This window comes from Nocardia sp. 852002-51101_SCH5132738 (genome assembly GCF_001665695.1).
In the GTDB taxonomy this organism is placed as follows: Bacteria; Actinomycetota; Actinomycetes; order Mycobacteriales; family Mycobacteriaceae; genus Nocardia; species Nocardia nova.
Window position 1 is genome coordinate 56,653 of the sequence record NZ_LZML01000108.1, and the last position, 56,916, is coordinate 113,568.

Below are 56,916 nucleotides of genomic sequence, written 5' to 3' on the forward strand. Positions count from 1 at the left end.
CAATCGGCCCAGAAATCGACGAGGACGACGTCGTTTCCGGTCACAATCTCGTCGAAGTTCTGCGCGGTCAGGGTCTGGGTGGCCATGACTTCCTCTCGTGTCGTTGTATGCGGTGCAACGCGGGACGTTGTGCATATCTTCCGCGCGGCCGGCGTCCGCGGCTCAACCGTGGACCCCACCCCCTGGGGCGATCGGCCACTCGATCCGCCGATCACCGTCCCACCGCCGAATACCCACCACGGTAGCCGCAAAATCCCGCTCGGCGGCCACCGCGTCGATCGCCGCGGGCCAGTGCTCCGGTTTCAGCCGCCGTGCCAGCGTGACGTGCGGGGTCCACGCGTCCGGGCACATGTTCGCCGGAACGCCGGGGCACGCGTCGACGACCGCCGCGATGCGCCGTTGCATCGTCAGCAGGTCCTCGGTGGGCACCACAAGCCGTACCAGAATCGGATGGCGGGCGCCGAATATCAGCAGCCCGCCCAGTCGGATCGGGAGCGGCCGGAACGGCAGGGCGGCCAGCGTCTTGTCCATCCGGGGCCAGATCTCGCGGGCGACCGCGACGGTGATGTGCGGCCGGTGTTCCGGTGTGGGACTGTGCATTCCGGCCGTGGCCAGCGCACCCCACTGCCGGCGGACCTCGGCCTCCGCCGCCTCGTCGAGTACCAGTTCCACCGACTGCACCATGGTTCAGGCCAACTTACGCGCGCGGGCCGGGCCCGGTGCGCCGATTACGTGAGTTGCCGGGCAGGCCGGGCCCGCGGTCGGCTCGGTGACCCGGTACCCAATAGGGTGACCCGGTGTGCCGGGCCACGGACCGGCCGGGACGGGGTGGTGCGAGTAGAGGAGTGAGCGCGGTGGATGCGCGGCGGGCGGTGCGGCTCGGGCTGATCGAGGGCGACGGCATCGGGCCGGAGGTGGTGCGGGCGACCCGGGCCGTGGTGGACGAGGCTCTCACCGCGGCCGGTGCGGCGACGCCGGAATGGGTCGAGCTGCCGATCGGGCATGCGGCCATCGCCGAATGCGGGGAACCGCTGCCGGAGACCACGCTGTCGGCCCTCGCCGATCTCGATGCCTGGATCCTCGGTCCGCACGACAACGCCTCCTACGCGCCGCATCACCGCATCGGGGCCCCGCCGGGCGGGGCGATCCGCAAACGCTTCGGCCTGTACGCGAATATCCGCCCGGCCCGGGCCTTTCCGGGCGTGCGGGCGGCGGCGAAGGACATCGATCTGGTGATCGTGCGCGAGAACAGCGAGGGCTTCTACGCCGACCGCAACATGTTCGCCGGTTCGGGCGAATTCCGGCCCACCGCCGATGTGGCGATGGCCGTGGCCGTGATCACCCGGGCCGCCTGCGAACGCATCGCGCATCAGGCCTGCACGCTCGCGGCAGCGCGACGCGGCCGGTTGACGATCGTGCACAAGGCGAATGTGCTGCCGATGACGATGGGACTGTTCCGCGAGGTCTGCGCGGAGGTGGCCGCGGGATATTCCGGAATCGAGGTCGACGACGAACACGTCGACGCCGCCGCGGCCCACCTGGTTCGCGCGCCCGGTGACTACGACGTGCTGGTGACCGAGAACCTGTTCGGCGACATCCTCTCCGACCTCGCGGGGGAACTCGCCGGGTCACTGGGCTTGGCGGCCTCGCTGAACTGCTCGGACGACAAGGCGATGGCTCAGGCGGTGCACGGCGCGGCTCCGACGCTGGCGGGGCGCAACCGGGCGAATCCGGGCGCACTGCAACTGTCGGCCGCGATGCTGTTGCGCTGGCTGGGCACCCGCGACGGCGATCCGGCGCTGCTGGGCGCCGCCGACCGGATCGAGCGCGCGGTGGCGGCGACCCTGGCGGCCGGTATCGCCACCGCCGACCTCGGCGGACTGGCCTCGACCAGTGAATTCACCGAGCAGGTCCGGGCTCGCGTGCATCGCCGGTGAATCGGCGTGTACCCCTGCCGCCGGTCGTGGCGCGCATTAACCTTCGGTAACCGACCGGCGCATCTCGTGCCGATCGCCTACATTTTCGAATGGCTGCATTGCTACACGGCGACCCGCTCACGGTGGCGGGTCGCGCGAATACGGAGGGCCGCGTGTCAGTTCGACTCGGCGCCCGCGGGTACATCCTGCGAGCCGCGTGCGTGATCGTCGGTGCGGCGGTGCTGGCAGCGGGATGCGCGGACAACACCGAGGACGAATCGCCCAAGGTGCCCAAGGTGCCGGTGACGAAGGTCGAATCGATCGCCGCGCAGCTGCCGCCGAAGATCGCGCGGGCGGGACGGCTCGTGGTCGGTGTGAACGTTCCGTACCAGCCCAACGAGTACCGGGATCCGCACACCGGACAGATCATCGGATTCGACGTCGATCTGATGGATGCGGTCGCCGCTGTGCTCGGTGTGCGCGCCGACTACCAGGAAGCCGACTTCGAGAAGATCATCCCCGCGATCGAGGCCGGCACCGTCGACGTGGGAATGTCGTCGTTCACCGACAACCTGACGCGGGAGAAGACCGTCGACTTCGTCGACTACTTCTCCGCCGGCATTCAGTGGGCACAGCGCAAGGGCCGTCCGATCGATCCGAACAACGCCTGCGGCAAGAAGGTCGCGGTGCAGCGCACCACGACCGAGGACATCGACGAGATCCCCGCGAAATCGAAGGCCTGCACCGATGTTGGCAAGCCCGAGATCCACAAGATGTCCTACGACGAACAGAGTGCGGCGGCGACCGCCCTGGTCCTCGGCCAGGTCGACGCCATGTCCGCCGATTCCCCGGTCACCGCGTATGCGATCAAGCGCAATCCCGACACCATCGAGGCCGCGGGCCCGGTCTTCGAGGCCGAACCCTACGGCTGGCCGGTACCGAAGGGTTCGCCGCTGGCCCCGGTACTGCAAGCGGCGCTGCAGCATCTGATCGATTCCGGCGTCTACCGCACCATCGCCGAGAACTGGGGCGTGGAGGCCGGTGCGATCACCACCTCGGTCATCAACGGTGCGAAAGGCTGAGTGCACATGTCCGCGCAACCCCCCGCCGTCTCGCAGGCCGGGCCGCCCGAGGCGTCCATGCCGGAGCCGATCGAGGCCGTACCGCTGCGGCGGCCCGGGCGCTGGATCGCCGCAGCGATCCTGCTGATCCTGCTCGGGCTGTTCGTCTACGGCGCCGCCACCAACCCGGCCTATCGCTGGGACACCTACTGGAAGTATCTGTTCGATCGGCGGATTTCCGAGGGTGCGGTGGTCACCCTCGAACTGACCGTGCTGGCGATGGCGATCGGCGTGATTCTCGGCGTGATCCTCGCGGTGATGCGGCTGTCGCCGAATCCGGTGCTGCGGTCGGTGTCGTGGGTGTATCTGTGGATCTTCCGCGGCACCCCGGTATACATCCAACTCGTCTTCTGGGGCCTCTTCCCGGCGCTGTACAAATCGATTCAGCTCGGAATCCCGTTCGGCGGGCCCAGTTTCGTGCAGTGGGATGTGCAGGACTGGTCGCAGCCGTTCATCTTCGCCATGATCGGCCTGGGCCTGAACGAGGCCGCCTACATGGCCGAGATCGTGCGTGCCGGAGTCAATTCGATGGGTGAGGGGCAGCGCGAGGCGTCGGTGGCGCTCGGCATGTCGTGGGGACAGACCATGCGGCGCACGGTGCTGCCGCAGGCGATGCGGGTGATCATCCCGCCCACCGGCAACGAGCTGATCTCCATGTTGAAGACCACCTCACTGGTCACCGCGATCCCGCTGACCACCGATCTGTACGGCCGCGCCCGCGATATCTACGGCATCAACTTCCAGCCGATTCCGCTGCTGCTGGTCAGCGCGACCTGGTATCTGGCGATCACCAGTGTGCTGATGGTCGGCCAGTTCTATCTCGAGCGGTACTACTCGCGCGGGGTGACGCGGCAGTTGACCGGCCGGCAGCTGCGCGCACTGGCCACCACCCAGCAGACGACGGAGGTCGGCAAATGAGCAGCGCCGTGGCGGCCTCGGCCGATGTTCCGATGATCCGGGCCGAGCGGGTATGCAAGAACTTCGGTGCGTTGCAGGTGTTGCAGGGAGTGTCGCTCGAGGTCGCGCGCGGGCAGGTGATGTGCCTGATCGGCCCGTCCGGATCCGGCAAATCGACCTTTCTGCGTTGCATCAACCATCTGGAACGGGTGAACGCCGGGCGCCTCTACGTCGACGGCGATCTGGTCGGCTATCGCGAGCGCGGGGGCAAACTCTACGAACTGCGTCCGCGGGAGTCGGCTCGCCAGCGCCGCGACGTCGGCATGGTGTTCCAGCACTTCAATCTGTTTCCCCATCGCACCGCGCTGGCGAATGTCATCGAGGCGCCGATCCATGTGAAGAAGCTCTCCCGCGCCAAGGCGGTCGCCCGGGCGCGGGAACTGCTCGATCGAGTCGGCTTGGCGGACAAGGCCGATGCCTATCCGGCGCAGCTGTCGGGCGGCCAGCAGCAGCGGGTCGCGATCGCCCGCGCCCTGGCGATGGATCCGAAGCTGATGCTGTTCGACGAGCCCACCTCGGCCCTGGATCCCGAGCTGGTCGGCGAAGTCCTCACGGTCATGCGCGAATTGGCGCAATCGGGCATGACGATGGTGGTCGTCACGCACGAAATGGGTTTCGCCCGCGAGGTCGCCGACCAGCTGGTGTTCATGGACGGGGGCGTGGTGGTGGAGGCCGGAGATCCGCGCGAGGTGCTGGCGAATCCGCAACACGAGCGAACCCAGGCCTTCCTGTCCCGCATCCTGTAGAACGCGATCGAGGCTCAGTTCTCGTCGAACGCCGTTGCGCGCGAGACCTTTTCCCATTCGCTGATCTCGGCGCGCACGGAGTCGAGGTGTCCGAGCAGCGTGTCGACCGAATCGCTGCCCAGCGGCAGCCGCAACGGGGTGCGCTCGGCCTCGAGGGCGGCGCGGATGGCGGCCGCGGCCTTGACCGGGTCGCCGGGCTGGGTGCCGTCGCCGCCCTCGATCATGCGGCGGGTCTTGCCCGCGGTGTCGGCGTAGACATCGGATTCGGCGCTGAAATAGGCTGCGCCGGAACCGAACAGGCCGGTGCGGAAGGCGCCCGGCTCCACGACGAGCACCCGGATGCCGAACGGCGCCACCTCGTCGGCCAGCGCCTCCGACAACCCTTCCAGCGCGAATTTGGTTGCGCTGTAGGCGGAGAAGCCGGCGAACGACATCTGGCCGCCCACACTGCTCATCATGACGATCGCCCCGCTGCCCTGGGCGCGCATCTGCGGCAGGACGGCGCGGGTGAGCGCGGCGGGACCGAAGACGTGCAGGTCGAACAGGTCCCGCAACTCCCGGTCGGTGGTTTCCTCCACCGCGCCGACCTGGGTGCGTCCGGCATTGTTGACCAGCACGTCGATGCGGCCGTACCGGGCGATCACATCGGTGACGACCGCGTCGACGCGGGCGGTGTCGGTGACATCGAGGGCGACGGCCTCGATGCGATCGGGGTGGGCGGCGACCAGATCGTCCAGCGCGGCGGTGCGGCGGGCGACCGCGACGACGATATCGCCGGCATCGATCGCGTTCTGGGCGATCGCGCGGCCGAAACCGCTACTGGCGCCGGTGATCAGCCAGACCTTGCCTGTGCTCACGGAAACTCTCCTCGGTAGTTCGGGGTACGAGAGAAATCTTTGTCTGTCCCCAGTGGTGAAGTCCAAGGCCTTTCGCCCACCGCGTTCCCGCTCGCCAAACCCGTCCTGCGCCGATCGGGATGGTCCGATCCGTCCGCCGGACTGGGCGACGGGAGCCGCGCATGGTGGCCCTCGCCTCTTCATCGGTGCGCTGTCCTCCGGGGGCCCAGCGCGATCCGCAACTGCCCGAGCAGTACCTTCGCGGCCGGTGCCGCCGGCCGATCCGACCGCCAGACCAGGGCGAGCTGTCCGTACATCTCGGGGTCGGTGATCTCGATCATCCGGACTCCTGCGGCCTCGGCGTGGGCGGCACCGAGGGCCGGTACCACGGCGATTCCCAGTCCTCCGGCGGCCAGCTGAACGAGCAGCGGCGGCGCGGCGGCCTCGAACTCGATCATCGGAGTGAATCCCGCAGCGGCACAGCAACGTTCGAGCACGCCGCGGATTCCGGTGCCTCGTGGCAGGCAGATCAGGGAGCGCTCGCGCAACTCGTCCAGTGCTATCCGGGAGCCGAACGCGTGGTCGTCGCGCGCCACGGCAGCGGCCAGGCGCGTCTCGAAGACGACGTCGGCGGCGAGGCGTTCGTCGAGTTTCTCGCCGGTCAGCCCGACCAGGGCGATATCGAGTTCGCCGTGCGTCAGCGCGGCGAGCATGCGGTCGGTGGTGTCCTCGGTGAGGGTGATGCCGACCTGCGGATGATCGCGGTGGAAGTCCGACAGGACCGTTGCGACGTCGAACTCCTCGGTCGCCGCCCCGGAGATCAGGCCGATTCGTACCTGCCCTCGCAACAATCCGGTGAACTCGTCGACGGTGAAGGAAACCTGTTGTGCCGCTGCCAATGCCGCCCGCGCGTGCGGCAGCACGGCGGCGCCGGCGGCGGTCAGTGTCACGGTGCGTCCCGACCGGTCGAGCAGCGGCTGACCCAATTCCCGTTCCAGCTGCCGGATCTGCGCCGAGAGACCGGGCTGGGCCAGGTGCAGCCGCTGGGCCGCCCGGGTGAAATTGGCCTCCTCGGCGACGGTGACGAAGTAGCGCAGCTGCCGCAGTTCCATAACTACCGATTCTAGTATCGAGAAGAACTATCTGTTTTACTTCTCATCTGCCCGGCGGCAGAGTTCAGGACATGACGAACTCGAACTTCCCCGCCGAACTGCCCACCGTCACCGGCCCGGTCTTCCGTCCGGGTGACGACGGCTACGACGCCGAGGTCTCCGGCTTCCAGACCGCGTATACGCACCGGCCCGATCTGGTCGTCGGTGCGCTCCACGCCGAGGATGTGCGCGCGGCCGTGGAATTCGCCGCCCGGCACCGGCTGCCCGTCGCGGTGCAGGCGACCGGGCACGGGCTCTCGGTGCCGGCCGACGGCGGTGTGCTGATCAGTACGCGCCGGATGACCCAGGTGCGCGTCGATCCGGGCGCCCGCACCGCCTGGGTGGCCGCCGGCGTGCAGGCCGAGGCGCTGATCGCCGCGGCGGTCGCGCACCGTCTGGCGCCGCTGAACGGTTCCTCGCCCTCGGTCGGCGTGATCGGTTATCACCTGGGCGGCGGGCTCGGCATTCTGGCGCGCACCTTCGGCTACGCCGCCGACCGGGTCCGCGTCCTGGAACTGGTGACGGCCGACGGCCGGTTGCGCCGCCTCACCCCGGGCGACGAATTGTTCGGCGCCGCACTGGGTTCGGGCGGCAACTTCGGTGTGGTCACCGGCATGGAAATCGAACTGTTCCCGATCACCGAGGTCTACGGCGGACAGCTCACCTTCGACACCCCGCTGGTGGAACCCGCCCTCGAGGCGTGGCGGCAGTGGACCGCCGAGGTCCCCGAGGAGATGACCTCTGCGATCACCATGATGACGATGCCCGATGTCGCGGCGATACCGGAACCGCTGCGCGGGCGCTATCTGGCCACCGTCAACATCGCCTTCACCGGGTCGGCCGCCGATGGTGAGCGGCTGGTCCGGCCACTGCGCGCGGTGGGCGCCCGGATCGCCGACGACCTGCGAACGATGCCCTACATCGACACCCACGGCATCTACCGCGACCCGAATTTCCCGCACGCCTATACCGCGACCAACGCGCTGCTGGCGGATCTGACCGCGGACGCGGCCTCGGCCTTCCTCGATGTCACCGGCCCCGAGGCGCCGGTCGCGGCGGTGGCGGGCTTCCGGCATCTCGGGGGAGCGCTGCGCCGCCCGGGTCCGGCGGGGATCGCGATGGATCACCGGGAGGCCGAATACAACGCGCGCGTCATCACGATGCCGAACTCGGACGGCCCGGATCCGCGCGCCTACCACGATCTGGTCGCGAAGACGTTGGCGCCGTGGACGATCGGCCACAACCTGAACTTCCTCTACGGTGCCGGAGAGTGGGCCGATGAGAACCAGACCCGGGCCGGCTACTCGGCGCGGACCTATGCGCGGTTGCGGGCGCTGAAGTCCGAGTACGACCCGGCCAACCTGTTCCGTTTCAACCGCAACATCCGGCCCGCCTGAGCGGAGTCCGCCGATTGGACCCCTGGCGTCCGGGATATCTCTGCGCTATCGTCGTGATATCACTTCAATATTGGGAGGATGTCATGTCGCTGCGTCCGGCCTTCCGGCTGAACGGGTTCTTGATGCTGTTGGTGCTGCTGGTGGTCGGCACCGCCGGACTGATCGGCGGGGTCGCCGCCTCCAGCGCCGCCGGTTCGGGCGGGGGCGCCGGTGCGGCGATCGGCGCGGCCGCGGGATACGTGATCTTCGCGGTCGCGGTGATCCTGCTGACCGGGCTCACCACGGTCGGCCCGAACGAGGCCAAGGTGCTGCAGTTCTTCGGCCGCTACGTCGGATCGGTCGCCGACGCCGGCTTCTTCTGGGCCCTCCCGCTGACCACCAAACGGCGAATCTCGCTGCGGGTCCGTAATTTCGAGACGCAGAAGTTGAAGGTCAACGATTTCGACGGCAATCCGGTGGAGATCGCGGCCGTGGTGGTCTACCGGGTCGTGGACAGCTTCAAGTCCGCCTTCGCCGTCGACGACTACGAGGAGTACGTGCAGACCCAGTCCGAGGCCGCGGTCCGGCACCTGGCCACGGTGCACCCCTACGACGCCGCCCCCGACGTGGTGCCCGCGGCCGTGGCGATGACGCCCGCTCTCGCGGGCGCCGACGACCCGGCCCCGACCAGTCTGCGCAACGGCGCCGAGGTCGCCGAGGAACTGACCACCGAACTGCGCGAACGTACCGCGCTCGCGGGTATCGAGATTCTCGAAGCGCGGATCACGCACCTGGCGTACGCGCCGGAGATCGCCCAGTCGATGCTGGTCCGCCAGCAGGCCGCACAGGTGGTGGCCGCGCGCAGCCGCATCGTCGAGGGTGCGGTCGGCATGGTGGGCATGGCGCTGCAGCGGCTGACCGAGGAGGGAATGGTCGACCTGGACGAGGAACGGCGGGCCTCGATGGTGTCGAATCTGCTGGTGGTGCTGTGCGGTGATCGATCCGCCCAGCCCGTCGTCAACACCGGAACGCTCTACTCCTGATGGCCAAGCGCGAGCCCAAGAAGGTGCTCGTCCGGCTCGATCCGGCCGTCCACGAGGCGATAGCCAAGTGGGCGGCCGACGACCTGCGCAGCATCAATGCTCAGATCGAGTTCGCTCTGCGGATGGCGCTCGATCAGGTGGGGCGCTCCCCGCGGCGGTCCGGGGAGACCCCCGAATGAAAACAAACCTGACACCCGTTTCGTCCGATATTTATTACCAGGTGGTCACGCCTTGAACACAAAACGCCCCAGGAAGTGCGAAAAGGTCACAGATGGGTAGCTTGGTTGCGTGCCAATCGTGTTCGAAACCGGGGGACTGCAGCAGCTTGACCAGACCACGTGGGGGAATCCGGCCACCCGTGACATCATCACGCTGAGCTATATCGATCTGGTACCGGACTTACCCGCCCCGCTGGCCGACATCGACACATTGCGCCGCCGCCTCACCGAACTGCAGGCCGAGTTCGGCTGCCTGATCGAGGCACATGCCATCACCGTGGATTCCCAGCCGGCCCTGCTGCGCCTGGAGAAGTTCCCGCTGGCCGATCCGGCGTCCGGACTGGGCTTCACCGCCGGAATCGTCGTGCCCAAGGCCGGATGCAGCGCGATCGTGAAGATCATGTGTCCCGAAACCGGCCGCTCCGGCGTCCGGGAGGCCGCGGTCGTGCCGAAGGTCGGCTTCGCGAACATGTTCCCGCCGCATCCGTACGCGCCCGAGGTCAAGGGCAAGCTGCCCTACAACATCGCCGACGACGCGCGCTGGGATCCGCAGTTCCCGGACCATCCGCTGACCCGCGCGCGGCGCTGGATCACCCACGTCAGCCGGACCGCACGAATCGACCCGCGGTTCGCGGCCTTGCCGCCGTTCGCGGGTCCGGCCGGCGCGGAGGCGTCGAGCGGTAAGGCGGCGCCGACCGGTAAGACACCGCCGACCGGTAAGGCGGAGTCCGCCGCCGCGCCCGCCGCGCCGGTGGCCAAACCCGATCCGGGCAAGACCACGCCCATTCCCGCGCAGAACTCGGTGTCCGACGGCAAGGCGACGGTGGCGCCGCCGCCGCTGCCGCGGGCCGCGCGGGCTAATGCCGCGACGGCTTCTCGGTAACGAAAATGGCTGTGCCGGGGAAGATCTCACCGCGCAACGGGCTCCACTGACCCCATTCGCGCTCGAGCCACTCCGGCCATTCGGGTTCGACGATGTCGAGCAGGATCAGGCCCGCGCCGACGATGTCGCGGACCCGATCGCCGATCGTGCGGTGATGTTCGACGTAGATCGGTTCGTCGTCGGCGTCGACCTCGACGTAGGGCGTGCGGTCGAAGTAGGGGATCGTGGCGCGCAGTCCGTCCGGGCCCGGATCGTCGGGGAAGATCCACCGCATCGGGTGATTGACCGAGAACACCCAGCGCCCGCCCGGCCGCAGCACCCGGGCCACCTCCCGCATCACCCGGGCGGCATCGGCGACGAACGGGACCGCGCCGAACGCCGAACAGGCCAGATCGAACGATTCGTCCGCGAACGGCAGCGCCTCGGCACCGGCCTGCACCAGCGGCACCCGCGGTCCGCCGCGCGCCATGGCCGCGAGTCCGCGGTCGAGCATCGCCCGCGACAGATCCAGTCCGACCGGATGCGCGCCCTGGGCGGCCAGCCAGCGCGAGCATGGCGCCGATCCGCAGCCGATCTCCAGGACGCGCCGCCCGGCGACCTCGCCCAGCAGATGCCAGTCGCCCTCGTGCAACCCCTCCGGGCACCAGACGAATTCTCCGGCCTCGGAGTCGACGCCCAGGAAATCGGCGTGCGTCTCGTGGTACTGCGCGGCATCGGCATCCCACCAGCGCCGGTTGGCGCGTTCGCTGACCGCCGACCCGACGGTCGCGCGGGTCACCCGCGCGGTGCCGAGCAGGGCATTGGCCTGGGCGTGGCGCTCGTCGTCGAGGAGGGCCGGATGCGGGTCGTCGGACATGGTTCGCAGCGTATGGCACGGCCCGGTCCGCGCCCCTGCGGACGCCGTCTCCGATCCGGCCGGCCCGGGCGCGACCGGGGTGCTTACGTCTCCGCCGTGACGGGTACCACACTGTGCGGGAACGGTGTTCGGTGCCGGCCGTATGATCATGGTGCGGGCGGGGGCCCGTGTTTGCTTGGCGTAACTCACGTCGCGTACGCTGTTTCCCGCGAGTGTCTTCGGCATTTGCGTAGCCGCTGTCGGTACTGTAGCGCTCGGTACCGGGCGCAGGGGTTACGGATTTCGGAAGTCGCCCGCGGGCTGTGATTTCGCAGCCGGTGCTGTGAGTTTCTGCAGTGAGTACAGCGTTGTGCTGTGTCGCAGCGATGTGCTGTGCATGGCCGTCAACGTAGTTCCACCGCTGTGACTTCACAGCAAAACCGAGAGTTCCAATGTCCACTACCGACCACAATCCGTCCGGAGCAACCCAACATATGCCCACCACCGTCACCTCGCCGCAGGTAGCCGTCAACGACATCGGCTCCGCCGAGGACTTCCTCGCCGCCATCGACAAGACGATCAAGTACTTCAACGACGGAGATATCGTCGAAGGCACGATCGTCAAGGTCGACCGCGACGAGGTTCTGCTCGACATCGGTTACAAGACCGAAGGCGTCATCCCTTCCCGCGAACTGTCCATCAAGCACGATGTCGACCCGGCCGAGGTCGTTTCCGTGGGCGATGAGGTCGAGGCCCTCGTTCTCACCAAGGAGGACAAGGAAGGCCGCCTGATCCTGTCGAAGAAGCGGGCTCAGTACGAGCGGGCGTGGGGCACCATCGAGGAGCTCAAGGAGAAGGACGAGGCCGTCAAGGGCACCGTCATCGAGGTCGTCAAGGGTGGTCTGATCCTGGACATCGGCCTGCGTGGCTTCCTCCCGGCCTCCCTGGTCGAGATGCGCCGCGTCCGCGATCTGCAGCCGTACGTCGGCAAGGAGATCGAGGCCAAGATCATCGAGCTGGACAAGAACCGCAACAACGTGGTCCTGTCCCGCCGCGCCTGGCTGGAGCAGACCCAGTCGGAGGTTCGCAGCGAGTTCCTGCACCAGCTGCAGAAGGGCCAGGTCCGCAAGGGCGTCGTGTCCTCGATCGTCAACTTCGGTGCGTTCGTCGATCTCGGCGGCGTCGACGGTCTGGTGCACGTCTCCGAGCTGTCCTGGAAGCACATCGACCACCCGTCCGAGGTTGTCGAGGTCGGCATGGAGGTCACCGTCGAGGTTCTCGACGTCGACCTGGACCGCGAGCGCGTTTCGCTGTCGCTCAAGGCCACCCAGGAAGACCCGTGGCGTCAGTTCGCCCGCACCCACGCCATCGGCCAGATCGTGCCCGGCAAGGTCACCAAGCTGGTTCCGTTCGGTGCGTTCGTGCGCGTCGAAGAGGGCATCGAGGGCCTGGTGCACATCTCCGAGCTGGCCGAGCGCCACGTCGAGGTGCCGGACCAGGTTGTCGCCGTGGGCGACGATGCGATGGTCAAGGTCATCGACATCGACCTGGAGCGTCGCCGGATCTCGCTGTCGCTGAAGCAGGCGAACGAGGACTACCACGCCGAGTTCGACCCGTCGAAGTACGGCATGGCCGACAGCTACGACGAGCAGGGCAACTACATCTTCCCCGAGGGCTTCGACCCCGAGACCAACGAATGGCTCGAGGGCTTCGACAAGCAGCGGGAAGAGTGGGAAGGCCGCTACGCCGAGGCCGAGCGTCGCCACAAGATGCACACCGCTCAGATGGAGAAGATGGCGGCCGACGCCGCCGCCGAGGCCGCCAACGGTGGTGCCTCCGGTAACTACTCCTCCGAGAGCGGCGCGCAGAGCTCGTCCTCCAGCTCCTCGTCGGAGTCGGCCGGCGGTTCGCTGGCCAGCGACGCGCAGCTCGCCGCGCTGCGTGAGAAGCTGTCCGGCAACGCGTAATTCGCTGAGCTGAAACGAAGGCCCCGGTCCATCGGACCGGGGCCTTCGCCCATCTCCGGGCTACTCGTTCAGCCCCTCGTCACCGCGTCGATGCCGCCGGTCCATTATTCTCGGCGAGGATCTGCCACTGTCCTCTGTCAGCCGGCACGGTCTTGTCGGCCGGCACTGTTCATTTCACCGACGCGGAAGGTCTCGGCACCGGCATGGGTCTGTTCGACGGCATCAACAGGCGTGATTTTCTGGCGAAGGCCATGGCGGCCGGTGGAGCGGGGGCCCTGGCCGCCTGGGCGAATCCGATCATCGAGCGCGCACACGCGGCCGACCCGGCGGGGATGGGCGGGCTCGGCGATATCGAGCATTTCGTCCTGCTCATGCAGGAGAACCGCTCGTTCGACCACTACTTCGGAACCCTGTCCGGTGTAAGGGGTTTCGACGACCCCTCGCCGGCGTGGAAGCAGTACGGCTATGCGCCCGGCGTCGGGCCCACCGCCGACGGGTTCATCGTCCCGTTCCGGCTCGACACCACCCGTGGCGCGACCCTCGACGGTGAGTGCATCAACGATCCCGATCATTCCTGGGCCGGAATGCACGAGGCGTGGAACGGCGGCCGCAACGACCGCTGGATGCCGATGTCGGTGGCCGGCGTCGGCGCTGCCAACGGTCCGGCGGCCATGGGGTACTACACCCGCGCCGATATTCCGGTTCACCACGAGCTGGCCGATGCGTTCACCCTCTGCGACCACTACCACTGCTCGGTGCTCGGCCCGACCGACCCGAACCGGCTGTACTGGATCTCCGCCACCATCGACCCCGACGGTCTGGCCGGCGGGCCGATGGTGGAGACGCCGACGCTGATCCCGCAGAACGTCTACAGCTGGCGCACCTATCCGGAGAACCTCTCGGAGGCCGGTGTCGACTGGAAGATCTACAACAATCGCGATGTCGGACCGATCTCGTCGGTGATCCTCGACGGCATGATGGGTTGCTTCACACAGGCCGCGGACCCGAATTCCGAACTCGCCAAGCGCGGCAAGGCCCCGGTGTATCCGCAGGACTTCGCCGCGGACGTGGCCGCCGACCGGCTTCCCTCGGTGTCGTGGGTGATCCCGCCGCTGTTCAACTGCGAACATCCCGCGCTGCCACCCGCGTTGGGCGCGGTGGGCATCATGCAGGTGCTCGACATCCTCACCTCCAATCCGAAGGTGTGGGAGAAGACCGCGCTCATCGTGAGCTACGACGAGAACGGCGGCTTCTTCGATCATGTCACCCCGCCGACCCCGCCGCCCGGCACACCGGGGGAGTACCTGACGGTGGACCTCGGCAGGGTGCCGGCGGCCAAGGGGGTCGCCGGTCCGATCGGATTGGGTTACCGCGTCCCGTGCTTCGTCATCTCCCCGTATTCACGCGGCGGGCTGGTCGCCTCGCAGACCTTCGACCACACCTCGCAATTGCGTTTGCTGGAACGTCGTTTCGGCGTGGAAGTGCCGAATGTGACCGCCTGGCGGCGCAGCGTCACCGGCGATATGACCTCGGCATTCGATTTCGGTTCGACGCCCGATTCCGTGCCGCCGCGAATTAGCGATCCGAAACCGAAATCGGATGCCGCACTCGCGCAATGTGGGCCGAATATCGCGCTCGGTACCGAGGGTAAGGGAATTCCCTATCCGGTGCCGCCGAATGCGATGCCGAGCCAGGAACCGGGCTCGCGCCGGACCCCGAGCGGCTTGGTGTGAAAAACGGGCGGCCCACCGAATCCGCGGTGGGCCGCCGAACGTTCGATGTACTGGTCAGCTCGCCGTGGCGGGAATCCAGCGGGTGACCCCGCCCCGGCTGCGCATGGCCGCGAAGCTGTGCCGCGCCGGGCTGAGCAGGGCGGTCAACCACGAACGGCGATGTTCGGCCAGTGCTGCCGCAACGGCGGGAATCCGAATGCAGTGCACGGTGCCTGCCATACCCAGCCGGTGGCGACCCGACTGGATGTTTGTGGTGCCCAATGATCTTCCTTCGCTAGCTCGGATGGCCTGGATCGCCCGCGGCGAAACAGTAGCGGAACAAAAGTGTGGGGTTGCGGATTTTGCGTGACTTCGAGCCCGGCGTGTCGGAAAGTTGCCGACCCCAGGTCGGTATCGGGCGGAAAAAGTTGCGAATTGATATCACCGGCGTCACGGAATGGGTAATACCGCGTGGTCGAGGTGAAAAGTATTCACGCGGTGGGTAATCAGCCCTATCGCCTCGCGGCCGGGGTGCGGGCGCGGACCGCGGTGGTGGGGTGCGAGACTGGGGAAATGTTGCGTATCGGTCTCACCGGAGGCATGGGAGCGGGTAAGTCGACGGTGGCGCGGCTGCTGGTGGAATACGGGGCTGTTCTGGTCGACAGCGACGCCATCGCCCGCGAGGTCGTCGAACCCGGCACCGAGGGCCTCGCCGCGCTCGTCGCGGCGTTCGGCCCGGAAATCCTGGCCGAGGACGGCAGTTTGAACCGCCCCGCGCTCGCGGCGGTCGCCTTCGCCGACGAGCAGTCGCGCACGACGCTGAACTCGATCACCCATCCGCTGGTCGGCCGGCGCACGGCCGAGCTGATCGCCGCCGCGCCGGCGGACGCGATTGTGGTGCAGGACGTTCCGCTCCTGGTCGAGAACAATCTCGGCGCGATGATGAATCTCGTCGTGGTGGTGATGGCCGACGAACAGACGCGCGTGCACCGGCTCGAGCAGTTCCGCGGCGTGAGCCGCGCGGACGCGCTGGCGCGGATCAAGGCACAGGCCAGTGACGACCAGCGGCGGGCGGCCGCGGATGTCCTGCTGGACAACAACTCCGACGCCGAGGCGCTGGCGCCGCAGGTGCGGGCGCTGTGGGAGCAGCGCCTGGTGCCGTTCGAACACAATGCGCGCACCCGGACCCCGGCGCGCTCGACCGGGGCGGTGCGGCTGGTCGAGCCGGATCCGCAGTGGCCGGCGCAGGCGCAGCGGTTGATCGGCCGGCTGTGGCTGGCCTGCGGTGGCGATGCGCGCCGCATCGATCACATCGGTTCCACCGCCGTGCCGGGGCTGGCGGCCAAGGATGTGATCGACATCCAGATCACGGTCGCCGACCTCGCGACGGCCGACGCACTGCGAGACCGATTGGCACTCGCCGGTTTTCCCCTGGTCGACTCGGTCACCGGCGACAACCCCAAACCGACGCCGCAGGATCCCGCGGGCACCGATGCCGAACTGTGGGCGAAACGTCTGCACGGCAATGCCGACCCCGGGCGGCTCGCGAATATCCATGTGCGCGTGGACGGTTCGCCGGGGCAGCGCTTCGCGTTGGACTTCCGCGACTGGCTGCGCGCCGACGCCGACGCCCGTACCGGGTATTCGGAGATCAAGCGCCGCGGGGAGGCAGAGGCGGCGGGCAAGGTGGGCGACGAGGCCGTCGAGGCCTACCTGTCGGTGAAGGAACCCTGGTTCGACAAGATCTACGAGCGAGTTCCTCGCGCCTGATACAGGCACCACCGGTACCGCGGTCAGCGCGATACGGAGGTGATCCGGTCGATCTCCGCGAGGTCCTCGGCGGTGGGCTGCCACCGCCCGGCCCGGACATTGGCCTCGACCTGTTCGGGCGAGGTGGCGCCGGCGATCACCGAACTCACCGCGGGTTGCGCGGCGAGACCGCCGATGGCGACGTCGAGCACGGTGATCGAACGCTGCGCCGCGAAGTCCTCCAGCTGTTCCACGATGTCGAAAGCCGCGTCCGTGAGTGCGGATTCCCGGCCCCACGCCTGGATCCTGCTGCCTTCGGGCGCGGGCACGCCGCGCTTGTACTTCCCGGTGAGCAGACCGCTCGCCAAGGGGAAGTAGGGGAGCAGTCCGATCCCGTAGTGCTCGAGCGCCGGCACCAGATCGGCCTCGATCCCACGCCGCAGCAGGCTGTACTCGTTCTGCGCGCTGATGAATCGCTCGAGACGGCGCGTGCGTGCGGTCCACTCGGCGTCCGCGGTCTGCCAGCCGGTGAAGTTGGAATGACCCAGGTATCGGATCTTGCCCTCGTGGACGAGATCGTCCAGCGCCGACGGCGTCTCCTCGATCGGTGTCGCCGGATCGGGGCGATGGAGTTGATAGAGATCGATCCAGTCCGTGCGCAGCCGGCGTAGTGACTGCTCGACCGCCCGGCGAATATAGCGGCGTGAGCCACGCGCGCCCCAGTCCTCGCCGTTGTCCCCGCCGAGGCGGCGCACGTCGCTGCCGAACTTGGTCGCGATGACGACATCGTCGCGTGTGCCCTGCACGATCTCGCCGATTCGCCGCTCCGATTCCCCGTAGGAGTCGGCGGTATCGATCAGGTTGATGCCGTGGTCGAGCGCGGCGTGCAGCACCGCCCTGCTCTGCTCGAGATCGAGCTTCATCCCGAAATTGTTGGTGCCCAGTCCGACGACCGACACCGCGAGCCCCGAGTTCCCGACCCGGCGCAGCGAAGCCGACTCACCCATGGCTCTCCTTGTTCTCGAGGTTGCGTAGCTCGGCCCGGCCCGTTACCGCCAGCCGATCTCGATACCTCGCGAGCGCAGCCAGGACTCGAAATCGTAACCGTGCGAGGCGATTCCGTCGATCGCCCGGGTGGCGGCCTCGATCGCCTGCTGCGCCTGCGACGCGCTCAGATATCCGGCGGCGTGAGCGGCCAGGAGCTCGTCGACGTCGAGCAGAATCGCCTCGCGACCGGTGCGGACCACGATGTCGAGGTAGTGGTCGACCGACTTCCACATCTGCGGTCCCGCCGCCTCGAAATCGCCGATATCGAGGTAGAAGTCCTGGTCGCGCCGGTGGGTGGGGCGGAAGTGGAAGATGGTGGCGCGCAGCGACAGCTCCGGCAGCAGCCAGGATTCGAGGTAGTGGAATTCCGGATGATCGGCGGTACGGGCCATGTAGAGCCCCCACGGTTCGGTCCGATACGTCTCCACCGGCCGCACGAAGCCCTTCGGATCGGTGTTGGTGGACCCGGCGAGGTCGAAGTATTCGATCTTCGGCCGATGCAGATCGACCACATGCCCCTGCGTCATGCCCCGAATCTACCGCCGCGGGCCCGCAAAACGCCCGCTCGCGCCGCGATCCGGATGATCATCGACGCGAGCGGGCGGTGACGCGGTTACAGCCAGTGCAGGGCGATGCCCTGGGTGGTGAGCCAGCGTTCGAAGTTGTGATCGTGCGAGGCGATACCGTCGACGACCGCGGTGGCCTGCTCGAACGCGCGCTGAGCGGTCTCGGCCGATACGTGGCCGGCCGCGTGCGCGGCGAACAGTTCGTCGACCCCGTGCAGTTCGCAGACGTGGCCGTTGCGGGCGACGATGTCGATGTAGTGGTACTCGGCCCGCCAGCGCTTCGGCTCGATCTTGGCGAAGTTGCCGATATAGATGTGATAGATCGGATCGCGATCGTGTGCCGCGTTGATGTGATGCATGGTGACGCGGATCGACTGCCTGGGCAGCAGCCAGGTCTCGGTGTAGCGGTAGGGCGGGGTATCGGCGGCCCGGACCAGATACAGCCCCCACGGCTCGGCGTGATAACTGTCGACCGAATGGACGAAACCGCGGGAATCGGTTCTGGTGAGATCGGCGATATCGAAATATTCGACGTGCGGTCTGTGTGCCGTACCCGATGGTGGCACCGGAATCGGTGCTTTTCGGCCCGGAATGTTGCGATTCGACGGCATTGGGCTGACTCCATTGGGCGCGGCAGTGCGCAGAGTCCGGGTGACACGTTCAGCGAGGAAACCGGCCATAACACTTGCCCTTCTCGACTTCCGACCGGATCAGCGTACACCCGGGCAACCCCCTCCGGCGGGGTGAAAACGACACGGAATTCGGCTGATTCGGCCGTGCCGTGATCATCGAGGCGGCTTGCGCTACCGGACATTTCGGGCATCTGGTCGGTTGATCCAATGCTGCGCGCGCGGTTGCCGGAGCAATGCTCCCGCAGCCCCGGCAAACCTCCGGCCAGGCCTGTCGCAATGGTCGGCGGCGGGGTTCCGGAGGCGCCGGTGGTCGGGAGTGTGGCCGCGCGTTGGGGGAATTGTCGAATTACTCTGCGGGATAATATTTTCGGCCCGCAGTGGCCGAAACGTGGTGGCGTATTTCGAATTGTTCGGAATGTCGGAAAGGGGCGGCGGAGAATTGCGCCACCGGTAGCGCGGGCCGGGCCGAAATGATTGGCATACGGCATGTTCCGGAGGAGGGGACGGCCTCGGCGGGCCCGCCGGGTGTGTCGACGCTCGATCCGGAGGGTCCGGCTCACGGTGGACGGTCCCGGGCATGTGCGGGTTCGGGCGCGCCGGCGGGGTCACACGGGGCAGCCGTCTCATCGAAGGCCGGAGGGCCGCCGGTTTTGCCGTGCGGTTGCCCCGCGTGGCCGTTGCGCACGCCGGGCGGCCGCACCGGCCGAGGCGGTGTCAGGGTCGTGTCGTGCGGCGGCAGGCCGCTGCCGCCGATACACAGTCGTGGCCGAAAAATGATCACCGGGTATCTGGCTGTGCCCGCGGTCACGGCGCCGGAACTTGTCGGTGCCGCGGCTTACCCTGGTGACCATGGCTTTCGCAACGGAGATCCCCGCGGATTCGGACGCACCCGGCGGGCAGCCGCTGGCGCATTCGGAATTCCGGCCGATCGGGGCGATCGAGCGCTCCGACGGGCGGTTCGAGGTCGTCAGCGAGCATCAGCCCGCCGGTGACCAGCCCGCAGCGATCGCCGAGCTGGAGCGGCGGTTGCGTGGCGGCGAGAAGGACGTGGTGCTGCTCGGCGCCACCGGCACCGGCAAGTCGGCCACCGCGGCCTGGCTGATCGAGCGGGTGCAGCGCCCGACCCTGGTCATGGCGCCGAACAAGACCCTGGCGGCCCAGCTGGCCAACGAACTGCGCGAGATGCTGCCGCACAACGCGGTGGAGTACTTCGTCTCCTACTACGACTACTACCAACCCGAGGCCTATATCGCGCAGACCGATACCTACATCGAGAAGGACTCCTCGATCAACGACGACGTGGAGCGGCTGCGCCATTCGGCGACCTCGAGCCTGCTCTCGCGGCGCGATGTCGTGGTGGTCGCCTCGGTCTCGTGTATCTACGGTCTGGGTACTCCGCAGTCCTATCTGGACCGCTCGGTGCAGCTCGAGGTCGGTACCGAGGTCGAGCGCGACCGGCTGCTGCGCCTGCTGGTCGATGTCCAGTACACGCGCAACGACATGGCCTTCACCCGCGGGTCGTTCCGGGTGCGCGGCGACACCGTCGAGATCATTCCCTCCTACGAGGAGCTCGCGGTCCGGATCGAATTCTTCGGCGACGAAATCGAGGCGCTGTACTACCTGCATCCGCTCACCGGCGATGTGGTGCGTCAGGTCGACACCCTGCGCATCTTCCCGGCCACCCACTACGTGGCCGGGCCGGGCCGGATGGAGCGCGCGGTCGTCGATATCGAGACCGAACTCGAACAGCGGCTGGCGGATCTGGAGCGGCAGGGCAAACTGCTCGAGGCACAGCGGCTGCGCATGCGCACCCAATACGACCTGGAGATGATTCGGCAGGTCGGGTTCTGCTCCGGTATCGAGAACTACTCGCGGCATATCGACGGCCGCCCGGCGGGGTCGGCGCCGGCGACGCTGCTGGACTACTTCCCCGAGGACTTCCTGCTGATCATCGACGAGTCGCACGTGACCGTCCCGCAGATCGGCGGCATGTACGAAGGCGATATGTCGCGCAAGCGCAACCTCGTCGAATACGGCTTCCGGCTGCCCTCGGCGGTCGACAACCGCCCGCTCACCTGGGAGGAGTTCGCCGACCGGATCGGCCAGACCGTGTACATGTCGGCCACGCCCGGCCCGTACGAGCTGGGCAGTACCGGTGGTGAATTCGTCGAGCAGGTGATTCGCCCGACCGGTCTGGTCGACCCGCAGGTAGTGGTCAAGCCGACCAAGGGCCAGATCGACGATCTGGTGCACGAGATCCGCGCCCGCACCGAACGCGACGAACGCGTCCTGGTGACCACCCTGACCAAGAAGATGGCCGAGGACCTCACCGACTATCTGCTGGGCATGGGGGTTCGGGTGCGCTACCTGCATTCGGAGATCGACACGTTGCGCCGCGTCGAACTGCTGCGGCAGCTGCGGCTGGGTGAGTACGACGTGCTGGTCGGCATCAACCTGCTGCGTGAGGGCCTCGATCTGCCGGAGGTGTCGCTGGTCGCGATTCTGGACGCCGACAAGGAAGGCTTCCTGCGCAGTGCCACCAGCCTCATCCAGACGATCGGGCGCGCCGCGCGCAACGTCTCCGGCGAAGTGCACATGTACGCCGACAAGGTGACCGATTCGATGCGCCAGGCCATCGACGAGACCGAACGCCGGCGGGCCAAGCAGGTCGCCTACAACGAAGCCAACGGTATCGACCCGAAACCGCTGCGCAAGAAGATCGCCGACATCCTCGATCAGGTCTACCGTGAGGCCGACGAGACCGAGGTCGAGGTCGGCGGATCCGGACGCAATGCCAGCCGCGGACGCCGTGCCCAGGGCGAACCCGGCCGCGCGGTGAGCGCCGGCGTGTACGAGGGCCGCGACATCGCGAATATGCCGCGCGCGGAACTGGCGGATCTGGTGGCCCAGCTGACCGATCAGATGATGAACGCCGCCCGCGAGTTGCAGTTCGAGCTGGCCGGGCGATTGCGCGACGAGATCGCCGACCTGAAGAAGGAGTTGCGGGGTATGGACGCTGCCGGGCTGAAATGAGTTCCCGCACAGCATCTTTCCCGCGGATGCGGCGGTGCCCCGGCCGGACCGGGGCACCCGCGCGGCCCGCTTCAGCTCTGCGTGGCCATCCACTCGTTGACCCGGCGCTCGCCCTCCTCGCGCGAGACGTCCTCGACCCGGGTCATGACCACCCAGCGATGTCCGAACGGATCCATCACCAGCCCGTAGCGGTCGCCGGTGACGAACGTCTGCGGCTCCTCGACCCGGGCTGCGCCGTGTTCGGCGGCGCGGGCGACGACCGCGTCGACATCGGGGCAGTAGTGCACGATGCTGGTGTGCACCCAGCCCGATTCGGGTGCGCGCACCCCGTGATCGGGGATGGGCATACCCATCTGGATGGTGGAATCGCCGATCGCCAGTTCGGCGTGCGCCGGTTGCCCGTCGGGAAGGTCGTTGCGGCTGAGCACCTTCGCGCCGAAGACCGCGGAGTAGAACTCGATGGCCTTGTTGCCGTCGGGTACGGCCAGGAAACAGTTGATGGAGTGATAACCCTCGGGAATGGGATTGACGTCGTTGCTCATAGGGACAACTCTCGGCTGTTGCGCGGAGAAGATCTTGGAAGAAGGCGACAATCTCGTCCGCGGCGGGAGACGGTCCGTGCCGACCGGTGATGGGCGCGCGAAAGGCGCTGCACTGCAACCGGTTCCGGTACCACCACCGGAAGTGACCAAGGGCATTCTGCATCCTCTCGAGCAGGAGCGACACCGTCGGCTGATCCGCTTGCCGGCCGGTCCGGGCACCGCCGAATTCGTCGAATGGTATTGGTCGGTCTCCTGGGATCTGCGCGGCAGGCCGCCTTACCAGGCGCAGGTGCTGCCGTTTCCCTCGGTCAATGTCAGCTTCGAGCGGTCCGTCACCCGCACCGGCGGGTTCGTCAACGGCGTGACCACCGGCAAATTCGTCCGCGAACTGGCGGGGGAGGGTGAAACCTTCGCCGCGAAGTTCCGTCCCGGTGGCTTCGGCGCCTTCACCGGAATCGATGTGGGCGCCCTGCGCGATACCGCGATCGAACTGGCCGAGGTGCTGCCGGAGGCCGCAGGCCTGACCGAACGCGTGCTGGCGGCCGACAGCGCCGGCGACCGCCGCGACATCGTCGACGCATACTTCGCCCGTGCCGCGCGCCGCCGCACGCCCGACGACAACTATCTCCTGGTGCTGCGCATCATCGCCGCGATGGAAGCCGATCCGGACCTGACCCGCGTCGACCAGGTCACCGCCCGTTTCGACATCCCGATCCGCACCCTGCAACGCCTGTTCCGCCGCTACGTCGGAGCGGGCCCGAAGTGGGTGCTGCGCCGCTACCGGCTTCAGGACGGCGCACAACTGCTGGCGCAGGGCCGCACCGACGATCTGGCCACTCTGGCACTGGAACTCGGCTATTTCGATCAAGCCCATTTCAGTCGCGAATTCGCGAACGAGATCGGAATGGCGCCGCTGGAATACGCGCGCGCATCGCTACTGTCGCACCACGCCTCACCGCGGGACTCGGCGCCGGATCGCTGATTCGTTTCGGCCGAACCGGTTCCGGGAATAACCGAACACATAAGTAGTTGAATGCTGTACTACCAGCCCGGCGGCGGTGCTGCCGGCCGACAGAGGAGTTGGCGATGAGTGTTCTGGTGCTGATCGGGCGCATTCTGTTCGTCATATTGTTCGCGAGTTCGGCGATCGGGCATCTGACGCAGGCCGATGCGATGACCGGTTACGCCCGCAGCAAGGGTGTTCCGATGGCGAAGGAGGCGGTGCTGGGCTCGGGGGTGGTGCTGCTGCTCGGGGCCTCGAGCGTGCTGCTCGGGGTGTGGGCCGATCTGGGTTCACTGCTGCTGTTCGTATTCCTGCTGCCGACCGCATTCCTCATGCATCCCTTCTGGAAGGAATCCGATGCTCAGGCCAAACAGGGGGAGATGATTCATTTCAACAAGGATCTGGCATTGGCCGGTGCGGCGCTCATGCTGTTCGCCTTCTTCGCTCATGTCGACGATCTCGGCGCCACAATCACCGGACCGCTATTCCACCTCGGATGATCGCGAACGGCCGCATTCGGCATTCCGTTTATTACCTCGCATATCCGGTAAGCGCCCGAATCGGTTCCCGCTGCCCGGAATTGTGAGTTCTCACCATCGCGCCCGGGTGTCGTTGTGCACCCGGGCAATCGAGGTCGGCGCAATTGGGGAATACCCCCTTCTGTGACGAAAATCCCAGGGCCACAAGCGGGTTCGCAACTGCGACAACGATCGCAGCGAGATGGGTCTGCGGTCGGGATCCGCGCTGCTGAGACGGGTCGTGCGGCCATCCGGCCGGCTAATGTGGCGTGGGGATCGCGAGGCGCACCGATGTGATGTATTGCGATTGTCGATGATTCCGGCGCGATAACGGTTATGGTCTAGCGCAGTTGCCCGCGCGGGTTTCTGCTCCGGAATTGCGCGCAGGCATCCGCCCACTTGTATGTTTGGAGGAAAGATGACCGCCTACCGGTCCATTGTCGTCGGTACCGATGGCTCGGATTCGTCGTATGTCGCTGTCGAGAAGGCTGCCGCGCTGGCCGGCGACGCGGGCGCCACCCTGTACGTCGCATGCGCGTACTACCCGACCGACGACCGCGATGTGGCCGCTGCGGCCGACGTCCTCAAGGACGAGGCCTACCAGGTGCGCGGCTCGGCGCCCACCAACGAGATCCTGCGCGTCGCGCGGGACAAGGCCGTCGCCGCCGGTGCGACCAACATCGTGGAGCGGGCCGTCGTGGGCGAACCCGTCGAGTCGCTGCTGAACCTGGTCAAGGAGGTGGAGGCCGATCTGCTGGTCGTCGGTAACCGCGGCCTCAACACCCTGACGGGGCGCTTGCTCGGCTCGGTGCCCTCCGACGTCGCGCGCAAGTCGCGCAGCGACGTCCTGATCGTGCACACCGTGCGCTGACGTTCGCCCGACCTGCCGCCCGGGTCCTCAGCGCAATGCGCCGAGGACCTGGGGCAGTGTGCCGGTGTGAACCACCGATAATCGCTGTGTGGCACGGGTGAGCGCCACGTAGAGGTCGTTGAGTCCGCGCGGCGACTCGTCCAGGATGGCCTGCGGCTCCACCAGCACGACCGCGTCGAACTCCAGGCCCTTCACCTCCGCCACCGTCAGCACCTGCACGGATTCGCCCGCCAGCGAGGCGAATTCGCTCACCGTCGCATGTGGGGCGAGCACGGCGGTGATTCCCGGCTCGCCGGCCTCGGCGTCGACGAGTTCGGTGACCGCGGCCAACGAGCCGCCGGCCGCGACCTGCACGGCCCGCGGCGCAAAGCCGGATTCCCGGACGGAGCGGGGAATGGTCGCCTCCGGGTCGATCGCGGCCAGCACATCGGCAGCGACCGCCATGATCTCGGCGGGCGTGCGATAGTTGACTGTCAGCTCGGTGAGCTTCCAGCGCTGTGCGACATAGGGTTCCAGCATGCGCTGCCAGGACGAGGCGCCCGCCGGATCTCCGGTCTGCGCGACATCGCCGACCACCGTCACCCAGCGATTCGGAATGCGCCGCATCACCATTCGCCACGCCATCTCCGACAGTTCCTGAGCCTCGTCGATGATCACGTGTCCGTAGGTCCAGCTGCGATCGCCGGCAGCCCGCTCGGCGGTCGTCTGGCGGTTGCGCACATGCTGGCGTTCGGCGAGCTGTCCGGCGTCGATCAGGTCGTAGGCCATGAGGATTTCCGGATCCAGGTCGTCTTCGAGATCCTGCGGCGCCGAACCGGTCAGGATGTCGAGCGCCTCCTGCGCCTCGGCCAGCTGCGCGCGCCACCGCCGCCGCGAGCGTTCCCGCTCCTCCGCGTCGTCGATGCCCAGCAATTCCGCCAGCTCGTCGAGCAGCGGCGCGTCCGCCGCCGCGAAAGCGGGCCCACTCGCCGCGTCGAGCGCGCGGAACAGCTCCTTGCGGTCCTCGGCGCTGAGCCGGTCCGCGGCGTGCGCGAGCCGCTCCGGCTCGGCCCACAGGTCGGCGAGCACCTGCTGCGGGGTCAGGATCGGCCACAACTGCGCGATCGCGCGCTGAATGCCGGCGTCGGCACGCATCTCGTCGCGAATCTCGGTGAGGTCGGCCTGGCTCAGCAGATTGCGCCCGGAACTCGACGGCCGCCGGCCCGCGGCGACATCCGCCTCGTCGACGGTGTCGGCGAACTGGTCCTTGCCGATGATCTGTGCTAGCTGGTCGGTCAGCGCGTCGACCACCGAGGCGGCGAAGATCGGGCGGGCGAGGTTGTGCGGGCGGCGCGAGGAGCGCGCCCGGCCGCGCGCACGGGTGGCGATCTTGCGATCCAGCGTCAGCTCGTACCCGTCGAAGTCGAGGCGGACCGGGTCGCGCGGTACTTCCTGCCGGTCGCGCACCGCCTTCTTCAGCACATCGATCATGTCGAGCGAACCCTTGAGTTCGCCCGCGCGCAGCGAATCCTCCAGTGTCGCTTCGACTCCCGGATACAGATTGCCGATCGTGGACAGCAGCACGCCGGTCTCGCCCAGCGACGGCAGCACTTGGCCGATGTAGTCGAGGAAGGTGGAATTGGGCCCGATGATCAGTACGCCGGCCTTGTCGAGCTGCTGGCGGTAGGTGTAGAGCAGATACGCCGCACGATGCAGCGCGACCGCGGTCTTCCCGGTACCCGGACCGCCCTGGACCACCAGCACGCTGCGGTGTTCGGAGCGGATGATGGCGTCCTGCTCGCTCTGAATCGTCTCGACGATATCGGTCATGTGGCCGGTGCGCGCCGCGTTCAACGCGGTGAGCAGGGCGCTCTCACTGCCGACGCCGCCGTCGTCGGAGTCGATCGCGCCGGCCCGCCGTGCCATCTCCAGATCGAGATATTCGTCGCTGATACCGGTCACGTTGCGGTTGCGTGAGCGGATGTGCCGACGCCGGGTCACGCCGTCGGGGGCGGCGGTGGTGGCGAGGTAGAACGGGCGGGCCAGCGGGGCCCGCCAGTCCAGCAGCAGGGTGTTGTAGTCGTCGTCCTCGTCTAGGATGCCGAGGCGGCCGATGTAGCGGTACTCGCCCTCGGCGCCGTCGTCGCCGGTGTCGTTCGCGGCCAGATCGATCCGGCCGAAGCAGAGCCCGTTCTCGGCGGCGTCGTATTTGGCGAGGTCCTCGGAGTAGAGCTGGGTGAACGATTCGCGTTCGCTGCGGGCCTGCGGCGTGCCGCCGGTCTCGAGCAGCACCGTCTTCAACCGGCGCTGCGCGTACTCCCGCATGCCGTCGAGCCGCTGATACAGCAGGGTGAGATAGCTCTGCTCCCGCTCCAGTTCGGCAGCGCGATCGGTGGCGGGGCGATCCTCGGTGAGGCGGTCGGGCAAAACGGAACTCCTTGTCACCACAGGGGCCGAGCGGGCCGCGCGCGAAGAGAACGGAATCGTCGAGTCTAGTTCGGGTTCGCGGGACTCGCCGTAGTCGCAGGTGAACGCGTCGCGACCTGGGTAGTGAAATGTTGCACTACCGGGTCGTCGAACGTCGCCTCGAACTCGGCCGTGCGATTGGGCCGGACGGGCAGCAGCGCGTGTTCGAGGGTCATCGCGGATCTTTCAGGAGGCGTGAGTGTTGTTCGGCCGCCGTCCCAGGGCGTTGCTCTCGGAGGTCGCCGGTTTGGCACGGTACATCGCCAGATCGGCGTCGTGCAGCACCGCTTCGGGGGTGCGCGGATCACCCGGGCGCAGCGCGGTGACGCCGATCGACGCCTCGATGTGGATGCGGTGGCCGCGGGCGATGATCGGCTCGGCCATGGTCTGGCGCAACCGGGCGATCAGGCCGTCCAGGTCGTCCGGCTGGGTGCGGCCGGACAGCAGTACCAGGAATTCGTCGCCGCCGATGCGGCCGACCACATCGTCGGTGCGCAGGCCGCGCTGCAGTCGCTGGGCCACGATCTGCAGCACGGTATCGCCGATCGCGTGGCCCAGGGTGTCGTTGATGGCCTTGAATCCGTCGAGGTCGATGAACAAAACGTTTGATACCGGCGACTGTTCGTCGACGCCCAGCGCGGTCGCCAGCCGCGAGAGCAACAGCGATCGGTTGGCCAGCCCGGTGAGCGGATCGTGGGTCGCCTGATATTCCAATTGCCTTCGGCTGGCACGGAATTCGGTGACGTCGTTGAACGAGGAGACGGCCGGCGAGTCGGCTGCGCCCGGGTTGAGCAACCGGCTCGAACCCGACAGCCAGCGCCGCTGCCCGTCCGGGCGGTCCACGCCGAACACGTAGCGGGAGATGGTTTCTCCCGTGGCGAGGGTTCGTGCCACCGGGTGATGGCTCGGGGCCAGCGGCTGGGCTTTCGCGTCGAGCAGCGCCAACGGCAGCGAATCGATGCGGCGGCCGACCAGATTGTCGCCTTCCTGACCGAAGATGCGTAGCGCCGCCGGGTTGATCGATTCGATCCGGCCCTCGCGGTCGATGACGACCACACCCTCCTCGAGTTGCGACACCACGGCCGTGAAATGGTGTTCGGCCCGGTGCTGGGCGGCCTCGGCGCGGCGCTGAGCGGTGAGGTCGTGGATCACCACCTGATAGGCCAGCCGGTTCTGCCAGACGGTGAGCACCGAGACCGTCTCGACGTCGACCGCCTGACCGTCGCTGCGGATCAGGGTCATTTCCGCTGTCTCGGACGCGTCGCCGGTCTGGTGCAGCCGGTCGATGCGCTCGAGCATCGCGGGCACGTCGCGATGCGCCACGAACTGGGTGACCGGATGTCCGACCACCTCGTTCACTCCGGGGGCGGCCAGCAGCCGCACGATCGCCGGATTGGCGTAGACGACGATGCCGTACTCGTGCACGACGACGCCATCGGGACTGTGCTCGACCAGGGTGCGGTACCGCTGGGCGAGCAGTTCGGCGTCCATCACGGCCTCGGGCCGGTTCTCACCTGCCTCAACCACATGTAACCCCCTGATCATGGTCTGTTCAGGTCAATTGGCGCACGGGATCATTCTGATGGTGACGTACCGCGGATCACAGCGCGGACGGTATTGGTTCGGTCACAGTTCAGGTTCTTATCGGGCCTGTGAGTGATCATGACAGGTGCCCGTTCCCGCGGTATCGGCGGACGGTACGCTGTCGGGTTCGGGTTCGGTCCGGTCGGGGGGCCGGACCGGGTGTTACGCCGGAGGCAGCTGCCCAGGCCGGGTGTAGGAGCGCGAATGCCGAACACAACCCCGATGTCAACTCGAGAATATCAAGATCGTATGCCGATCGCAGGTATCGGCGTCGTCGGCGGTTACGGCTGGGGCAGGGAGACGCTGTGGCGCGGTCTGCACACCGGTAAGGCGGCCGCCGGGCTCTATCCCGGCTACGGCGCCGACCGCGACGAATACGCGTGGATCGCCCTGGTGCCCGACGGCGGCGACGAGTCGCTGAGCCCGAGCCGCTACGCCCGGGCGGTTCAGGAGGCCGCGCGCGAGGCGATCGCCGACGCGACCGAACGAGGCTGGCGGCCGGGCCGCACCGTCGGGGTGATCCACGCGATCGTGCTCGGCGACGTCCGGGATTGGGAGGACTTCTACCTCGCCGACGACAGCCGCCGCCGCTCCCGCGACTATCTGCGCCTGCTGCCGTCGACTCCGATCTCGCTGCTGATGCAGGAATTCGGCTTCCACGGCCCCTCGATGAACGTCTCGGCGGCTTGCAGTTCGGCCAATGTCGCGCTGATCACCGCGCAGATGTGGCTGGATCAGGGTTTCGCCGACGACGTGATCTGCGTGACCACCGACCTGTCGGCGAGCCCCGACATGGTCCACCACTTCGTGCAGATGGGCGCGGCCGTGATCGACGCCGATCCGCTGGAGGCGTGCCGGCCGTTCCAGGAGGGCAGCCGCGGATTCAGCTTCGGTGAGGCGTCGGTGGCGTTCGTGGTCTCCCGGCAGGTGGAGCGGCCGTACTGCGCGATGCTGGGCGGGGCGATGACCAATGACGCTTATCACGTCGTGTCCGTCGACCCCGGTCTGGAGCGGATACTGGACTGTACGCGCCAGGCCCTGGACCGGGCCGGGGTGCGCTCCGGGGACGTGAGCTACTACAACGCCCACGGACCGGGGACCCGGCAGTGCGATGTGGCCGAACGGGCCGTGCTGGCGCGGATCTTCGACGACCGCCCGCAGGTCTATTCGATCAAGCCGCTGACCGGACATTGCATGGGTGCGGCGGCCGGCGTCGAGATCGCGGCGACGGCGCTGGGGTACGAACGCGGCGTCGTGGTGGCGCCGCCCATCGTGGCCGAGGCGCATCCTCGCCTGCTGGACGGACCCACCCCGTTCGACGGCGGATTCACGGTGAAGACCTCGCTCGGAATGGGCGGGCACAACTCCGTGGTGGTGCTCGGCCCGGCGTGAGCGCCGGGACCGCTCGGGTCGCGGAACGGGGCCGCTCGCGGTCGTGTCACCGAACTTGTCGGTGGGTGTGCTTAGCATGGCGTCTGGGGAGATTCTGGATGCCGAATTTCGATCGAGAAGGGACAGCCGGTGGCGGATCTGTTGACCGTGCGCGGAGCTCGGGAGCACAACCTGAAGGGAGTGGACCTCGACCTGCCACGCGACAGCCTGATCGTGTTCACCGGACTGTCCGGGTCCGGTAAATCCAGCCTCGCCTTCGACACCATCTTCGCCGAGGGCCAGCGTCGCTACGTCGAATCGCTGTCGGCGTACGCCCGCCAGTTCCTGGGGCAGATGGACAAGCCCGATGTGGATTTCATCGAGGGACTCTCCCCGGCGGTGTCGATCGACCAGAAGTCGACCAACCGCAATCCGCGCTCGACCGTCGGCACCATCACCGAGGTCTACGACTACCTGCGCCTGCTGTACGCCCGCGCCGGAACCCCGCACTGCCCGGTTTGCGGTGAACTGATCGCCAAGCAGACCCCGCAGCAGATCGTGGATCAGGTGCTGGAGATGGAGCCCGGCACCCGCTTCCAGGTGCTGGCCCCGGTGGTGCGGACCCGCAAGGGCGAATTCGTTGACCTGTTCGACCAGCTGAACACCCAGGGCTACTCCCGGGTGCGGGTCGACGGTGTGGTGTATCCGCTCACCGAGCCGCCGAAGCTGAAGAAGCAGGAGAAGCACGACATCGAGGTCGTGATCGACCGGCTGGCCGTCAAGCCGACTTCCAAACAGCGGCTGACGGATTCGATCGAGACGGCGCTGCGGCTGGCCGACGGCATCGTGGTGCTGGACTTCGTCGACCGCGACGAACACGCCCACGACCGCGAGCGGCGGTTCTCGGAGAAACTGGCCTGCCCGAACGGTCATCCGCTGGATATCGAGGATCTGGAACCGCGGTCGTTCTCCTTCAACTCGCCGTACGGCGCCTGCCCGGACTGCACCGGTCTCGGCATTCGCAAGGAGGTCGATCCGGATCTGGTGGTGCCCGACCCGGAACTGAGCCTCAACGACGGCGCGATCGCCCCGTGGTCGCGCGGGCAGACCGCCGAATACTTCAACCGTCTGCTGTCCGGGCTGTCCGAGGCGATCGGCTTCTCGATGGACGCGCCGTGGAATACGTTGCCGCTCAAGGCCCGTAAGGCGGTGCTCGAGGGCAGCTCCGATCAGGTGCACGTGTCCTACACCAACCGCTACGGCCGCAAGCGGTCCTACTACGCCGACTTCGAGGGCGTGATGCCGTTCCTGCAGCGGCGGTTGGAGAGCACCGAGTCCGAGCAGATGAAGGAGCACTACGACGGGTACATGCGCGATGTGCCGTGCCCGGTCTGTAGCGGTGCGCGGCTGCGCCCGGAGATCCTGGCCGTCACCCTCAACGCCGAAGCCGGGCGCCGTTCCATCGCCGAGGTGTGCGATCTCTCGATCCGCGACTGCTCGCGCTTCCTGAACTCGCTCGAGCTGGGGGAGCGGGAGGCCGCGATCGCCGGTCAGGTACTCAAGGAGATTCAGGCCCGGCTGGGCTTCCTGCTCGACGTGGGCTTGGAATATCTGACGCTGTCGCGGGCGGCGGCGACGCTGTCCGGCGGTGAGGCGCAGCGCATCCGGCTGGCCACCCAGATCGGTTCGGGACTGGTCGGCGTGCTGTACGTGCTCGACGAGCCGTCCATCGGCCTGCATCAGCGCGACAACCGGCGCCTGATCGAAACCCTCACGCGGCTGCGGAATCTCGGCAATACGCTGATCGTGGTCGAACACGACGAGGACACCATCCACTCCTCGGATTGGGTGGTCGACATCGGCCCGCTGGCCGGTGAGCACGGCGGCCAGGTCGTCTACAGCGGCCCCTACCCGGGGCTGCTCGAGGATCCGAATTCGCTGACCGGCGCCTATCTTTCGGGCCGCGAAGTGATCGAGGTGCCGCTGGTACGCCGGCCGGTGTCGAAGAAGAAGCAGCTCACCGTGGTCGGCGCGAACGAGCACAATCTGCGCGGCATCGATGTGGCCTTCCCGCTCGGCGTGCTGACCTCGGTCACGGGCGTCTCCGGTTCCGGCAAGTCGACGCTGGTCAACGACATCCTGGCGACCGTGCTGGCGAACAAGCTGAACGGTGCGCGGCAGGTGCCCGGCCGGCACACCCGGATCAACGGTCTCGACCACCTCGACAAGCTGGTGCAGGTCGACCAGTCCCCGATCGGGCGCACCCCGCGCTCGAACCCGGCCACCTACACCGGCGTCTTCGACAAGATCCGCACCCTGTTCGCGGCCACCACCGAGGCCAAGGTGCGCGGCTATCAGCCGGGCCGGTTCTCCTTCAACGTCAAGGGCGGCCGGTGCGAGGCCTGTTCCGGCGACGGCACATTGAAGATCGAGATGAACTTCCTGCCGGATGTGTACGTGCCCTGCGAGGTGTGCCACGGCGCCCGGTATAACCGGGAAACCCTCGAGGTGCACTACAAGGGCAAGACCATCGCCGAGGTGCTCGACATGTCGATCGAGGAGGCGGCCGACTTCTTCGAGCCGGTCACCTCGATCCACCGATACCTCAAGACCCTGGTCGATGTCGGCCTGGGGTATGTGCGGCTGGGGCAGAGCGCCCCGACGCTGTCCGGTGGTGAGGCGCAGCGCGTGAAGCTGGCCGCAGAACTGCAGAAACGCTCGACCGGGCGCACGGTCTACATCCTCGACGAGCCGACCACCGGCCTGCACTTCGAGGACATTCGCAAACTGCTCGCGGTGATCAACGGATTGGTCGACAAGGGCAACACCGTCATCGTCATCGAACACAACCTCGACGTCATCAAGACCTCCGACTGGGTAATCGACATGGGTCCCGAGGGCGGCTCCGGCGGTGGCACCGTGATCGCACAGGGCACCCCGGAAGACGTTGCGGCCGTTGCCGACAGCTACACCGGCCAGTTCCTGCGCGAGGTCCTCGACAAGCCCGCCGCACCGGCGAAGGCGACGAAGACCAAGAAGGCGACGGCCGCCAAGTCGGCGGCTGCGAAGCCGGCCGGGCGTCGCAAGACGGCTGCCGTCGGCTGAGCATCGCGCGGCGGACCCGCTGGTTTCCGGCGGGTCCGTCTCTCAACGATGTCGATCGGTATCAGCGGCCCCGGTAGGCCGCGCTCGATCAGACCGCGTCCCAGCTGTCGGCGCCGCGGCGGCGGCCGAGCTGCCGGCGCCGGAAGAAGACCTCTTCCACCGACACCGAACTGGCAGCCACCGCGTCGGCCACCGTGGTCAGCCGCGGGTCCTCACTGCGTTCGTCCAGATGCCATTGCACGCCCGCGCGGCGTTCCGGCGGCAGCATCGCCCAGCGGCTGCCGATCCGCGCCTGGACCGAATGATCGCCCGCCGCAATGATTTCCAGCAGGACGGGCCACAGATCGGCTTCGGTGGCATGCGAGGGCAGCGCCGCGATAGTGGCGTCGGACTGCTGGGCGAGCATATCGGCCAGCGCCGGCCGCATCGCGGGATCGAGCAGTGCCAGCAGGGCGAACAACCCGCGCCAGGGCGCCGGATCGGAGCAGCCCTCCAGGCCCTGCAGCAGGGCGGCGGCCACCGCGGTATCGGTGAAAATCGGCAGTGCCGCCATCGCCGCCAGGGCGGGCGGGCGCAAGGTGTCGAAGAAGACGGCCATATCGCGCACCGCCCGGCCGTGGATCGCGGTCGTCACCAGATTGCCCAGGAGGGCGGGCGTCCCGACGCCCAGCACGATATCTCCCACGTCGGCGACGACATCGGTATCGCAGCGCGCGAAGATCGACAACGCCGCCAGCCGCAACTCCGGTGACCCGTGCAGGACGGTCTGGATCATGCGCGGCATCCGGCGCGCCGGGCCGTTGAGCAACTGGCGCAGCACGGAGGTCAGGGCGCTGGTGGAGAAGGCGAACGACGCCGAGAAGATCAGGCCTTCGTCGTCGGGAACGCCGCGCTCCACGGCTTCGATCAGCCGGGGTGACGCGTAGCCGAGAAACGGCCCCGCGGTGATGTAGTCGCGCCGGCGCAGCACCTCGTTGACGATCTGCACGATCGGTTCCGGCGGCGCGATATCGGCCAGTTCACCGACCGTGCGCGGGTCCAGATACGGCGCACAGTCGGCCGCGTAGCCGATGCCGAGCAGTGCGACGGTTTCGGCGGCCTTCTTCGGGTGATCGACGCCCACCGCGCCGGCCGCGCGCCCGGTCAGCGCCGGCGGCACCAGCTTCTGTACCAGCGGCATCGAGATGCCGAGCGGAATGATCGGCACCAATTTGCTGATCCGCTTGAAGGTTTCGGCATGCTGATCGAAGACGATCGCGGCCATCCGCTGCTGCAGTTCGTGCAGATTCCGGGCGCCGAGGCGCTCCAGATGAGCGAGCCGTTCCGGTGGAACGTGCAACGTGCGGGCGAGCAGGATGAGCTGGGCGCGGGTTACCGGATCCGTCATCAGTCCAGCAGGTTCCCGAACATGATCTTCTTCGCCGGCGCCCGCAGCGGCCGCGGCAGGGCGCTGATCATCGAGTCCACCGACTGCGACAGCGCCTGCGCCTCCTCACGACGTGCCTGCGTGAACAGCGACAACAGGTCCGCGCACTCGTGATCGGTCAGTAGATCCGTGGCGGCGATCGGCCCGCCGAGTTCGTGGTCCAGATCTCTTCTGGCGGTCATGCTGCACCCCGGTATTCGTCACGTCTTCCGCTGGAACGTACCCATGAAGACATCCGGCGAATCATAGAAGCCGGCTACCGCGCGGCGAGGGCGGAAATGCCCGCATTGGGGTAAGTCACCGCGAAAAGCGGCGAGTGCTCGAGCACGACAACGACCGGCCGGTCCGCACGCCGCCGTCAGGTCCGCCGCGCACACCTGCGACGATCGGGGCATGGCGATTCCGACCGCATTCACCGAAATCCTCTCCGTCCGCCACCCGATCGTGTCCGCGCCCATGGGTGGCGAAGCGGGCGGGGCCCTGGCCGCCGCGGTCTCCGAGGGGGGCGGTCTGGGGCTCGTCGGTGGTGGTCGCGGCGACCGGGAATGGGTCGAGCGCGAACTGCGACTGGTGCGCGAGAACACCACCGCGCCATGGGGAGTCGGCTTCCTGAGCTGGGCGATCGACCGAGCCGTACTCGACCACGCGCTGTCGTTCGATCCAGCCGCGGTGGTGCTGTCCTTCGGGGACCCGATGCCGCTCGCGGCCGCCGTCCGGGACGCGGGTGCGGTGTTGATCGTGCAGGTCACCGATGCCGACGAGGCGCGGCGGGCGCTGGACGCGGGCGCGGACGTGCTGGTGGCGCAGGGCAGCGACGCCGGTGGTCACTGTGCGGCCCAGGGCATCGGGACGCTGTCGTTCGTGCCGACGATCGTCGATCTGGCGGGTGCGGTGCCGGTGCTCGCGGCCGGTGGCATCGCCGACGGTCGTGCGATCGCGGCCGCGCTGGCGCTCGGCGCGGCCGGGGCGATGGTGGGCACCCGCTTCCAGGCGACCCACGAGGCTCTCGTGCCCGCCGAACTGGGCAAGGCCCTGGTGGACGCCGCCGGCGCCGATACCGAGGTGAACTGGACGCTCGACATCGCTCGCGGCGCACCGTGGCCGGAGAAATATCCGGCCCGCACCCTGCGCAACACCTTCCTCGACCACTGGCGCGGCCGCGACGACGAACTGCGTACCGACGAGGCCGCCCTGCGCGACTACCGCGAAGCCGCCGCCCGCAACGACGTCACCGCCGTTCCGGTGTGGGCCGGCCAGGCCGTCGACCGGATCACCTCGATCGCTTCGGCCACCGAACTGGTGGGTGTGCTCGCCGCCGAAACCGAAGCGGCGCTGCGCCGAATCACGGTGCGCGAGGACTGAGTTCGACGACGGTGCCGCTGTCATAGCGGCGTTCACTATCGGTCCGAAATCCGCCTAAATCTTGACCACAGGGTGACGCGTCCATCATTATGAACACACGTTCATGAACAGACGTTCATAATGACTCGAAGGAGACTCCCATGACCGCGATCGTCAATACCGCCCAATCGGAGGCGTGGAACGGGTACGAGGGTGAACACTGGGCCGGGAACGCCGACCGCTACGACGCGGTGAACTCGGGGATCAACGAGCCGTTGCTGACCGCGGCCGGTATCGCGGCGGGAGATCGGGTCCTCGATATCGGCTGCGGTAACGGTCAATTGACGCGCGAGGCGGCCCGGCGGGCAGCCTCGGCGACCGGAGTCGACCTCTCCGGGCCGATGCTCGCGCGGGCGCGCTCGCTCGCCGAAGCCGAAGGCGTGCACAATGTTTCGTTTCATCAGGGCGATGCGCAGGTGTTCGAGTTCGCGCCCGGCTCCTTCGATGTGGCGGTGAGCCGGTTCGGCATCATGTTCTTCGCCGACCCGGTGGCGGCGTTCACCAATATCGCCCGCGCGCTGGGGCCGGGCGGGCGGCTCGCGATCGCCGTACCGGCGATGTCGGATTCCGACGTCAGTGCCGTATTCGCCGCGGCGGCAACACATCTGCCCGGATTCGAGGTGGGGCACGGCTTCAACGCCTTCGCCGATCCCGCCGCCACCGCCGATCTGCTCGGCGCGGCGGGGTTCGCCGATGTCGCGAACGAACTCGTCGTCACCGACAGCGTCTGGGGCGCGGATGTCGACGATGCCACCGAATTCGTCGTGGGCTGGGGGCCGGTGCGGTACCACCGGATGCGCAACGACTTCGCCACCGATGCCGAGGTGCGTACCGCCGTCGCCGCCGCTCTCGCGCCGTTCGCGGGCGACGGTCCGATCCGGTTGCGCTCGGCCTCCCGGCTCGTCACCGCCACCGTCGCACTACCGTAGGTCCCATGTCACCCCGACGGGCGGCGGCGTTGCACGACCGCGACGATCGCGATCTGCGCGCCCATCTGATCGCCACGGCCGAGAAACTGTTCGCCGAACAGGGCAGCGCCGGGCTCACCGTGCGTGCCATCGCGCGGGCGGCCGGGGTGTCCGACGGGGTGCTCTACAACCATTTCGCCGACAAGGAGGAACTGCTCGCCGCGGCGCTGCGGGCCCACGTGGAATCGGTGGATCGGAGCTTCCCGCCGCTGCCCGCCGCCGGTAGCGGCGATCTCGCGGAGAATCTGGCGGTGTGCCTGCGCCAGGGGCTGGCGCTGCATCAGGCGGTATTGCCGGTGTTCGCGGGCCTGATCACCCAGCCCGCGGTCCTCGCCAGATTCGCCGAAACCGAAGGCCGGCAGCGAATCTGGCGCGAGGAATTGGTGGTCTATCTGCGCGCCGAACGCGATCTGGGCCGACTGGCGGCCGACGCGGACGTCGATGCGGCCGCCGCGGTCCTGGTCGGCATCTGCCACGACGCGGTGCTCTCGTCGTTGCTCTCGGGAACGCCGCGTCCGTTCGCGCCGCCCCCGGTCGCCGCCGTCGTCGCCACTCTGCTGTCGGGGATCGCCGTGCGGTGATCCGCGCGGCGCACGCCCGAGCTCAGTACACCGGCCCGGTGTACTTCTCGCCCGGTCCCGCACCCGGCGCGTCCGGATGTGCCGACGACTCCCGGAACGCGCGCTGCAGCGACTGCAGACCCTCGCGGATGGGTCCGGCGTGGGGGCCCAGATATTCGACCGACGCCGTCACCAGTCCGGCGAGGGCCGTGATCACGCGCCGGGCCTCGTCCAGATCGCGACGCGGGCTGGAATCGGGGTCCTCGTCGGCGAGGCCCAGCTTCTCGGCGGCCGAGCTCATCAGCATCACCGCGGCCCGGCTGATCACCTCGACGGCGGGGATATCGGCCAGCTCCCGCACCGTTTCCGGATCCGCGGACTCACTCAGGGCCGACGGGTCGCCGGCATGCTCGCTCATATCCGTAGCATGTCATCGGGTTCGCGTCGCCGGGTTGCGGGGGCGGCCGATTGGGAGTAGGGGCGCCTCCGGTGTTAAAGTGGTCGGCGACGACCGCCCCGGTCCCGTGCTGGAACCGATCCAGCGCACCGGCTCGGGGCTGTAAGTGGAGCCCGACTCCCACCATCGGCCGGCCTGCGTGCCAGGTTCGATGGTCCGGTCACCCGCCGTATGCGGCGGGTTTCTCGCTCGGATCCGTCCGTGGCGAGGTCGAGGTGGCAGTCCTGTTGGTGGACGCCCGCGGCGACCGGTCGACATTCGGGCCCCGTGGCGGTGAAATACCGCAACGGGGCTTTCGTGTTGGGTATGGGGTTGCAGTTGTTGCTCGCGGTCGTTGGATGACACCGCTTGACCTAGGAGGCCCCATCAGCACTGAGACCCGCATCAACGATCGCATCCGCGTGCCCGAGGTCCGACTCATCGGACCGGGTGGTGAGCAGGTGGGGATCGTGCGTGTTGAAGATGCACTACGCGTCGCCCAAGAGGCTGACCTCGACCTCGTCGAGGTCGCACCGGACGCGCGTCCACCGGTCTGCAAGATCATGGACTACGGCAAGTTCAAGTACGAGACCGCGCAGAAGGCGCGCGAGTCCCGCAAGAACCAGCAGCAGACCGTGATCAAGGAGCAGAAGCTCCGCCCGAAGATCGATGACCACGACTACGCGACCAAACGGGGACACGTGATGCGGTTCCTCGAGGCCGGGTCGAAGGTCAAGGTCACCATCATGTTCCGTGGTCGCGAGCAGTCGCGTCCCGAACTCGGTTTCCGGCTGCTGCAGCGGCTGGCCTCCGACGTCGCCGACCTCGGCTTCGTGGAGACCTCCGCCAAGCAGGACGGCCGGAACATGACGATGGTCCTCGCGCCTCACAAGGGCGCGAAGACCCGGGTCAAGGCGCAGACCGCCGCGCAGCAGACCGCGCAGCGTGGTGCGGCGCCCGGCAGTTCCGCGCCCGCTGGGGGCGACGCTGCGGCCGGTTCGGCGCCCGCGCCGGAAGCCGAAGCGGCCAGCCCGCAGTAAACCGATACAGCACCGGCGGTATCGCACGATGCGATGCCGCCGGAACGAGACAAGATTGAGGAATCCATGCCGAAGATGAAGAGCCACAGCGGCACCTCGAAGCGATTCAAGGTGTCCGGTCGCGGCAAGCTGCTGCGCCAGCAGGCGAACCGTCGCCACCTGCTCGAGCACAAGTCCAGCCGCCGGACTCGTCGTCTGGACGGCACGGAGGTCGTCGCGCCCGCTGACGTCCGTCGCGTGAAGAAGCTGCTCGGTATCTGAGCGCACTCGCGCACCGTTCCCTCTCCCAACCTGTGGGCGCCGCCGCGCCCCTCGATCGAACAAGGACTGACCAGTGGCACGCGTCAAAAGGGCCGTCAACGCTCAGAAGAAGCGCCGTTCCGTGCTCGAGGCCTCCAAGGGCTACCGTGGGCAGCGCTCGCGGCTGTACCGCAAGGCCAAGGAACAGCAGCTGCACTCGCTCACCTACGCCTACCGGGACCGCCGGGCTCGCAAGGGTGACTTCCGCAAGCTGTGGATCGCGCGCATCAACGCCGCGGCTCGGCTCAACGACATCACCTACAACCGCTTCATCCAGGGCCTGAAGGCCGCGGGTGTCGAGGTCGACCGCAAGATCCTCGCCGAGCTCGCCGTCTCCGACGCCGACGCGTTCGCCGGCCTGGTGGCGGTGGCCAAGGCCGCCCTGCCGGAGGATGTCAACGCCCCGGCCGCCTGAGCTGCGACCAGTTGACCAACACGTCGAAACGACCCGCGGAGCGCGGCTCCGACGACCGGACGAATCCGGAACTGTCGGAACGCAATCCGCGGGTCGTTTCCGCTGTCAAGCTGCACCGCTCGGCATCCCGCCGCAAGACCGGCCTCTTCCTGGCCGAGGGCGCCAATTCCGTGGCCGCGGCGCTGGATACCGAGCGGGTCGAGGAGTTGTTCTACTCGAATCGCGCCGCCGAACGCGAGCACGAACTGGTGGCGACGGCCGCCGCGCTCGGTGTCCGCACCACGCTGGTGAGCGAGCGGGCCGCCGAGCATCTGGGTGAGACGGTCACCCCGCCCGGTTTGGTCGCGGTCTGCCGCCTCGTGGATGTGCCACTGTCGCAAGTCGTTTCGCCGCGGCACGAGGATGCACCGGCGGCAGCAGATGGCGTGCCGGGACTCGCCGCGGGCGGCCGCCTGCTCGCCGTCCCGGTCGAGATCGCCGACCCCGGCAATGCCGGCACCCTGATTCGCGTGGCCGACGCGGTCGGCGCCGATGGTGTGGTGCTGGCCGGTGATTCGGTGGATCCGCACAACGGCAAATGTGTGCGCGCCTGCGCGGGCAGCCTGTTCCATGTGCCGATCGCGCGCGACCGCGATATCGACGCCGTGCTGAACGCGCTGCGCGACAACGACATCACCGTGCTCGCGACCACCGCGCGCGGTGAGGTCGATCTCGACGATGCCGACGACCTGCTGCGTACCGCGGGCGAATCCGGCGGCACCGCATGGCTTTTCGGCAACGAGGCGCACGGCTTGGACCCAGCGGTCGCGGCCCGCGCCGACCACCGCATCCGCATTCCCATCCACGGCCGCGCGGAAAGCCTGAATCTGGCCGCCGCCGCGGCGATCTGCCTCTACGCCGACGCGCGGGTCCGCCACCGCTGACCTCGTGCCCCGAATATGGCTGTGGGCGCCGGATTTCCGAATCCGGCGCCCACACTCACGTCGATCAGTCGCGCGGGTGCGCCAGCTCGATCACGTGGTTGTCGCCGGTGCCCGCGGCCAGGGTCAGCGTGGAGGTGGTTTCCGGGTAGCCGGACGCCACCACCGTGTAGTCGCCGACCGCGAGGTTGGCGAACAGATAACTGCCGTCGGCGTCGGTGGTGGTGCTGTCGATCACCGCGCCCGCCGTGTCGACGAGGGTCACCCGGGCATCGCGCAGCGGACCGTGCGCACCGTGCACGACACCGCGCAGCTGCGCGCCGCGCGACAGCACCACGTCGAGCTGGGTGATGCCCTGGCCCGCGACCTCCGCCGGCAACGCCACCGGCTGGAACGTGGCGGCGTTCACCGCGACGGTCACCGGTCCGGGAACCAGTTCGGTCAGCGCGTAGTCGCCCTCGGGCCCGGACGCGCCCGCCGCCAGCACATCGCCGCGGCTGTCGGTGACGATCACCAGCGCATCGGCCACCGGCGTGCCGTCGTCGGCCGCCCGCACGGTGCCGGCCAATCCGCTCATACCGCTCAGCCGCACATCGTGTTCCAGCGGCCGCGTGCCCACCGTGATCGGCGTGGCCTGCGGCTGGAATCCGTCGGCCGAGGCGATCAGCACATAGGAACCGGGTTCCGGGGCGTCGAGCGCGTAGTGCCCGTCGCCGCGGGCGATCGCACGGCCGATCTGGCGGCCGGTGGGGGAGATCAGGGTGAGCGCGGTGCGCGTCACCGGCGTGCCGTCACCGGCGAGGACACGGCCGTGGACCATGATTCCGGTGCTCACGAACTCCTCCGGGACCAGGCCCGAGGCGTCCTCGGCCATGACCTGGGCCGAGAGCACCGGTTCCGGCCCCGACTCGGCGGCCTGCGCCAGCGCGCCGGTGGTCCGCAGCGCGACCTCCTTGATGAACAGCGTCAGCAGGAAGGCGACGAGCGCGATGGGCGCCGCGATGAGGAACACGTCGGCGATGCCGTGACCGTAGCCGTCCTCGACGACCGTGCGGACCGGACCGGGCAGCGCGGCGATGTCCGGAATCCGGCTGCCGCCGCCCATGGCCTGCGCCGCGGCCGGGTTCAGGTGGCTCAGACCGTCGCTGATGTAGTCCTTCACCCGCTCGGCCATCACCGCGCCGAGCGCCGAGACGCCGATCGCACCGCCGAGGCTGCGGAAGAACGTCACCAGCGAGCTGGCCGCGCCGAGTTCGTGCGGCGCCACCTGGTTCTGGGTGCACAGCACCAGGTTCTGCATCGTCATACCGATGCCCAGGCCCATCATCGCCATGTAGATCGCGACCAGCCAGTAGTTGGTGTCGTAGCGGATGGTGCCGAGCAGGCCCAGACCGGCGGTCACCAGCAAGCCGCCGGTGACCAGCCATGCCTTCCACCGGCCGGTGCGGGTGATGATCTGGCCCGACACCGTCGAGGAGATGAACAGGCCGCCGATCATCGGGATGGTCATGATGCCCGACATCGTGGGCGATTCGCCGCGCGCCAGCTGGAAGTACTGGCTGAAGAACACGGTGCCCGCGAACATCGCGACACCGATGAACAGCGAGGCGGCCGAGGCGAGGCTGATGGTGCGGTTGGCGAACAGGTGCATCGGCACGATCGGCTCGGCGGCCCGCAGTTCGGCGAAGACGAACAGCAGAGCCAGCGCGACGGCGCCGAGCACCATCGTCAGGGTCTGCCAGGAAGCCCACGCGTACTTGTCGCCGGCGAAGGTGACCCACACCAGCAGCAGGCACACCGCCGCGGTGACCAGGAAGGCGCCCAGCCAGTCGACCTTCACCTCGCGCCGGGTGACGGGCAGACGCAGCGTGCGCTGCAGCACGATCAGCGCGACCACCGCGAACGGCACACCGACGTAGAAGCACCAGCGCCAGCCCAGCCAGCTGGTGTCGGTGATGACACCGCCGAGCAACGGGCCGCCGACGGTCGCCACCGCGAACACCGCGCCCAGATAGCCGCTGTAGCGGCCGCGTTCGCGCGGGGAGATCATCGCGGCCATCACGATCTGGGCCAGCGCGGACAGACCGCCGGCGCCGATGCCCTGCACCGCGCGACAGGCGATCAGCATGCCCGGGTTCTGCGACAGACCCGCGACCACCGAGCCGGCCACGTAGATCAGCAGTGCGATCTGGACGAGTGCCTTCTTGCTGAACAGGTCGGCGAGTTTGCCCCACAGCGGGGTGGTGGCCGTCATCGCGAGCAGGGAGGCGGTGACGACCCAGGTGTAGGCGGACTGTCCGCCGCCCAGCGTGCCGATGATCTTCGGCAGCGCATTGGTCACGATCGTGGAGGAGATGATCGCGACGAACATGCCCAGCAGCAGACCGGAGAGGGCCTCCATGATCTGCCGGTGCGTCATCGCCGCCGTCTCACCCGATTCTGGGGATCTGCGCGCGGCGTCGTTCGCAGAGGTGATTGCCATCGTTCTCTTTCCGGAAGCGTTGATGCGGCGGTCGGCCGGTCGCCGATGTCGCCGCATCACAAGTGTTCGGGGGATATCAAACAAGTTGATTAACGAAAGTAACTATAATCCTGTGAGAACGCTGCGCAAAGGCCGAACGCCCGGTGTGTTCGATCACATCCGGGCGCGGCGGGCGAAACGGCTGGTCAGTCGTCCTCGAAGCAGGCGTTGATTTCCTCGGCCCAGCGGGTGGGCACCGCCTCGGGTCCGATCACCTGCATGGCGGTCATCACGGTGATGAGCATGCCGGTGGCCATGAACTGGCGGGCATCGTCGGCGTCGGCGCCGGTGAGTTCGCGGACCAGGTCGTAGATGCGCCCGAACCGCTCGCGGACGTGGTCGCCGATCGCGGGATCGGCGCTGGCGGAGAAGCCGTGCAGCAGCAGGAGCGGCAGTTCCCGTTCGGCGAGGAAGGTCTCGTAGCCCTTGCCGAGCGCCTTCAGTGCTTCCTGTGGGGTCGCGTTCGCCGGTGCGTCGGCGCGCGCGGCGCGGAAAACCTCTTCGATCCGCGCGCAGGACCGATTGACCGCGGCGACGAACAAGCGTTCCTTGGTGCCGAACAGCCGGATCACATAGGGCTGCGACACACCGGCGAGGCGGGCGATCTCGTCGGTTTTCGTTGCGGCGTAACCGGTTTCGGCGAATGCGGTGACCGCAGCGGCCAGTACCTGCTCGCTGCGCTCGGCTGCGGTCAGCCGCGTGCGGGTCGAGTCCGCCATGGTCCTCCTCGCGATCGTCCGACGGTCACGGTAGCGCGGTGCGGGCGGGAATCGAGCCCGGCATCGCTACCTGTTGACATGTTATCAGTGGATGCATACTCTTTCGACATCAAGTTATCAGTCGATAACAACAAAGGATCTGCGATGACCTCCACCCTCGAAACCACCCCCCGTGCCGGCACGGCCGGCTCCCTCCGCCGACCGCTGGGCGCGGTCCTGGCCGCCGTCGGCATCCCGATGTTCATGGTCGCCCTGGACAACCTGGTCGTCACCAACGCGCTGCCGGTGATTCGCACCGAACTGAACGCCTCGCTGAGCGACCTGCAATGGTTCGTCAACGCCTACACCTTGTCCTTCGCGTCGCTGCTGCTCACGGCCTCCGCGCTCGGCGACCGCTTCGGCCGGCGCCGGATATTCCTCGTCGGCATCGCGCTGTTCACCGCCGCGTCGGCGGCCTGCGCCCTGGCCACCGAGCCGTGGATGCTGGTCGCCGCCCGCGCGATCCAGGGATTCGGCGGCGCGGCGGTCATGCCGCTGTCGCTGACGCTGCTGTCCGACGCGGTGCCGGAGAAGATGCGTAGTGCCGCCATCGGCATCTGGGGCGGCATCTCCGGACTGGGCATCGCGGTGGGACCGGTGGTCGGCGGCGCTGTCGTCGGCGGCCTGAGCTGGCAGTGGATCTTCTGGCTGAACGTGCCGATCGGCATCGCGGTACTGCCCTTCGCGGCCCGGGTGCTCGGTGAATCCTTCGGCGGCGCACGACGTTTCGATCCGCTCGGGCTGGTCCTGTCGGCGGGCGGGGTGCTCGCGATCGTGTGGGCGGTCGTGCACGGCGCCGACGACGGCTGGACCTCCGCGCCGGTGCTGAGCGGACTGCTCGGCGGGGCCGCGCTGCTGGCCGCCTTCATCGCCTGGGAAATGCGAACCCCGGCCCCGATGCTGCCGCTGCGACTGTTCCGGTCGCGTGCCTTCCGGGTCAGCAACATCACCAGCTTCACCTTCGCGGTCGGCGTTTTCGGCGCGATCTTCCTGATCTCGCAGTACTTCCAGGTCGTGCGCGGCTACAGCCCCTTCGAATCCGGTCTGCGCACGCTTCCCTGGACCGCCGCGCCGATGGTCGTGGCGCCCCTGGCGGGCCTCGTCGTCGGCCGGATCGGCGCCCGCACCCTGCTGGTGGCCGGGCAGGCGATGCTCGCCGGGGCCCTGGCCTGGATGGCGACGGTGAGCACGGTCGACGCCGGCTACGGCTCGTTCATCGGCGCCATGGTGCTCGGCGGGGTCGGCATGGGCTTGACCTTCGCGCCCAGCGCGACCGTCGTGATGGCGAGTGCCGCCGCCGAGGATCGGGCCATGGCCTCGGGAACGAACAACACCGTGCGCGAAGTGGGCGTCGCGATCGGTGTGGCGATTCTGGCCTCGATCTTCGCCTCGCACGGGTCGTATGCGAGTCCGCAGGGATTCGTCGACGGGCTGGTCCCGGCCGTGTGGACCGGCGCGGTGATCGTGGCGGCCGGGGCGGTGATCGTCCTGCTGCGGTTGCCCCGGCACCTCGTCACGATCGAGGCGCCGGCCGGCGTGCGGGAATCGGACCGCGACGCTGTGACCGTATCGGCCGACGCATGACATCGGGCCCGGCGCGCCGTCGGTGAGCAGTAGGCCCGGTCCGCATCGATCGGCGAGGCCGGGCCGGACGCAGGGGAATGCGTACCCCATGTATCGGCTCGCAGGACAGCCTGCTCAGGCGCGTCGCCCGGATCTCGGGCGGCGCGCCTTTCCCTGTCGCCGCCTCCGATGGACCGATTGCCGGTGTTAGGGCCGATGCCGCGGAACGTCCGAACGCCGGAAATATCCGTGTGAGGCGGCCTGCCGACATCGCCTACGATTCGACCAGCGACAATAGTTGGCATCGCATAGTCGTGTATCGCATGTGCCGATGCCCGATGTGCGTATGCAGGCAACCGCACGGACCCGACCAGCCCAGGGAGAGACGAACCATCGTGGCCGACGAGAAGGATGCAGCCGAGCAGTCAGCGACGCCGGCGGAGGCGCTCAGCGAAGAGGCTCTCTCCGCTGCTGCCGCCGCCGCGGAGAAGGCGTTCGCGGCCGCGGCCGACCTGGATGCGCTCGCCACCGCCAAGACGGAGCATATGGGCGGCAAATCGCCGATCGCCCTGGCTCAGCGGGCGATGGGCGGGCTGCCCAAGCAGGACAAGGCCGACGCCGGTAAGCGCGTGAACGTGGCCCGCGGCCGGGTCTCGGACGCCTTCGAGGCCCGCCGCGCCGAGCTACTCGCCGAACGCGACGCCGCCGTCCTGGTCGCCGAGGCGATCGACGTGACGCTGCCGGCCCGGCGCGGTGCGATCGGCGCGCGTCATCCCATCACGGTGATCTCCGAGCAGATCGAGGACGTCTTCGTCGGCATGGGCTGGGAGGTCGCCGAGGGCCCCGAGGTCGAGACCGAGCACTTCAACTTCGACGCGCTGAACTTCCTGCCCGACCACCCGGCCCGCACCATGCAGGACACCTTCCACGTAGCGCCGGAAGGGTCCAGACAGGTCCTGCGCACCCACACCTCCCCGGTCCAGGTGCGCTCGATGCTGTCGCGCGAGCTGCCGATCTACGTGGTCTGCCCGGGCCGCACCTTCCGCACCGACGAACTCGACGCCACCCACACCCCGGTCTTCTCCCAGGTCGAGGGTCTGGCGGTGGACAAGGGACTGACCATGGCGCATCTGCGCGGCACCCTGGACGCGTTCGCGCGGGCGCTGTTCGGTCCCGACACGCGAACTCGCATGCGGCCCAACTACTTCCCGTTCACCGAGCCCTCCGCCGAGGTCGATGTGTGGTTCCCGGACAAGAAGGGCGGCGCCGGCTGGGTCGAATGGGGCGGCTGCGGCATGGTCAACCCGAAGGTGCTGATCGCCAGCGGTATCGATCCCGAGGTCTACAGCGGATTCGCCTTCGGTATGGGACTCGAACGCACCCTGCAGTTCCGCAACGGCATTCCGGATATGCGCGACATCGTCGAGGGCGATGTGCGCTTCATGCTGCCGTTCGGCATCCGCGCCTGAGTCCGGCCCTCAATCCACCACCCGAGAACCTTCATACGAGGAAGCGAAACGTCACGTGCGAGTAGCGCAGTCCTGGCTGACGGAAACCCTGCTGCGGACCACCCCCGGCTGGTCGCTGACCCCCGAGGAGCTCGACGCCGGTTTCGTCCGCGTGGGCCTCGAGGTCGAGGAACTCGACACCCTCGCGCCGGTCACCGGCGATATCGAGCACCCGCTGGTGGTCGGCCGGGTCGCCGAGATCACCGAGCTGACCGAGTTCAAGAAGCCGATCCGCTTCTGCAAGGTCGATATCGGCAAGCCGGAACTGCAGGAGATCGTCTGCGGCGCGCGCAATTTCGCGGTCGGTGACCTCGTCGTGGTGGTGCTGCCGGGCGGCGTGCTGCCGGGCGGATTCGCGATCAGCTCGCGCAAGACCTACGGCCACGTCTCCAACGGCATGATCTGCTCGGTCGCCGAACTCGGTATCGGCAAGGACCATTCGGGCATTCTGGTGCTGGAGCCGGGCACCGCCGAACCGGGCGCCGACGCCAACGAACTGCTGGGCCTCGACGACACGGTGATCGAACTCAACATCACCCCGGACCGTGGCTACTGCTTCTCGGTGCGTGGCCTGGCGCGCGAACTCGCCTGCGGCTTCGATCTCGATTACGCCGATCCCGCGGTGCGCACGCTGCCCGACGACGAGGCCGACGCGTATTCGGTGACCGTCGAACCGGAATCCGGCTGCACCCGCTTCGCTGTGCGCAAGGTCACCGGCGTCGACCCGAACGCGGTGAGCCCGTGGTGGTTGCAGCGCCGGCTGCTGCTGGCGGGTGTGCGGCCGATCTCGCCCGCGGTGGATGTCACCAACTACGTCATGCTCGAACTGGGCCAGCCGCTGCACGCCTTCGATGCGGCGAAAGTGACCGGGCCGCTGGTGATCCGGCGCGCGCACACCGGTGAGACGTTGCGCACGCTCGACGAGGTCGAGCGGGTGCTGGACGCCGAAGATGTCGTCATCACCGACGATTCGGGCGTGATCTCGCTGGCCGGCATCATGGGTGGCGCGAGCACCGAGGTCGGCGACGCCACCACCGACATCCTGCTGGAGGCGGCGACCTGGAATCCGCTGGCGGTCTACCGCACCGCGCGCCGGCACAAGCTGGTGTCGGAGGCGGGTAAACGCTACGAGCGCGTCGTCGATCCCGAGATCAACGTCGCAGCGCTCGACCGCGCCGCCACGCTGTTGGCCGAAATCGCCGGTGGCACAGTGGAACCCGCGCTGACCGACGTGCGGCTCCCGGTGCCTGCCGTCGAACCGATCCGGATGGATATCGATCTGGCCGACCGCACCGCGGGCGTGGTCTATCCCACCGGCACCTCGGCGCGCCGGCTCGCGCAGATCGGCTGCGCGGTCGAGGTGAGCGTCAGCGAGACCGGCCACGGTCAGCTGGTGGTGACCCCGCCGAGCTGGCGGCCCGACCTCGTCCAGCCCGCCGATCTGGTGGAGGAGGTGCTGCGGCTCGAGGGCCTGGAGCAGATTCCGTCGGTGCTGCCGACCGCTCCGGCCGGGCGCGGCCTCTCCGCCGTGCAGCGCCGTCGCCGCGCCGTGAGCCGTGCGCTCGCCTTCTCCGGATGTGTGGAGGTGCCCGCGCCGATCTTCATGACCGCCGGGGTCTTCGACACCTGGGGTCTGGACGCCGACGATCCGCGCCGCGACACGATGCGCGTGCTGAACCCGCTCGACGTGGAGAAGGCGGAACTGGCGACCACGCTGCTGCCCGCCCTGCTCGAGGTGGCCGCCCGCAACATCTCCCGGGGTGAGCGCGATCTGTCGATCTACGGCATCGCCCAGGTCGTCCTGCCCGGTCCGAACACCCGCGGGGTGGCCGAACTGCCGGTCGACCGCCGGCCCACCGACGAGCAGATTCGCGAGCTGATCGAGTCGCTGCCCGCCCAGCCGGTGCACGTCGCCGCGGTCCTGACCGGCCAGCGCGAGCCGCGCGGCCCGTGGGGGCCCGGCCGGGTCGCCGAGGCGGCCGACGCCTTCGCGCTCGCCGACGCCGTGGCCGATGCCGCCGGCGTCACCATCGAGCGCCGCGCCGCCGCCTACCTGCCGTTCCATCCGGGCCGCTGCGCGGAACTGCTCGTCGACGGCACGGTCGTGGGCCACGCCGGTGAACTGCATCCGGCCGTGCTGGAGCGCAGCGGTCTGCCGCCGCGCACCTGTGCGCTGGAACTGGATCTGGACGCGCTGCCGCTGCGCGAATCCCGTCCCGCCCCCGTGGTTTCCGCCTTCCCGGCGGTTCTGCAGGACGTGTCGGTGAGTGTCGAGAAGACCGTGGGCGCGGCCCAGGTCGAATCGGCGCTGCGCACCGGTGCGGGCGAGTTGCTCGAGGACATCGCGCTGTTCGACGTCTACGAGGGCGCCCAGGCGGGCGAGGGCCGCAAATCCCTCACCTACGCCCTGCGCTTCCGCGCGAGTGACCGCACCCTCACCGAGGACGAGGCGAGCGCGGCCCGTGATTCCGCGGTCGCGGCGGCGGCCGACGCCGTAGGCGCGGTTCTGCGTGGATAGTGCGAACCGTATTCCTACCCTGGTAGCATCATGGGTATGAAGCTGAGTGTGAGTCTGTCGGACGACGACCTGGCGACGATCGACGAGGAAGTGCGTCGGTCGGATTTGCCTGGTCGGTCCGCCGCTGTGCACAAAGCCATCGAGCTGCTGCGTGCCCGCGCACTGGAAGATGCCTATGAACAGGCGTGGGAAGAGTGGGAAGAAGCGGGCGAGGAAGCTGCCTGGTCGGTCGCGACCGGTGACCTGTAGTGCGGCGCGGGGACGTCGTGCTGGTCGACCTCGACCCGGTTCGAGGAAACGAGGTGGCGAAGACTCGTCCCGCCGTCGTCGTCAGCAACGACGGCGCCAACCGGCGTGCTGTACAGCTCGGACGCGGTGTGGTCACCGTGGTGCCGGTGACGAGCAACACGGATAGAATCTTTCCGTTCCAGGTGCTGTTGGAGGATGTCCCAGGTTTGCGAGTGGCGTCGAAAGCGCAGGCCGAACAGGTTCGTTCGGTATCTGTGGAACGGATAGGGCGGGTGCTCGGCACCTTGCCACCCGCGCTGGTCAAGGACCTGGACCGGGCGCTACGCCTGCATCTGAACCTGTGAATTCAGCGGCCGAGTGGAGACTTGGTGGTAGTCGGCGCTAAGAAGGGGCTATGCGACATCCGGCCGAGGGCGTGCTCAACGCGCTGACGTTCCATCCCGAACGTCGGATCACGATGACGCCCGAGCAATTCGGCTTCGACCACGAGGAGCTCTGGCTCACCGCGGGCGACGGAGCCCGGATCAATGCCTGGTTCGTGCGCGCCGAGAAGCCGATCGCCCACGTGCTGTACGCCCACGGCAACGGCGGCAATATCGGTGATCGCTCGCCGATCCTGGCGTTGCTGGCCGCGGCCGGCTTGAACGTGCTGACCTTCGACTATCGCGGTTACGGTCGCAGTCCGGGCCGGCCGAGCGAACGCGGGCTGTATCTGGACGCCCGCGCCGCCCGCCGGGCGCTGCTGGAACAGTCCGGCGTGGAACCGAAACGCGTTGTCTATCTCGGTAAATCGCTCGGCGGCGCGGTGGTCACCGAACTGGCGACCGAATATCCGCCCGCCGCGATGATTCTGATGTCCACCTTCACCGGCCTGCGCGACGCGGCCCGCGCGGTCTACCCCTTCATTCCGAAAGCCTTGGTGCCGAACGCGTTTCCGACGCTGCAGCGACTCCGCACCCTGCGCGTGCCGACGTTCGTCATGCACGGCGACGCCGACGAACTGCTCCCGGTCGAGATGGGCCGGACGCTGCACGCGGCGGCGGCCGACCCCAAGCGGCTGCTGATCTACCCCAACGCCGGTCACAACACCCTGGTCTCGATTCCCGGGTGGTCGGGAACCGTATCGGCGTGGGTTCGCGACGTTCTCGCGGGCGTGGAGTCGGTGACCGGCGAGTGAAATCGGCCGGACCGCGGTCGCGGTGCGTAGCCTGGGTGCATGTCCGAAACCGGTGATATGGCGGCCCTGCTCGCCGCGATGCAGGATGAGGATCTGCTCGAGGTCGTGGTCACCGCGACCACGGGCCGGCCGGGTCTGGAGAAGTTGCATCTGACCGCGGCCGAACTGGCGGCCCGCCCCACTCATGCCGAACCGGAGGTCGATGTGAGTTCGGACACCCCCGGTGCGGCCGCCGCCGTGCCGCCGCCGATCTCGGGCGGATTCGGGCAGGTCGCGGTGGGCTCGGGCGTGCCGCTGCCGCCGGAGGGCTTCGGGGTGCCCGGCGGATACTCCGAATCCGGAGTCCCTACTTTCGAGTCAGTTCGCGATAAGGTCGAGCAGCGCTACGGCACCGCCCAGGGGTTGGGCGAACTCGACCGGCAGACACCGGCGGGCCGCAGCGCCGACGAACAATGGCAGGCGCGGGAGAAAGCCGCGCGGGAACGCCTGGACGAGATCCGGAAGTCGCTGCGCGACGACGTGTGATTCCGGCTGGTCCGGCGGTCCGGACAGCTGAAGGGGAACCGATGACCGCAGCACAGGACATCGCCGCGAAACTGCTCGACGCGCAAGTGGACTACCTGCTCGCGGAGGTGACGGGAGATCGGTTCGCCGAGGTCGTCGCCCGCGATGTGGACGATGTGCTGGCGGTCGCCGACACCATCGTCTTCCGCGATGTGGTCTCCGTCGAGGAGGCGCGGCAGACGGTGCGCACCGTGGTGAATCGCATCGGCGGCAGCCCGGTGCTGCAGGATTCGGTGGCCGTGTTCGCCGACGCCATCTACGACAACGTCGCCGAGAACAACGACTACACCCTCGGTGACGTCGTGGACCGCGAGCCCGTGGAAGCGTTGCTGGAGAAGATCTTCGGCATGCACCAGGCGCAGGAGCGCCTACTGGAGCGGCTGACCGAAAGCCCCTTGGTCGCGACGGCGGCGTCCAAATTCGTCGACAAGCTGATCGACGATTTCATGGAGTCGAACCGGCAGATGGCCAGCAAGGTTCCGGGCGTCGGATCGCTGGTGTCGTTCGGCACCAACGCGGCCAAGTCCGCCCGCAAGGCCGCCGAGAAGGCCAGCAGCGGCACCTTCATCGGCGATATGGCCGGTAAGGGCGCGATGTTCGCCCTCAAGCGCACCAACAACGCGATCCGGGAGATGCTGCGCGACGCACCGGTGCACGGCGCGGCGATGGAGTTCTGGGATCTGCACGCCGGTGAGCCGGTCAGCGGCCTGCGCGATTACCTGACCCAGGCCGACCTGCGCGAACTCGCCCTGCTGGTACACCGGATCGTCGTCACCACCCGCGACAAGGAGTACGTGGGTGTGCTCCTCGACGAGTGCGTCGACGTGTTCTTCACCAAATACGGCGACCACACCCTCGGCGCGCTGCTGCCCGAACTGGGCCTGTCCGCCGACGACATCCGCACCGAGATCCTGCGCTACGGTCCCGCGGTGGTCGAGGCTGCGAAGCGAAACGGCGTGCTGGCCAAGCTGATTCGCGAACGCCTCGAACCCTTCTACACCTCGGAGCCGGTGCTGGCGATCCTGGCCGAGGCCACGCAGTAGACGGGCACACCCGAACCGCGACCGCGGCCCGGCCCGGGGCGACACCCCTGAGCCGGGCCGAGCTCGCTGATCAGCCGTCGATATCGGCGAACATGCCGGGCTCGTACGAGCCGCCCTGCTGGCGCACGATCACGCCGAGCCGGTTGGCCGCGTTGATCTGAGCGATGAGGCCGACCAGTGCGGCGATCTGGTCTTCGTCGTAGTGCTTGCGCACCTGCGCCCAGGTCTCGTCCGAAACTCCCTGATGGGCGTCGGCGAGCCGGGTGCCCTCCTCGGCCAGTGCCAGCGCGGCCCGCTCGGCCTCGCTGAACACCGACGCCTCGCGCCACGCGGCGACCAGGTTGATGCGCACCGCGGGCTCTCCGGCGGCGGCGAGGTCCTTGCTGTGCACATCGGTGCACCACCCGCAGCCGTTGATCTGGCTGACGCGCAGCATCATCAGGTCCTGGGTGGCCTTGGGCAGCGTCGACTGGAGGATGACCATGCTGGTGTTACCGAATCGTTTGGCGAACTTGGCGCCGAGTGCACTGTCGGTGAGAGTGAAGCGGGATTCCATGACGTCGTCCTTGCTGTCGTGATCGTTGGCGGGAACGCACACAAGATGCCGCTCACGCGATCGATGTGACAGTGCGGAAAAGTGATGTGCGGCACATCAGCGCGAGATCGTCATGGGCCGTAGCAGGGACTCGATCAGGGCCAATTGCCCGGTGAACTCGGCCGGGTCGAGGGCGGCGATGCGCAGGAGGATGTGTTCGGCGCCCGCATCGATGTACCGATGCAGTTGCGCCGCAACGTGTTCGGCGGTGCCGGTCAACAGGACCTGGATCGTTTCGACCGTCTCCACCGGCATCCGGTAGGTCGCCTGCGCGTAGCGGTCCAGCGCCGCCCGGCCCTCCTGCGCGTCGTCGCTGAGGTAGACGGTCGCGAAAAGTGCCGGAGTAATGGATGTTTCGGCGCGGTCGGCGGCGGAGGCGGCGGACCGGACGGTGGCCAGGCCGTCGGCGTAGGCGGCCACATCCGGTGGGTAGGGGAGCCAGCCGTCGTAGCGCCGTCCGGTCCGGGCGAGCGCGGCGGGCGTGATGCCGGTGGCCCAGATGGGCGGTCCGCCCGGCCGATGCGGCTGCGGGACGTCCGGCAACCAGTCGTAGTGGAGAACCTTGCCGTGGAAGGGGTCGGTGTTGCCGGACCACAGCCGCCGCCACAGGTCGACGGTGTCGTCGAGCTGGGAGAAGCGGGTTCGGTAGTCCACGCCGACGAGGTCGAATTCGGCGCGGCTGAGTTCCGGGAATCCCGCGCCGACGCCGAGGATCAGCCGGCCGGAGGCGAGCTGGTCCAGCGATGCGAGGGTGGCGGCGGCCTGTACCGGGTGCCGGTAGGCCGGCATCAGCGCGGCCGTCCCGAGGGTGATCCGCTCGGTCACCGCCGCCGCGGCCGCCAGGACCGTCAGGGGTTCGATCCGAGCCCGGCTCAGCGAATCGCCCAGCCACACCGAATCGAATCCCATTCCTTCGGCTGTCACCGCCAGCTCGGCCAGGCTGCGGGCCGCGCCGCCGCGTTCCAACTGCGCGACGCCGCCGGGGAGGAGCAGGCCGTATCGAATGTCGTTCACGAGACCAGCGTGGGCCGCGGTGCGAGTGCCGGCAATTCCCTGCGGGGTATGGCCGGGTGCCGCTATCGCGGTCGCCGGACGCGGTCGGCAACGATTCGGCTACATCGAATTGCCCCCTCGTCGATTTCGATTATGCACGTTTGAATTTTCGACATCGAGGGTAACGGTGTCCATTTTCTGAGAACCGACCGCGCGGTATATAGATATTCCCACCGGTGAACGTACCGATGTCCGACGCTACGTTGTTTGAAGATTCAATGTTGTCCACCGGAAGGTCCGGTCATGAGCACAGACCACCGACCCGTCGAATTATCGGCTCTGGCCGCGGCGTTGCATACGGAGCAGGACGGTTACCGAAAGTCGTTACGTAACCGTCAGTTGCAGATGATCGCGATCGGTGGAGTGATCGGCACCGGGCTGTTCCTCGGTGCGGGCGGACGTCTCGCCGATGCAGGTCCGGGGCTCTTTCTGGTCTACGCGGTCTGCGGTGTCTTCGTCTTCTTCGTGCTGCGGGCGCTGGGGGAGTTGGTGCTGTATCGGCCGTCGTCGGGATCGTTCGTATCCTACGCGCGCGAATTTTATGGCGAGAAACTCGCATTTGCCGTCGGCTGGATGTATTTCTTTCACTGGTGTATGACCGGCATCGTCGACATCACCGCGATCGCGACATATGTCCGCTATTGGGGTGCGTTCTCGGTGGTGCCGCAGTGGGTGATCGCACTGGTGGCGCTGGTCGCGGTCGTCGGCACGAATTTGATCTCGGTGCGATGGTTCGGAGAGCTCGAATTCTGGGTGGCGCTGGTGAAAGTCGTCGCCCTCATCGGATTTCTGATCGTGGGCTCGGTCTTTCTCGCCGGCCGGTTCGCCATTCGGGGCGAAGCCACGGGGGTCGGCGTGATCGCTCATCACGGCGGACTGTTCCCGACCGGTGTGCTGCCGCTCGTCACGGTCACCACAGGCGTCGTATTCGCCTATGCGGCAGTGGAGTTGGTCGGTATCGCGGCGGGGGAGACCGAGAATCCGCACGAGGTGATGCCGCGCGCCATCAATTCGGTCATCGCCCGCATCGGGGTGTTCTATATCGGCTCACTCGTCCTGCTCGGACTGTTGCTGCCCTACACCGCCTTTCGTGACGGCGAGAGCCCGTTCGTCACCTTCTTCGCCCGCATCGGCGTCCCCGCTGCCGGGTCGATGATGAATCTGATCGTGCTCACCGCCGCGTTCTCCAGTCTCAACGCCGGCCTGTATTCCACCGGCCGCATCCTGCGCTCGATGTCGGCGAACGGCAGCGCCCCCGCGGTGGCCGGCCGCATGTCCCGTACCGGCGTGCCCTACATCGGCATTCTGGCCACCGGCGTGATCGCGCTGATCGGCGTGGGGCTCGACGCGGTGGTGCCGGACAAGGCCTTCGAGATCGTGCTGAACGTCTCGGCTCTCGGCACGATCGTCTCGTGGATGGTGGTGCTGCTCTGCCAGTTGCGCCTGTGGCGACGCTGGTGGGACGGCATTTCCCATCGCCCCGCGTACCGCATGATCGGCGCGCCTTACACCGGTATCGCCACCCTCGTCTTCCTGGTGGCCGTGGTGGCACTGATGGCCTGCAGCAGCGACCCGATCCAACGCTGGGCGGTCGTGGCGACGGTCTGTGTGATGGGCCCCGTCCTCGTCGGGGGATGGTTCCTGACGCGCCGGAAAGTGTTGCGAATAGCGGCGATTCGCCACGACCACACCGGCCAGTTCCCGGTGATCGCCGAGCGACCGTGGCCGGGAAGGCCGGCGGAGCCGGAGGTGATCGTGGAGGATCCGGGCCGGCGCCGACCCAGCCACGAGGTATGAGCGGCCACAGAGTGAGCGGCTCCTCGGCGGCATGGTCAACGACCGATTCCGTCCAGCGCGGCGACGTCCTCATCCGACAGTGAAAGCCCGGCCCCCGCGATGTTTTCGCGCAGGTGAGTCGCGGATGACGTACCGGGGATGAGCAGAATGTTCGGTGCCCTCCGCAACAGCCAGGCCAGCGCCACCGGCAGCGGCGCGGCACCCACTCGGCTCGCGACCTGGGCGAGTGTCTCCGACTGTAGCGGCGTGAAGCCGCCGAGCGGGAAGTACGGCACGTAGGCGATGCCGTCGGCGGCGAGCCGGTCGATGAGGTCGTCGTCGTGGCGATGGGCGAGGTTGTACATGTTCTGCACGCATACGATCGACGCGATGCTCCGCGCCTCGGCGACTTGATCCGCGGTGACGTTGCTGACTCCGAGATGGCGTATCAGGCCATCCTGCTGAAGGTCGGCGAGCGTCTCCAATGCCTCTGCGAGCGAGCCGGGCCGGGGGCCTGCGGCATCGCCCATGCGCAGGTTGACCAGATCGAGGGTCTCGACCCCGAGCGACCGAAGGTTCTGATGCACCTGTTCGCGCAGGTCTTCGGGACGCCGGGCCGTAGGCCAGCCGCCCTGCGCGTCGCGGCGCGCCCCGACCTTCGTGGCGATGTACACCGTGTCCGGGTAGGGGTGCAGTGCCTCACGGATCAACTCGTTCGTCACGTCGGGCCCGTATGCGGCGCTGGTGTCGATGTGGGTGATACCGGCATCGACTGCCTCGCGTAGCACGGCCAGCGCGCCGTCGCGGTCGGCGGGCGGCCCCATGACCCCGGGGCCGGCGAGCTGCATGGCGCCGTAGCCGAACCGGGTGACAGTCGCGTCGCCGAGCATTCGGGTGC

The 56,916-nt window shown here is 68.1% G+C and carries 53 protein-coding genes (2 of these 53 cut by a window edge); 33 read left to right on the forward strand and 20 right to left on the reverse strand.

Translation table 11 applies throughout. The features are described 5' to 3' along the window. Together trxA and A5789_RS16495 are read right to left on the reverse strand one after the other, a co-directional pair. Positions 1–86: the 5' portion of a thioredoxin gene (gene trxA / locus A5789_RS16490; protein ID WP_030514619.1), read on the reverse strand. The gene continues 280 nt to the left of window position 1, outside the view; only the first 86 of its 366 coding nucleotides appear in the window; the start codon lies at positions 84–86; its stop codon lies off the left edge, out of view. Positions 87–162: 76 nt separating this feature from the next. Then, on the reverse strand, positions 163–672 hold the full coding sequence (locus A5789_RS16495) for a 2'-5' RNA ligase family protein (RefSeq protein WP_227463179.1): 510 nt from the start codon (positions 670–672) through the stop codon (positions 163–165). Positions 673–845: 173 nt separating this feature from the next. Between A5789_RS16495 and A5789_RS16500 the strand changes: the two genes are divergently transcribed. From A5789_RS16500 to A5789_RS16515, 4 genes are all read left to right on the forward strand, one after another. Beyond that, positions 846–1,937, forward strand: coding sequence for an isocitrate/isopropylmalate dehydrogenase family protein (locus A5789_RS16500; protein WP_369817542.1), 1,092 nt, complete (start codon positions 846–848; stop codon positions 1,935–1,937). A gap of 152 nt (positions 1,938–2,089) precedes the next feature. Next, positions 2,090–2,998 carry an ABC transporter substrate-binding protein gene (locus A5789_RS16505; RefSeq protein ID WP_227463180.1) on the forward strand — a complete coding sequence of 303 codons (909 nt, stop codon included), beginning with the start codon at positions 2,090–2,092 and terminating at the stop codon, positions 2,996–2,998. A gap of 6 nt (positions 2,999–3,004) precedes the next feature. Beyond that, positions 3,005–3,955 carry an amino acid ABC transporter permease gene (locus A5789_RS16510; protein WP_064904696.1) on the forward strand — a complete coding sequence of 317 codons (951 nt, stop codon included), beginning with the start codon at positions 3,005–3,007 and terminating at the stop codon, positions 3,953–3,955. Beyond that, positions 3,952–4,740 carry an amino acid ABC transporter ATP-binding protein gene (locus tag A5789_RS16515; RefSeq protein ID WP_063013023.1) on the forward strand — a complete coding sequence of 263 codons (789 nt, stop codon included), beginning with the start codon at positions 3,952–3,954 and terminating at the stop codon, positions 4,738–4,740. The genes A5789_RS16510 and A5789_RS16515 overlap by 4 nt, the downstream gene beginning before the upstream one ends. Before the next feature lie 14 nt (positions 4,741–4,754). On the opposite strand, the gene A5789_RS16520 is transcribed toward A5789_RS16515, so the two are convergent. Beyond that, complete coding sequence (locus A5789_RS16520) at positions 4,755–5,597, reverse strand: oxidoreductase (RefSeq protein WP_064904641.1); 843 nt, start codon at positions 5,595–5,597, stop codon at positions 4,755–4,757. A 179-nt stretch (positions 5,598–5,776) separates the two neighbouring features. Next, positions 5,777–6,688: a LysR family transcriptional regulator gene (locus A5789_RS16525; RefSeq protein WP_064904639.1), complete on the reverse strand. Its 912-nt coding sequence runs from the start codon at positions 6,686–6,688 to the stop codon at positions 5,777–5,779. Between the two features lie 71 nt (positions 6,689–6,759). Here A5789_RS16525 and A5789_RS16530 point away from each other — a divergent pair, with 71 nt between their 5' ends. From A5789_RS16530 to A5789_RS16545, 4 genes are all read left to right on the forward strand, one after another. After that, positions 6,760–8,124 carry an FAD-binding oxidoreductase gene (locus tag A5789_RS16530; RefSeq protein WP_064923601.1) on the forward strand — a complete coding sequence of 455 codons (1,365 nt, stop codon included), beginning with the start codon at positions 6,760–6,762 and terminating at the stop codon, positions 8,122–8,124. Positions 8,125–8,207: 83 nt separating this feature from the next. Further along, positions 8,208–9,146, forward strand: a complete 939-nt coding sequence (locus tag A5789_RS16535; protein WP_064904635.1) for an SPFH domain-containing protein — start codon at positions 8,208–8,210, stop codon at positions 9,144–9,146. Then, complete coding sequence (locus A5789_RS16540; protein WP_030514608.1) at positions 9,146–9,325, forward strand: hypothetical protein; 180 nt, start codon at positions 9,146–9,148, stop codon at positions 9,323–9,325. Before A5789_RS16535 ends, A5789_RS16540 begins: the two co-directional genes overlap by 1 nt. A gap of 109 nt (positions 9,326–9,434) precedes the next feature. Beyond that, entirely contained in the window at positions 9,435–10,247 is an 813-nt protein-coding gene (locus A5789_RS16545; RefSeq protein WP_064923603.1) for a hypothetical protein, read from the forward strand. Here A5789_RS16545 and A5789_RS16550 read toward each other — a convergent pair. Beyond that, positions 10,222–11,103, reverse strand: a complete 882-nt coding sequence (locus A5789_RS16550) for a class I SAM-dependent methyltransferase (RefSeq protein WP_063013037.1) — start codon at positions 11,101–11,103, stop codon at positions 10,222–10,224. The genes A5789_RS16545 and A5789_RS16550 overlap by 26 nt on opposite strands. A 473-nt stretch (positions 11,104–11,576) precedes the next feature. On the opposite strand from A5789_RS16550, the gene rpsA reads away from it, so the two are divergent. Both rpsA and A5789_RS16560 read left to right on the forward strand, forming a co-directional pair. Then, complete coding sequence (gene rpsA, locus A5789_RS16555; RefSeq protein WP_030514605.1) at positions 11,577–13,049, forward strand: 30S ribosomal protein S1; 1,473 nt, start codon at positions 11,577–11,579, stop codon at positions 13,047–13,049. A gap of 203 nt (positions 13,050–13,252) precedes the next feature. Then, positions 13,253–14,782, forward strand: coding sequence for a phospholipase C (locus A5789_RS16560; protein ID WP_064904694.1), 1,530 nt, complete (start codon positions 13,253–13,255; stop codon positions 14,780–14,782). Between the two features lie 54 nt (positions 14,783–14,836). Here A5789_RS16560 and A5789_RS36610 read toward each other — a convergent pair whose 3' ends face one another. After that, positions 14,837–15,043, reverse strand: a complete 207-nt coding sequence (locus tag A5789_RS36610; protein ID WP_146098606.1) for a hypothetical protein — start codon at positions 15,041–15,043, stop codon at positions 14,837–14,839. Positions 15,044–15,334: 291 nt separating this feature from the next. On the opposite strand from A5789_RS36610, the gene coaE reads away from it, so the two are divergent. Beyond that, on the forward strand, positions 15,335–16,531 hold the full coding sequence (coaE, locus tag A5789_RS16565; RefSeq protein ID WP_064904692.1) for a dephospho-CoA kinase: 1,197 nt from the start codon (positions 15,335–15,337) through the stop codon (positions 16,529–16,531). A 23-nt stretch (positions 16,532–16,554) separates the two neighbouring features. Here the strand turns inward: coaE and A5789_RS16570 are convergent, their stop codons facing one another. The 3 genes from A5789_RS16570 to A5789_RS16580 all read right to left on the reverse strand — a co-directional run bounded on the left by A5789_RS16570 (position 16,555) and on the right by A5789_RS16580 (position 18,734). Then, positions 16,555–17,517, reverse strand: coding sequence for an aldo/keto reductase (locus tag A5789_RS16570; RefSeq protein WP_064904631.1), 963 nt, complete (start codon positions 17,515–17,517; stop codon positions 16,555–16,557). 42 nt (positions 17,518–17,559) lie between these two features. Beyond that, a complete protein-coding gene (locus A5789_RS16575) occupies positions 17,560–18,084 on the reverse strand; it encodes a DUF402 domain-containing protein (RefSeq protein WP_063013043.1) in 525 nt (174 codons plus the stop codon). An 86-nt stretch (positions 18,085–18,170) separates the two neighbouring features. Next, the gene (locus A5789_RS16580; protein WP_082856930.1) at positions 18,171–18,734 is read right to left on the reverse strand and encodes a hypothetical protein; all 564 of its coding nucleotides are present in this window, start codon (positions 18,732–18,734) and stop codon (positions 18,171–18,173) included. A gap of 870 nt (positions 18,735–19,604) precedes the next feature. Here A5789_RS16580 and uvrB point away from each other — a divergent pair. Beyond that, positions 19,605–21,788 (forward strand): excinuclease ABC subunit UvrB, encoded by a 2,184-nt coding sequence (uvrB, locus tag A5789_RS16585; RefSeq protein ID WP_064904629.1) that lies wholly within the window; start codon positions 19,605–19,607, stop codon positions 21,786–21,788. Between the two features lie 71 nt (positions 21,789–21,859). Here the strand turns inward: uvrB and A5789_RS16590 are convergent, their stop codons facing one another. Then, positions 21,860–22,330, reverse strand: a complete 471-nt coding sequence (locus A5789_RS16590) for a VOC family protein (protein ID WP_030514599.1) — start codon at positions 22,328–22,330, stop codon at positions 21,860–21,862. Positions 22,331–22,472: 142 nt separating this feature from the next. Between A5789_RS16590 and A5789_RS16595 the strand changes: the two genes are divergently transcribed. The 3 genes from A5789_RS16595 (at position 22,473) to A5789_RS16605 (ending at position 24,722) form a co-directional block, all read left to right on the forward strand. Then, a complete protein-coding gene (locus tag A5789_RS16595; protein WP_227463181.1) occupies positions 22,473–23,312 on the forward strand; it encodes a helix-turn-helix domain-containing protein in 840 nt (279 codons plus the stop codon). Between the two features lie 104 nt (positions 23,313–23,416). Beyond that, complete coding sequence (locus tag A5789_RS16600; RefSeq protein ID WP_063013048.1) at positions 23,417–23,833, forward strand: DoxX family protein; 417 nt, start codon at positions 23,417–23,419, stop codon at positions 23,831–23,833. 436 nt (positions 23,834–24,269) lie between these two features. Next, entirely contained in the window at positions 24,270–24,722 is a 453-nt protein-coding gene (locus A5789_RS16605; RefSeq protein ID WP_030514596.1) for a universal stress protein, read from the forward strand. Positions 24,723–24,749: 27 nt separating this feature from the next. Here A5789_RS16605 and A5789_RS16610 read toward each other — a convergent pair whose 3' ends face one another. Beyond that, on the reverse strand, positions 24,750–27,128 hold the full coding sequence (locus A5789_RS16610) for an ATP-binding domain-containing protein (protein WP_064904627.1): 2,379 nt from the start codon (positions 27,126–27,128) through the stop codon (positions 24,750–24,752). A gap of 225 nt (positions 27,129–27,353) precedes the next feature. Next, positions 27,354–28,694, reverse strand: coding sequence for a diguanylate cyclase domain-containing protein (locus A5789_RS16615; RefSeq protein ID WP_321190277.1), 1,341 nt, complete (start codon positions 28,692–28,694; stop codon positions 27,354–27,356). Positions 28,695–29,000: 306 nt separating this feature from the next. On the opposite strand from A5789_RS16615, the gene A5789_RS16620 reads away from it, so the two are divergent. Together A5789_RS16620 and uvrA are read left to right on the forward strand one after the other, a co-directional pair. Next, positions 29,001–30,143, forward strand: coding sequence for a beta-ketoacyl synthase N-terminal-like domain-containing protein (locus A5789_RS16620; RefSeq protein WP_064904623.1), 1,143 nt, complete (start codon positions 29,001–29,003; stop codon positions 30,141–30,143). A 129-nt stretch (positions 30,144–30,272) separates the two neighbouring features. Then, positions 30,273–33,227: an excinuclease ABC subunit UvrA gene (gene uvrA / locus A5789_RS16625; RefSeq protein WP_063013057.1), complete on the forward strand. Its 2,955-nt coding sequence runs from the start codon at positions 30,273–30,275 to the stop codon at positions 33,225–33,227. An 88-nt stretch (positions 33,228–33,315) separates the two neighbouring features. On the opposite strand, the gene A5789_RS16630 is transcribed toward uvrA, so the two are convergent. Further along, on the reverse strand, positions 33,316–34,614 hold the full coding sequence (locus A5789_RS16630) for a hypothetical protein (RefSeq protein ID WP_064904621.1): 1,299 nt from the start codon (positions 34,612–34,614) through the stop codon (positions 33,316–33,318). Beyond that, positions 34,614–34,835, reverse strand: coding sequence for a hypothetical protein (locus tag A5789_RS16635; protein WP_030514590.1), 222 nt, complete (start codon positions 34,833–34,835; stop codon positions 34,614–34,616). Before A5789_RS16635 ends, A5789_RS16630 begins: the two co-directional genes overlap by 1 nt. Positions 34,836–35,046: 211 nt before the next feature. Between A5789_RS16635 and A5789_RS16640 the strand changes: the two genes are divergently transcribed. From A5789_RS16640 to A5789_RS16650, 3 genes are all read left to right on the forward strand, one after another. Further along, positions 35,047–36,015, forward strand: a complete 969-nt coding sequence (locus A5789_RS16640) for a nitronate monooxygenase family protein (protein ID WP_064904619.1) — start codon at positions 35,047–35,049, stop codon at positions 36,013–36,015. A gap of 140 nt (positions 36,016–36,155) precedes the next feature. Further along, a complete protein-coding gene (locus A5789_RS16645; RefSeq protein WP_064904617.1) occupies positions 36,156–36,983 on the forward strand; it encodes a class I SAM-dependent methyltransferase in 828 nt (275 codons plus the stop codon). Positions 36,984–36,988: 5 nt separating this feature from the next. Next, on the forward strand, positions 36,989–37,603 hold the full coding sequence (locus tag A5789_RS16650; protein WP_064904615.1) for a TetR/AcrR family transcriptional regulator: 615 nt from the start codon (positions 36,989–36,991) through the stop codon (positions 37,601–37,603). 22 nt (positions 37,604–37,625) lie between these two features. Here the strand turns inward: A5789_RS16650 and A5789_RS16655 are convergent, their stop codons facing one another. Further along, complete coding sequence (locus A5789_RS16655) at positions 37,626–38,000, reverse strand: DUF1844 domain-containing protein (RefSeq protein WP_030518933.1); 375 nt, start codon at positions 37,998–38,000, stop codon at positions 37,626–37,628. A gap of 377 nt (positions 38,001–38,377) precedes the next feature. Here A5789_RS16655 and infC point away from each other — a divergent pair, with 377 nt between their 5' ends. The 4 genes from infC (at position 38,378) to A5789_RS16675 (ending at position 40,696) form a co-directional block, all read left to right on the forward strand. Next, positions 38,378–39,058, forward strand: coding sequence for a translation initiation factor IF-3 (infC, locus tag A5789_RS16660; protein WP_030518932.1), 681 nt, complete (start codon positions 38,378–38,380; stop codon positions 39,056–39,058). Positions 39,059–39,124: 66 nt separating this feature from the next. Continuing rightward, the gene (gene rpmI, locus A5789_RS16665) at positions 39,125–39,319 is read left to right on the forward strand and encodes a 50S ribosomal protein L35 (RefSeq protein WP_030518931.1); all 195 of its coding nucleotides are present in this window, start codon (positions 39,125–39,127) and stop codon (positions 39,317–39,319) included. 73 nt (positions 39,320–39,392) lie between these two features. After that, complete coding sequence (gene rplT / locus A5789_RS16670; protein ID WP_064904613.1) at positions 39,393–39,773, forward strand: 50S ribosomal protein L20; 381 nt, start codon at positions 39,393–39,395, stop codon at positions 39,771–39,773. 71 nt (positions 39,774–39,844) lie between these two features. Further along, entirely contained in the window at positions 39,845–40,696 is an 852-nt protein-coding gene (locus A5789_RS16675; RefSeq protein WP_064904689.1) for an RNA methyltransferase, read from the forward strand. A gap of 64 nt (positions 40,697–40,760) precedes the next feature. Here the strand turns inward: A5789_RS16675 and A5789_RS16680 are convergent, their stop codons facing one another. Together A5789_RS16680 and A5789_RS16685 are read right to left on the reverse strand one after the other, a co-directional pair. Then, a complete protein-coding gene (locus tag A5789_RS16680; RefSeq protein ID WP_064904687.1) occupies positions 40,761–43,175 on the reverse strand; it encodes an MFS transporter in 2,415 nt (804 codons plus the stop codon). A 185-nt stretch (positions 43,176–43,360) separates the two neighbouring features. After that, positions 43,361–43,933 (reverse strand): TetR/AcrR family transcriptional regulator, encoded by a 573-nt coding sequence (locus A5789_RS16685; RefSeq protein ID WP_064904611.1) that lies wholly within the window; start codon positions 43,931–43,933, stop codon positions 43,361–43,363. 144 nt (positions 43,934–44,077) lie between these two features. Here A5789_RS16685 and A5789_RS16690 point away from each other — a divergent pair, with 144 nt between their 5' ends. The 8 genes from A5789_RS16690 (at position 44,078) to A5789_RS16725 (ending at position 52,594) form a co-directional block, all read left to right on the forward strand. Next, on the forward strand, positions 44,078–45,556 hold the full coding sequence (locus A5789_RS16690; RefSeq protein ID WP_064923605.1) for an MFS transporter: 1,479 nt from the start codon (positions 44,078–44,080) through the stop codon (positions 45,554–45,556). A gap of 374 nt (positions 45,557–45,930) precedes the next feature. Continuing rightward, on the forward strand, positions 45,931–47,004 hold the full coding sequence (gene pheS, locus A5789_RS16695) for a phenylalanine--tRNA ligase subunit alpha (protein WP_064904607.1): 1,074 nt from the start codon (positions 45,931–45,933) through the stop codon (positions 47,002–47,004). Between the two features lie 55 nt (positions 47,005–47,059). Continuing rightward, entirely contained in the window at positions 47,060–49,561 is a 2,502-nt protein-coding gene (gene pheT, locus A5789_RS16700) for a phenylalanine--tRNA ligase subunit beta (RefSeq protein WP_064904606.1), read from the forward strand. A 36-nt stretch (positions 49,562–49,597) separates the two neighbouring features. After that, a complete protein-coding gene (locus A5789_RS16705; protein ID WP_063016079.1) occupies positions 49,598–49,810 on the forward strand; it encodes a ribbon-helix-helix protein, CopG family in 213 nt (70 codons plus the stop codon). After that, positions 49,810–50,154: a type II toxin-antitoxin system PemK/MazF family toxin gene (locus A5789_RS16710; RefSeq protein ID WP_063016080.1), complete on the forward strand. Its 345-nt coding sequence runs from the start codon at positions 49,810–49,812 to the stop codon at positions 50,152–50,154. The genes A5789_RS16705 and A5789_RS16710 overlap by 1 nt, the downstream gene beginning before the upstream one ends. 50 nt (positions 50,155–50,204) lie before the next feature. Beyond that, a complete protein-coding gene (locus tag A5789_RS16715; RefSeq protein ID WP_063016081.1) occupies positions 50,205–50,987 on the forward strand; it encodes an alpha/beta hydrolase in 783 nt (260 codons plus the stop codon). A 39-nt stretch (positions 50,988–51,026) separates the two neighbouring features. Next, positions 51,027–51,512: a hypothetical protein gene (locus A5789_RS16720; RefSeq protein ID WP_030518958.1), complete on the forward strand. Its 486-nt coding sequence runs from the start codon at positions 51,027–51,029 to the stop codon at positions 51,510–51,512. Between the two features lie 41 nt (positions 51,513–51,553). Further along, a complete protein-coding gene (locus tag A5789_RS16725) occupies positions 51,554–52,594 on the forward strand; it encodes a hypothetical protein (protein ID WP_064904604.1) in 1,041 nt (346 codons plus the stop codon). Positions 52,595–52,664: 70 nt separating this feature from the next. Here A5789_RS16725 and A5789_RS16730 read toward each other — a convergent pair whose 3' ends face one another. Continuing rightward, the gene (locus A5789_RS16730) at positions 52,665–53,150 is read right to left on the reverse strand and encodes a carboxymuconolactone decarboxylase family protein (protein ID WP_063016103.1); all 486 of its coding nucleotides are present in this window, start codon (positions 53,148–53,150) and stop codon (positions 52,665–52,667) included. Between the two features lie 96 nt (positions 53,151–53,246). Continuing rightward, positions 53,247–54,203: an LLM class flavin-dependent oxidoreductase gene (locus A5789_RS16735; RefSeq protein ID WP_227463182.1), complete on the reverse strand. Its 957-nt coding sequence runs from the start codon at positions 54,201–54,203 to the stop codon at positions 53,247–53,249. Between the two features lie 282 nt (positions 54,204–54,485). Between A5789_RS16735 and A5789_RS16740 the strand changes: the two genes are divergently transcribed. Further along, positions 54,486–56,039: an amino acid permease gene (locus A5789_RS16740; protein WP_064904602.1), complete on the forward strand. Its 1,554-nt coding sequence runs from the start codon at positions 54,486–54,488 to the stop codon at positions 56,037–56,039. 35 nt (positions 56,040–56,074) lie between these two features. On the opposite strand, the gene A5789_RS16745 is transcribed toward A5789_RS16740, so the two are convergent. After that, positions 56,075–56,916 carry the 3' portion of an aldo/keto reductase family oxidoreductase gene (locus A5789_RS16745; protein WP_082940757.1) on the reverse strand. The gene runs 73 nt beyond the window's last position, so only the last 842 of its 915 coding nucleotides appear in the window; the start codon falls outside the window, past its right edge; it ends in the stop codon at positions 56,075–56,077.

What these genes read in the sequence shown, in the direction of transcription:
- A5789_RS16510 (WP_064904696.1), top strand. Translation starts at nt 3,005, where the DNA reads ATGTCCGCGCAACCCCCCGCCGTCTCGCAGGCCGGGCCGCCCGAGGCG.
- A5789_RS16515 (WP_063013023.1), top strand. Translation starts at nt 3,952, where the DNA reads ATGAGCAGCGCCGTGGCGGCCTCGGCCGATGTTCCGATGATCCGGGCC.
- A5789_RS16525 (WP_064904639.1), bottom strand. Translation starts at nt 6,688, where the DNA reads ATGGAACTGCGGCAGCTGCGCTACTTCGTCACCGTCGCCGAGGAGGCC.
- A5789_RS16530 (WP_064923601.1), top strand. Translation starts at nt 6,760, where the DNA reads ATGACGAACTCGAACTTCCCCGCCGAACTGCCCACCGTCACCGGCCCG.
- A5789_RS16535 (WP_064904635.1), top strand. Translation starts at nt 8,208, where the DNA reads ATGTCGCTGCGTCCGGCCTTCCGGCTGAACGGGTTCTTGATGCTGTTG.
- A5789_RS16540 (WP_030514608.1), top strand. Translation starts at nt 9,146, where the DNA reads ATGGCCAAGCGCGAGCCCAAGAAGGTGCTCGTCCGGCTCGATCCGGCC.
- A5789_RS16550 (WP_063013037.1), bottom strand. Translation starts at nt 11,103, where the DNA reads ATGTCCGACGACCCGCATCCGGCCCTCCTCGACGACGAGCGCCACGCC.
- rpsA (WP_030514605.1), top strand. Translation starts at nt 11,577, where the DNA reads ATGCCCACCACCGTCACCTCGCCGCAGGTAGCCGTCAACGACATCGGC.
- A5789_RS16560 (WP_064904694.1), top strand. Translation starts at nt 13,253, where the DNA reads ATGGGTCTGTTCGACGGCATCAACAGGCGTGATTTTCTGGCGAAGGCC.
- coaE (WP_064904692.1), top strand. Translation starts at nt 15,335, where the DNA reads ATGTTGCGTATCGGTCTCACCGGAGGCATGGGAGCGGGTAAGTCGACG.
- A5789_RS16570 (WP_064904631.1), bottom strand. Translation starts at nt 17,517, where the DNA reads ATGGGTGAGTCGGCTTCGCTGCGCCGGGTCGGGAACTCGGGGCTCGCG.
- A5789_RS16575 (WP_063013043.1), bottom strand. Translation starts at nt 18,084, where the DNA reads ATGACGCAGGGGCATGTGGTCGATCTGCATCGGCCGAAGATCGAATAC.
- A5789_RS16580 (WP_082856930.1), bottom strand. Translation starts at nt 18,734, where the DNA reads ATGCCGTCGAATCGCAACATTCCGGGCCGAAAAGCACCGATTCCGGTG.
- uvrB (WP_064904629.1), top strand. Translation starts at nt 19,605, where the DNA reads ATGGCTTTCGCAACGGAGATCCCCGCGGATTCGGACGCACCCGGCGGG.
- A5789_RS16590 (WP_030514599.1), bottom strand. Translation starts at nt 22,330, where the DNA reads ATGAGCAACGACGTCAATCCCATTCCCGAGGGTTATCACTCCATCAAC.
- A5789_RS16600 (WP_063013048.1), top strand. Translation starts at nt 23,417, where the DNA reads ATGAGTGTTCTGGTGCTGATCGGGCGCATTCTGTTCGTCATATTGTTC.
- A5789_RS16605 (WP_030514596.1), top strand. Translation starts at nt 24,270, where the DNA reads ATGACCGCCTACCGGTCCATTGTCGTCGGTACCGATGGCTCGGATTCG.
- A5789_RS16620 (WP_064904623.1), top strand. Translation starts at nt 29,001, where the DNA reads ATGCCGATCGCAGGTATCGGCGTCGTCGGCGGTTACGGCTGGGGCAGG.
- A5789_RS16630 (WP_064904621.1), bottom strand. Translation starts at nt 34,614, where the DNA reads ATGACGGATCCGGTAACCCGCGCCCAGCTCATCCTGCTCGCCCGCACG.
- A5789_RS16635 (WP_030514590.1), bottom strand. Translation starts at nt 34,835, where the DNA reads ATGACCGCCAGAAGAGATCTGGACCACGAACTCGGCGGGCCGATCGCC.
- A5789_RS16640 (WP_064904619.1), top strand. Translation starts at nt 35,047, where the DNA reads ATGGCGATTCCGACCGCATTCACCGAAATCCTCTCCGTCCGCCACCCG.
- A5789_RS16645 (WP_064904617.1), top strand. Translation starts at nt 36,156, where the DNA reads ATGACCGCGATCGTCAATACCGCCCAATCGGAGGCGTGGAACGGGTAC.
- A5789_RS16650 (WP_064904615.1), top strand. Translation starts at nt 36,989, where the DNA reads ATGTCACCCCGACGGGCGGCGGCGTTGCACGACCGCGACGATCGCGAT.
- A5789_RS16655 (WP_030518933.1), bottom strand. Translation starts at nt 38,000, where the DNA reads ATGAGCGAGCATGCCGGCGACCCGTCGGCCCTGAGTGAGTCCGCGGAT.
- infC (WP_030518932.1), top strand. Translation starts at nt 38,378, where the DNA reads ATGACACCGCTTGACCTAGGAGGCCCCATCAGCACTGAGACCCGCATC.
- rpmI (WP_030518931.1), top strand. Translation starts at nt 39,125, where the DNA reads ATGCCGAAGATGAAGAGCCACAGCGGCACCTCGAAGCGATTCAAGGTG.
- A5789_RS16680 (WP_064904687.1), bottom strand. Translation starts at nt 43,175, where the DNA reads ATGGCAATCACCTCTGCGAACGACGCCGCGCGCAGATCCCCAGAATCG.
- A5789_RS16685 (WP_064904611.1), bottom strand. Translation starts at nt 43,933, where the DNA reads ATGGCGGACTCGACCCGCACGCGGCTGACCGCAGCCGAGCGCAGCGAG.
- A5789_RS16690 (WP_064923605.1), top strand. Translation starts at nt 44,078, where the DNA reads ATGACCTCCACCCTCGAAACCACCCCCCGTGCCGGCACGGCCGGCTCC.
- A5789_RS16705 (WP_063016079.1), top strand. Translation starts at nt 49,598, where the DNA reads ATGAAGCTGAGTGTGAGTCTGTCGGACGACGACCTGGCGACGATCGAC.
- A5789_RS16715 (WP_063016081.1), top strand. Translation starts at nt 50,205, where the DNA reads ATGCGACATCCGGCCGAGGGCGTGCTCAACGCGCTGACGTTCCATCCC.
- A5789_RS16720 (WP_030518958.1), top strand. Translation starts at nt 51,027, where the DNA reads ATGTCCGAAACCGGTGATATGGCGGCCCTGCTCGCCGCGATGCAGGAT.
- A5789_RS16725 (WP_064904604.1), top strand. Translation starts at nt 51,554, where the DNA reads ATGACCGCAGCACAGGACATCGCCGCGAAACTGCTCGACGCGCAAGTG.
- A5789_RS16730 (WP_063016103.1), bottom strand. Translation starts at nt 53,150, where the DNA reads ATGGAATCCCGCTTCACTCTCACCGACAGTGCACTCGGCGCCAAGTTC.
- A5789_RS16740 (WP_064904602.1), top strand. Translation starts at nt 54,486, where the DNA reads ATGAGCACAGACCACCGACCCGTCGAATTATCGGCTCTGGCCGCGGCG.